The organism is Kitasatospora sp. NPDC087315, assembly GCF_044744345.1.
Lineage (GTDB): Bacteria > Actinomycetota > Actinomycetes > Streptomycetales > Streptomycetaceae > Kitasatospora.
Window position 1 is genome coordinate 1 of sequence record NZ_JBIUYD010000008.1, and the last position, 57,671, is coordinate 57,671.

43 protein-coding genes, 1 tRNA gene and 1 pseudogene (1 of these 45 running past the window's edge) are annotated in these 57,671 nt (G+C 69.8%); 16 read left to right on the top strand and 29 right to left on the bottom strand.

All coding sequences use genetic code 11. The features are described 5' to 3' along the window. The coding region (locus tag ACIO5D_RS13145; protein ID WP_400795281.1) for an ATP-binding cassette domain-containing protein at positions 1–275 on the bottom strand (275 nt) is incomplete at its 3' end. 297 nt (positions 276–572) lie between these two features. Here ACIO5D_RS13145 and ACIO5D_RS13150 point away from each other — a divergent pair. The 3 genes from ACIO5D_RS13150 (at position 573) to ACIO5D_RS13160 (ending at position 2,152) form a co-directional block, all read left to right on the top strand. Next, positions 573–657 (top strand) — tRNA-Leu (locus ACIO5D_RS13150). Positions 658–796: 139 nt separating this feature from the next. Then, positions 797–1,696 (top strand): Bax inhibitor-1/YccA family protein, encoded by a 900-nt coding sequence (locus ACIO5D_RS13155; RefSeq protein WP_363607390.1) that lies wholly within the window; start codon positions 797–799, stop codon positions 1,694–1,696. Positions 1,697–1,774: 78 nt separating this feature from the next. Beyond that, positions 1,775–2,152: a hypothetical protein gene (locus tag ACIO5D_RS13160; protein WP_363607391.1), complete on the top strand. Its 378-nt coding sequence runs from the start codon at positions 1,775–1,777 to the stop codon at positions 2,150–2,152. A 100-nt stretch (positions 2,153–2,252) separates the two neighbouring features. On the opposite strand, the gene ACIO5D_RS13165 is transcribed toward ACIO5D_RS13160, so the two are convergent. The 3 genes from ACIO5D_RS13165 to ACIO5D_RS13175 form a co-directional block, all read right to left on the bottom strand. Next, positions 2,253–3,206 (bottom strand): hypothetical protein, encoded by a 954-nt coding sequence (locus tag ACIO5D_RS13165; protein ID WP_400795086.1) that lies wholly within the window; start codon positions 3,204–3,206, stop codon positions 2,253–2,255. A gap of 291 nt (positions 3,207–3,497) precedes the next feature. Next, positions 3,498–4,718 (bottom strand): acetyl-CoA C-acetyltransferase, encoded by a 1,221-nt coding sequence (locus tag ACIO5D_RS13170; protein ID WP_400659201.1) that lies wholly within the window; start codon positions 4,716–4,718, stop codon positions 3,498–3,500. Between the two features lie 111 nt (positions 4,719–4,829). After that, the gene (locus ACIO5D_RS13175) at positions 4,830–5,912 is read right to left on the bottom strand and encodes an SGNH/GDSL hydrolase family protein (protein ID WP_400795088.1); all 1,083 of its coding nucleotides are present in this window, start codon (positions 5,910–5,912) and stop codon (positions 4,830–4,832) included. A gap of 214 nt (positions 5,913–6,126) precedes the next feature. Here ACIO5D_RS13175 and ACIO5D_RS13180 point away from each other — a divergent pair, with 214 nt between their 5' ends. The 4 genes from ACIO5D_RS13180 to ACIO5D_RS13195 all read left to right on the top strand — a co-directional run bounded on the left by ACIO5D_RS13180 (position 6,127) and on the right by ACIO5D_RS13195 (position 10,418). Continuing rightward, positions 6,127–7,527 carry a cystathionine beta-synthase gene (locus ACIO5D_RS13180; RefSeq protein ID WP_400795090.1) on the top strand — a complete coding sequence of 467 codons (1,401 nt, stop codon included), beginning with the start codon at positions 6,127–6,129 and terminating at the stop codon, positions 7,525–7,527. A gap of 479 nt (positions 7,528–8,006) precedes the next feature. Next, on the top strand, positions 8,007–8,354 hold the full coding sequence (locus tag ACIO5D_RS13185) for a hypothetical protein (RefSeq protein WP_400659197.1): 348 nt from the start codon (positions 8,007–8,009) through the stop codon (positions 8,352–8,354). A gap of 175 nt (positions 8,355–8,529) precedes the next feature. Beyond that, the gene (locus ACIO5D_RS13190; RefSeq protein WP_400795092.1) at positions 8,530–9,849 is read left to right on the top strand and encodes an Ig-like domain-containing protein; all 1,320 of its coding nucleotides are present in this window, start codon (positions 8,530–8,532) and stop codon (positions 9,847–9,849) included. Positions 9,850–9,926: 77 nt separating this feature from the next. Further along, positions 9,927–10,418, top strand: coding sequence for a DUF1203 domain-containing protein (locus ACIO5D_RS13195; RefSeq protein ID WP_400795094.1), 492 nt, complete (start codon positions 9,927–9,929; stop codon positions 10,416–10,418). A gap of 92 nt (positions 10,419–10,510) precedes the next feature. Here ACIO5D_RS13195 and msrA read toward each other — a convergent pair whose 3' ends face one another. From msrA to ACIO5D_RS13210, 3 genes are all read right to left on the bottom strand, one after another. After that, positions 10,511–11,176: a peptide-methionine (S)-S-oxide reductase MsrA gene (gene msrA / locus ACIO5D_RS13200; protein ID WP_400795096.1), complete on the bottom strand. Its 666-nt coding sequence runs from the start codon at positions 11,174–11,176 to the stop codon at positions 10,511–10,513. Positions 11,177–11,272: 96 nt separating this feature from the next. After that, a complete protein-coding gene (locus ACIO5D_RS13205; RefSeq protein ID WP_400795097.1) occupies positions 11,273–12,406 on the bottom strand; it encodes a hypothetical protein in 1,134 nt (377 codons plus the stop codon). Positions 12,407–12,446: 40 nt separating this feature from the next. Further along, positions 12,447–14,063: a M48 family metalloprotease gene (locus ACIO5D_RS13210; RefSeq protein WP_400795099.1), complete on the bottom strand. Its 1,617-nt coding sequence runs from the start codon at positions 14,061–14,063 to the stop codon at positions 12,447–12,449. Between the two features lie 177 nt (positions 14,064–14,240). Between ACIO5D_RS13210 and ACIO5D_RS13215 the strand changes: the two genes are divergently transcribed. Next, positions 14,241–15,395 carry a cystathionine gamma-synthase gene (locus ACIO5D_RS13215; RefSeq protein WP_363607402.1) on the top strand — a complete coding sequence of 385 codons (1,155 nt, stop codon included), beginning with the start codon at positions 14,241–14,243 and terminating at the stop codon, positions 15,393–15,395. Here ACIO5D_RS13215 and ACIO5D_RS13220 read toward each other — a convergent pair. Further along, on the bottom strand, positions 15,392–15,877 hold the full coding sequence (locus ACIO5D_RS13220; RefSeq protein ID WP_363607403.1) for a MarR family transcriptional regulator: 486 nt from the start codon (positions 15,875–15,877) through the stop codon (positions 15,392–15,394). The two genes, ACIO5D_RS13215 and ACIO5D_RS13220, sit on opposite strands and share 4 nt — an antisense overlap. 122 nt (positions 15,878–15,999) lie before the next feature. Between ACIO5D_RS13220 and ilvA the strand changes: the two genes are divergently transcribed. The 3 genes from ilvA (at position 16,000) to ACIO5D_RS13235 (ending at position 19,368) form a co-directional block, all read left to right on the top strand. Beyond that, positions 16,000–17,211 carry a threonine ammonia-lyase gene (gene ilvA, locus ACIO5D_RS13225; protein WP_363607404.1) on the top strand — a complete coding sequence of 404 codons (1,212 nt, stop codon included), beginning with the start codon at positions 16,000–16,002 and terminating at the stop codon, positions 17,209–17,211. A gap of 212 nt (positions 17,212–17,423) precedes the next feature. After that, the gene (locus tag ACIO5D_RS13230) at positions 17,424–18,509 is read left to right on the top strand and encodes an ATP-binding cassette domain-containing protein (RefSeq protein WP_400659184.1); all 1,086 of its coding nucleotides are present in this window, start codon (positions 17,424–17,426) and stop codon (positions 18,507–18,509) included. A 1-nt stretch (position 18,510) separates the two neighbouring features. Next, a complete protein-coding gene (locus ACIO5D_RS13235) occupies positions 18,511–19,368 on the top strand; it encodes an ABC transporter permease (RefSeq protein WP_363607406.1) in 858 nt (285 codons plus the stop codon). A 69-nt stretch (positions 19,369–19,437) separates the two neighbouring features. On the opposite strand, the gene greA is transcribed toward ACIO5D_RS13235, so the two are convergent. Continuing rightward, entirely contained in the window at positions 19,438–19,938 is a 501-nt protein-coding gene (gene greA, locus ACIO5D_RS13240; protein ID WP_363607407.1) for a transcription elongation factor GreA, read from the bottom strand. A gap of 283 nt (positions 19,939–20,221) precedes the next feature. After that, entirely contained in the window at positions 20,222–20,635 is a 414-nt protein-coding gene (locus ACIO5D_RS13245) for a DUF4307 domain-containing protein (protein ID WP_363607408.1), read from the bottom strand. A 273-nt stretch (positions 20,636–20,908) separates the two neighbouring features. On the opposite strand from ACIO5D_RS13245, the gene mca reads away from it, so the two are divergent. From mca to ACIO5D_RS13265, 4 genes and pseudogenes are all read left to right on the top strand, one after another. Then, positions 20,909–21,814 carry a mycothiol conjugate amidase Mca gene (mca, locus tag ACIO5D_RS13250; RefSeq protein WP_363607409.1) on the top strand — a complete coding sequence of 302 codons (906 nt, stop codon included), beginning with the start codon at positions 20,909–20,911 and terminating at the stop codon, positions 21,812–21,814. A 48-nt stretch (positions 21,815–21,862) separates the two neighbouring features. Further along, the gene (locus tag ACIO5D_RS13255; protein ID WP_363607410.1) at positions 21,863–22,054 is read left to right on the top strand and encodes a hypothetical protein; all 192 of its coding nucleotides are present in this window, start codon (positions 21,863–21,865) and stop codon (positions 22,052–22,054) included. A gap of 42 nt (positions 22,055–22,096) precedes the next feature. Then, a pseudogene (locus tag ACIO5D_RS13260) lies at positions 22,097–22,255 on the top strand (DUF255 domain-containing protein); the annotation flags it as partial. Between the two features lie 651 nt (positions 22,256–22,906). Then, entirely contained in the window at positions 22,907–23,764 is an 858-nt protein-coding gene (locus tag ACIO5D_RS13265; RefSeq protein WP_400795102.1) for a methyltransferase domain-containing protein, read from the top strand. 7 nt (positions 23,765–23,771) lie between these two features. On the opposite strand, the gene ACIO5D_RS13270 is transcribed toward ACIO5D_RS13265, so the two are convergent. The 8 genes from ACIO5D_RS13270 to ACIO5D_RS13305 are packed head-to-tail and all read right to left on the bottom strand — an operon-like array spanning position 23,772 to position 33,590. Continuing rightward, positions 23,772–24,302, bottom strand: a complete 531-nt coding sequence (locus ACIO5D_RS13270) for an adenylyl-sulfate kinase (protein ID WP_400795104.1) — start codon at positions 24,300–24,302, stop codon at positions 23,772–23,774. After that, positions 24,299–25,033 carry a sulfotransferase family protein gene (locus tag ACIO5D_RS13275; protein ID WP_400795106.1) on the bottom strand — a complete coding sequence of 245 codons (735 nt, stop codon included), beginning with the start codon at positions 25,031–25,033 and terminating at the stop codon, positions 24,299–24,301. Before ACIO5D_RS13275 ends, ACIO5D_RS13270 begins: the two co-directional genes overlap by 4 nt. Next, positions 25,026–25,823, bottom strand: coding sequence for a hypothetical protein (locus ACIO5D_RS13280; protein WP_400795108.1), 798 nt, complete (start codon positions 25,821–25,823; stop codon positions 25,026–25,028). The genes ACIO5D_RS13275 and ACIO5D_RS13280 overlap by 8 nt, the downstream gene beginning before the upstream one ends. Before the next feature lie 5 nt (positions 25,824–25,828). Further along, on the bottom strand, positions 25,829–27,481 hold the full coding sequence (locus tag ACIO5D_RS13285; protein WP_400795110.1) for a pyridoxal phosphate-dependent decarboxylase family protein: 1,653 nt from the start codon (positions 27,479–27,481) through the stop codon (positions 25,829–25,831). Beyond that, positions 27,474–28,517 (bottom strand): radical SAM/SPASM domain-containing protein, encoded by a 1,044-nt coding sequence (locus ACIO5D_RS13290; RefSeq protein ID WP_400795112.1) that lies wholly within the window; start codon positions 28,515–28,517, stop codon positions 27,474–27,476. Before ACIO5D_RS13290 ends, ACIO5D_RS13285 begins: the two co-directional genes overlap by 8 nt. Further along, positions 28,514–29,713, bottom strand: a complete 1,200-nt coding sequence (locus ACIO5D_RS13295) for a glycosyltransferase (RefSeq protein ID WP_400795114.1) — start codon at positions 29,711–29,713, stop codon at positions 28,514–28,516. The genes ACIO5D_RS13290 and ACIO5D_RS13295 overlap by 4 nt, the downstream gene beginning before the upstream one ends. Positions 29,714–29,724: 11 nt before the next feature. Then, complete coding sequence (locus ACIO5D_RS13300; protein WP_400795116.1) at positions 29,725–31,740, bottom strand: radical SAM protein; 2,016 nt, start codon at positions 31,738–31,740, stop codon at positions 29,725–29,727. Positions 31,741–31,787: 47 nt separating this feature from the next. Then, entirely contained in the window at positions 31,788–33,590 is a 1,803-nt protein-coding gene (locus ACIO5D_RS13305; RefSeq protein WP_400795118.1) for a hypothetical protein, read from the bottom strand. Between the two features lie 341 nt (positions 33,591–33,931). On the opposite strand from ACIO5D_RS13305, the gene argS reads away from it, so the two are divergent. After that, a complete protein-coding gene (gene argS / locus ACIO5D_RS13310; protein WP_400795120.1) occupies positions 33,932–35,692 on the top strand; it encodes an arginine--tRNA ligase in 1,761 nt (586 codons plus the stop codon). 292 nt (positions 35,693–35,984) lie between these two features. On the opposite strand, the gene ACIO5D_RS13315 is transcribed toward argS, so the two are convergent. The 11 genes from ACIO5D_RS13315 to ACIO5D_RS13365 form a co-directional block, all read right to left on the bottom strand. Then, positions 35,985–36,125, bottom strand: coding sequence for a hypothetical protein (locus tag ACIO5D_RS13315; protein WP_400795122.1), 141 nt, complete (start codon positions 36,123–36,125; stop codon positions 35,985–35,987). A 184-nt stretch (positions 36,126–36,309) separates the two neighbouring features. Next, positions 36,310–39,294 carry an RNaseH domain-containing protein gene (locus ACIO5D_RS13320; protein ID WP_400795124.1) on the bottom strand — a complete coding sequence of 995 codons (2,985 nt, stop codon included), beginning with the start codon at positions 39,292–39,294 and terminating at the stop codon, positions 36,310–36,312. A gap of 53 nt (positions 39,295–39,347) precedes the next feature. After that, positions 39,348–42,665 (bottom strand): hypothetical protein, encoded by a 3,318-nt coding sequence (locus ACIO5D_RS13325; RefSeq protein WP_400795126.1) that lies wholly within the window; start codon positions 42,663–42,665, stop codon positions 39,348–39,350. Next, positions 42,662–43,951: a hypothetical protein gene (locus ACIO5D_RS13330; protein WP_400795128.1), complete on the bottom strand. Its 1,290-nt coding sequence runs from the start codon at positions 43,949–43,951 to the stop codon at positions 42,662–42,664. Before ACIO5D_RS13330 ends, ACIO5D_RS13325 begins: the two co-directional genes overlap by 4 nt. Positions 43,952–44,003: 52 nt before the next feature. Beyond that, complete coding sequence (locus ACIO5D_RS13335) at positions 44,004–45,239, bottom strand: helix-turn-helix domain-containing protein (RefSeq protein ID WP_400795130.1); 1,236 nt, start codon at positions 45,237–45,239, stop codon at positions 44,004–44,006. 400 nt (positions 45,240–45,639) lie between these two features. Next, positions 45,640–48,639: a DUF499 domain-containing protein gene (locus ACIO5D_RS13340; RefSeq protein ID WP_400795132.1), complete on the bottom strand. Its 3,000-nt coding sequence runs from the start codon at positions 48,637–48,639 to the stop codon at positions 45,640–45,642. Between the two features lie 49 nt (positions 48,640–48,688). Continuing rightward, complete coding sequence (locus ACIO5D_RS13345) at positions 48,689–51,397, bottom strand: DUF1156 domain-containing protein (RefSeq protein ID WP_400795134.1); 2,709 nt, start codon at positions 51,395–51,397, stop codon at positions 48,689–48,691. Then, positions 51,394–54,630 (bottom strand): helicase-related protein, encoded by a 3,237-nt coding sequence (locus ACIO5D_RS13350; RefSeq protein ID WP_400795136.1) that lies wholly within the window; start codon positions 54,628–54,630, stop codon positions 51,394–51,396. Before ACIO5D_RS13350 ends, ACIO5D_RS13345 begins: the two co-directional genes overlap by 4 nt. Next, positions 54,627–55,736 (bottom strand): hypothetical protein, encoded by a 1,110-nt coding sequence (locus ACIO5D_RS13355; protein ID WP_400795138.1) that lies wholly within the window; start codon positions 55,734–55,736, stop codon positions 54,627–54,629. The genes ACIO5D_RS13350 and ACIO5D_RS13355 overlap by 4 nt, the downstream gene beginning before the upstream one ends. 352 nt (positions 55,737–56,088) lie before the next feature. Continuing rightward, positions 56,089–56,940 carry an HNH endonuclease gene (locus tag ACIO5D_RS13360; protein WP_400795140.1) on the bottom strand — a complete coding sequence of 284 codons (852 nt, stop codon included), beginning with the start codon at positions 56,938–56,940 and terminating at the stop codon, positions 56,089–56,091. Further along, positions 56,940–57,671, bottom strand: partial view of an AAA family ATPase gene (locus tag ACIO5D_RS13365; protein ID WP_400795142.1) — the 3' portion only. It continues 762 nt past the right edge of the window; only the last 732 of its 1,494 coding nucleotides appear in the window; its start codon lies off the right edge, out of view; its stop codon occupies positions 56,940–56,942. The genes ACIO5D_RS13360 and ACIO5D_RS13365 overlap by 1 nt, the downstream gene beginning before the upstream one ends.

A 57,671-nucleotide genomic window follows, 5' to 3' on the forward strand; every position in this document is an offset into this window, starting at 1 on the left:
GACTTGCCGGAGCCGGAGGGGCCCATGATGGCGGTGAACTCGCCCTGCGGGAAGGTGACGCTGACGTTGTCGAGGGCGACGACGCGGGTCTCCCCTTCCCCGTAGACCTTGTTCAGACCGGTGGCGCGGGCGGCCGCCCGGCCGGTACGGACGGCGGTTGCGGTCGACGTGGTCACGGGGGTGCTCCTTGGGGTCGCGGGATGCGGGGGGAGGTGCCGGGGCGCCGGGAGGCAGCCGGCCGGCCGGGCCCCGGGGGGTTCCGGCCGTACCTCCATGCTCCGCTGCGTGATCATGGTTTCTCGTCGCTCCGCCGGACGGTTGGCCTGACCACCGCTGGGCGTACTCCCTGGTAAGGCCCTCATCCTTCGGTATGACACGGACCCTGACCGGGGACCGGTGGCCGGATCGCACGCCCTGGGTGGCCAAATCGCGAACTGTTCGTCAGATGGCAAGGAAACATGACAACTTCCCTGGCTGGGAACATGCGAAAGAGGGAGGCGGGAGACTAGGCTCAGGGGTGGCCTGCACGGGGGTGGAGCACCACCTCCGGCCGGGCTCGGGCAGGTCCGCAGGCCCGGATGGTGGAACGCAGACACGGGCAGCTTAAAACTGCTTGGCCGCGAGGCCGTGCCGGTTCGAGTCCGGCTCCGGGCACCACTCGACGTCGCGGGGGCGCCTTCCGGCGCCCCCGCCGGGCGTCCTCCGGCGGATCATCCTCGCGGCGTATCCCGATTTCTTTGCCAAGCCATTACCCTGGTGGTCGGGCGGCGCTGTGCCGCCACGGAGGGAATGAGCAATGAGAAGCAGCAACCCGGTCTTCTCGCGGGAGGGGTCCTTCACCCGCGAGCCCGGCTACGCGGGTTTCGGCACCACCACGCAGGCCCCGCCGGCCGGGAGCCCGTACGCCGCAGACCCCCACAACCAGAGCAATCCGTACGGCAACAACCCGTACGCCCAGCAGTCGCAGGGGCAGGGGCCGCTGACCGACGAGCAGCTGGTCGAGATGTACCGGGCGCCGTCGGCCGGTCCGCTGGCGACGGGTCGGATGACGCTCGACGACGTGGTCGCGCGTACCGCCATGACGCTGCTCACCCTGGTCGCCGCCGGTGCGGTGGCCTGGTTCGCGCTGCCGGGCGAGAACTACGGCTACGCGGTGGGCGCCGGCCTGGTGGCCTTCGTGGTCGGCATGGTCGTCTCCTTCAAGCGGAGCGTCAGCCCGCCGCTGATCCTGCTCTACGCGGGTCTGGAGGGCTTTGCCCTCGGTGCCGTGACCAAGGTGTTCAACACCCTCTGGCCGGGCATCGCGATCCAGGCGGTGCTGGGCACCGCGGCGGTCTTCGCGGCGATGCTGATCGCCTACAAGACCGGCCGGATCCGGGTCACGCCCCGCTACACGCGGATCGGCATCGCGATCGCCATGGGCTTCGTGCTGCTGATGGTGATCAACATGGTCGCGTCGATGTTCGGCGCGGAGATGGGTCTGCGCTCCGGCCCGCTGGGCATCGTGGTCGGCCTGGTCGGCATCGGCCTGGGCGCCTTCTTCCTCTCGCTGGACTTCGCCGCCATCGAGGAGGCCATCGCCCAGGGCGCTCCGCAGAAGGAGTCCTGGCGGGCCGCCTTCGGGCTCACCCTCTCGCTGGTCTGGATCTACGTCGAGATGCTGCGGCTGATCGCGATCCTGCGCGGCGACGACTGATCCCCGCCGCACCCGCGCACTGCCGCCGGGCCCGGAGCCTCCCGCTCCGGGCCCGGCGGCTTTCGTTAGGCTCGCGGTATGCCCGAAGCAGCCTCTCTCACCGAAGTCGTCGACTCCCTGGCGGATCGTTTCCGCTCGATGCCGCAGAGCCGGCTGCTGGGCGCGGTGCCCGGCCACGACTCGCGGGCGGCCGCCGGACTGGCGCTGGCCCGGCGGCTGGCGGCGGTGGCGCTGGCGGCGGAGGGCGGGCCGGCGCGGGAGTTCCCGGACGCCGGGGCGTTCGCCGTCGGGGACCAGCTGGCGGTGGCCGGGCACGATCTGGCGGCCGCGCTGGCCGCCCTGCCCGAGGGCGCCGGGGTGCCGCTCCCGGCACCGGCGGCCGGGCCTGCCCCCGTCCCGGTGGTGCTGGCCGAGACCCTGGCCGCGGTGGCGGCGACGGCGGCGCTCTGCGCCTGAGGCGTACGGCCCGGGCGGTACCGGACCCGGGCGGACCCGGACAGGCCGAAGGCCGGCCGGGTCGGTAACCCCATGACCCGGCCGGCCTTCTGGTATGCGGTCAGATGCTCGCGACCACCCGGTCGGCGAGCACGTACACGGCGTCCTCGTCGGTGGAGAAGGTCAGCGAGTACGAGCCGGAGAACCGCGAACCGCCGAGCAGCCGGACGTCCTCGCCCGCCCGGACCGCGTCGATCAGCCGGTAGGCCGCCTCCCGGTCGCCGGGGGCGACGCAGAGCGTGGTGCCGTCGGCGAAGGCGTACACGTCCAGCGTGCCGAGCGGGCCGGGGCGGACGTCCACCAGTGCGACGCCCTCCTCGGCGAGCGTGGTCAGCCGGGTGTCGGTCCACTCGCGGGACGGCGCCTGGCTGGGGACGAAGTCGGGGTGCGAGGGGTGGCGGCGGGGGTCGGGCATGGTCACCGGCGCGTCCTCGACGGCGGGTTCGGCGTCCAGCAGCCCGGCCTCCAGACCGGTGGCCAGCAGGTCGGCCTCCCGGCGGGCCCGGGCGTCGCCGCCGGCCTCGCCGGACGGCGCACCGGCTGGGTGGCCCGGGCGCAGCGGAGCACCGCCCTCGGTGTCGGGGCCGGCGGCGACCGGTCCGACGACGCCCTCGTTGATCAGGTCCTCCAGCGCGGAGCGCAACGCCTCGCCGAACTCCGGGTCCATGGTGCCCGAGTGGTCGGCGGCGTCCTGCGGGCCGGTGGGGCGGGGAAAGAAGAGCGGCCACTCGTCGGTGCCGCCGAGCACACCGGCGAAGGGGGAGTCGAACAGTGGCGCGTCCTCGGCCGCGCGGGCCTCCTGCTCGGCCCAGAACGCCCGGGCCTCGGTGATCTCCCGCTCGCGGTCGGCGGCGAGCGCCTCGGCGACGGCCCGGCGTATCGCGGCCTCGTCGACCGGCGCGGGTACGGCCGTGGCCTGCGCGTCCAACCGGCGGGAGAGCCCTCGGAGACGGAGCAGCACGGCGGTCGACACGGCGATCAGGATCAGCAGCAGGATGGTGTAGACGGCGCTCACGGAACGTACTCCTAGCGAGGAGCGGAACGGGGTTACCTCTCCACACTGCCGCATGCGGGGCCGTTACCGCAGGGGCGAATGTCCAATTTGTCCACGACCTTCGCCTTTGTCCTCAAATTGTTAGGTAACACCGTTCTACGCTGCGGAGTTGATCCGCTCCGCACTGTCGATTTCCGGGCCCAAAACGACAGAATCGAGGGCCGGATCGACCTCTGAATGTGATCCGGCCCTCAATTACTCTGCGTCACTCCAAATGGGTGGTCTGGACCCTTGGGGGTTGACGGCGGAGGGTCAGCCGAGCCGCTCGACGACCATCGCCATGCCCTGGCCGCCGCCCACGCACATGGTCTCCAGGCCGAACTGCTTGTCGTGCCACTGCAGGGAGTTGATCAGCGTCGTGGTGATCCGGGCGCCGGTCATGCCGAAGGGGTGGCCCACCGCGATCGCGCCGCCGTTGACGTTCAGTCGGTCCAGGTCGATGCCCAGATCCCGGTAGGACGGGATGACCTGGGCCGCGAAGGCCTCGTTGATCTCGACCAGGTCGATGTCACCGATGGTCAGCCCGGCGCGCCTGAGCGCCTGTCGGGACGCCTCGACCGGGCCGTAGCCCATGATCTCCGGGGAGAGGGCGCTGACGCCGGTGGAGACCACCCGGGCGAGCGGGGTGATGCCCAGTTCGCGGGCCTTGGTGTCGGACATGACGACCAGCGCGGCGGCGCCGTCGTTCAGCGGGCAGCAGTTACCGGCGGTCACGGTGCCGTCCGGCCGGAAGACCGGCTTCAGGCCCGAGACGCCCTCCAGCGTGACGCCCGCGCGGGGGCCGTCGTCCGCGCTGACCACGGTGCCGTCCGGCAGCGTGACCGGGGTGATCTCGCGCTCCCAGAAGCCGGCCTTGACGGCGGCCTCGGCGAGGTTCTGCGAGCGGACGCCGAACTCGTCCTGCTCGGCCCGGGTGATGCCCTTGAGCGCGGCCAGGTTCTCGGCGGTCTGGCCCATCGCGATGTAGGCGTCCGGCAGCAGGCCGTCCGCGCGCGGGTCGTGCCACTCGCCGCCGCCCTCCTCGGCGCGCCTGGCGGTGCGGGCCCGGGCCTCGTCGAAGAGCGGGTTCATGGTGCCCGGCATGCCGTCCGAGGTGCCGTGGACGCTGCGCGAGACGGTCTCCACGCCGGCCGAGACGAAGATGTCGCCCTCGCCGGCCCTGATCGCGTGCAGCGCCATCCTGGTGGTCTGCAGCGAGGACGAGCAGTAGCGGGTGACGGTCGTGCCGGGCAGGTAGTCCATGCCCATCTGCACGGCCACGATCCGGGCCAGGTTGTGGCCCTGCTCGCCGCCGGGCAGGCCGCAGCCGAGCATCAGGTCGTCGATCTCGCGCGGGTCGAGCTGGGGGACCTTGGCCAGTGCGGCGCCGATGACGTGCGCGGTCAGGTCGTCCGGGCGGACGTCCTTGAGCGAGCCCTTGAAGGCCCGGCCGATCGGCGAACGGGCGGCGCTGACGATGACGGCTTCGGGCATGGCGGGCTCCTCGCTGAGTGACCTTCGGGCTGCGGCCGCCCGGGCGGTGGCCCGGCGGGTGGCCGGGACGGTCCGGGTGGACGTCCGGGAGGAAAGTTACCGTCTGGTAGTTCAGGCGTCACCAGCCCCGGCGTGTGAGCTGGCCGACGTGTTCCCGGTGTCCGGCCCGGGCCCGCCCCGCGGCTCCTCGGCGGCCCACGGGCCGGGCAGGCCGACCCGCAGCCGCTGCCGCAGCAGCGCCCAGCGCCGGGCCGCGCCCTCGGCGCCGACGGCCGCCACCTCGGAACCGGCCCGGCCCGCCGCGGCCGCCGCGGCCACCGCCACCGGCAGCACCGTCGCGTCCGGGAGCGTCCCGGCCGGCCGCTCCTCCTCGGGCCAGAGGCCGAGCGCGGCGCAGACCGAGGGCAGCACGGCCATCGAGGCCGTCGCGTAGCCCTGGGCCGACGGGTGGTAGCGGTCGGCGGCGAACATCTCCGGCCGGGCCGCGAACTCCGGCCCGAGCAGCGAGCCCAGCGAGACCGTCCGGCCGCCCGCCCCCACCACCGCGATGGTCTGCGCGGCGGCCAGCTGCCGGCTGAGCCGGCGGGCCACCCAGCGCAGCGGCGGGCGGACCGGCTTGATCGTGCCGAGGTCGGGGCAGGTGCCGACGACCACCTCGCACCCGTTGGCCCGCAGTGCCGCGACCGCCTCGCCGAGCTGGCGCACCGCGGCCTGGGCCGGGCTGTGCCGGGTGACGTCATTGGCGCCGACCATGATCACCGCGATGTCGGGGCGGTGCGGCAGGGCCTGCTCCAGCTGGCCGGAGAGATCGGCCGAGCGCCCGCCCGGGCGGGCCACGTTGACCAGCCGGACCGGCCGCTCCGCCACCGAGGCGAGGCCCGCCGCGAGCAGCGCCCCCGGGGTCTCGCGGGCGCGCAGCACACCGAGCCCGGCGGCGGTGGAGTCACCGAGGAAGGCGAGCACCAGCGGTGGCCGCGGCCCGGCGGCGGCGTCCGCGAAGGCCTCGCCGTACACGCCGTCGGCCTTGGGCGGGTTCGTGTCCAGGACGCCGATGGCCTGGACGGCCAGCTTGCTCTCGGTCAGCAGCACCCCCACCAGCCCCACGCCCAGCAGGCCGAGCCCGCCTCCGCCGTACGCCGCCGCGGTGGCGATCCGTCGGGCCACCCGGGCCCGCGACTCCTGTGCCCCTGGCATCCGGTGCCCCCTTCGCGTCCTCGTGCCGCCCCCGACGGGGCCACTCCAGCGCCTGTACACCTCTTCTACCCGCCGCCGGCCGCACGCTATCGGCCGGCGGCGTCCATCCGGGGGCCGGCCGGCGGCCACGCGCTGCGGGCGGACGTGGTGATTCCGGGGCCCTACGCTTTGGGTACCGAATGCACTCGCATGCCCACAGACCGGGAGGACCCCCGTGCGGTACCACAACTCGATCATCGACCTGGTCGGCAACACGCCACTGGTCAAGCTGAACAAGGTCACCGAGGGCATCAGCGCGACAGTGCTGGCGAAGGTCGAGTACTTCAACCCCGGCGGCTCGGTGAAGGACCGCATCGCGATGCGCATGATCGAGGCCGCCGAGGCCTCGGGCGCGCTGAAGCCGGGTGGCACGATCGTGGAGCCGACCTCCGGCAACACGGGCGTCGGGCTGGCGATCGTGGCCCAGCAGAAGGGCTACAAGTGCATCTTCGTCTGCCCGGACAAGGTGTCCACCGACAAGATCAACACGCTGCGCGCGTACGGTGCCGAGGTAGTGGTCTGTCCGACCGCCGTCGCGCCCGAGCATCCGGACTCCTACTACAACGTCTCCGACCGGCTGGTCCGTGAGACGCCCAACGCCTGGAAGCCGGACCAGTACTCCAACCCGGACAACCCGGCCTCGCACTACCACTCCACCGGTCCGGAGCTGTGGGAGCAGACCGAGGGGCGGATCACCCACTTCGTGGCGGGCGTCGGCACCGGCGGCACCATCTCCGGCACCGGCAACTACCTGAAGGAGGTCTCCGGCGGCAAGGTCAAGGTGATCGGCGCCGACCCGGAGGGCTCGGTCTACTCGGGCGGCACCGGCCGGCCGTACCTGGTCGAGGGCGTCGGTGAGGACTTCTGGCCGACCGCCTACGACCGCAGCGTCGCGGACGGGATCGTCGCCGTCTCCGACAAGGACTCCTTCCAGATGACCCGCCGCCTGGCCAAGGAGGAGGGCCTGCTGGTCGGCGGCTCCTGCGGGATGGCCGTGGTCGCCGCGCTGGAGGTGGCCAAGGAGCTCGGCCCGGACGACGTCGTCGTGGTGCTGCTGCCGGACGGCGGCCGCGGCTACCTGTCCAAGATCTTCAACGACGACTGGATGGCCGACTACGGCTTCCTGCCGTCGTCCACCGACGAGGCGCACATCAGCGAGGTGCTGGCCCGCAAGAACGCCATCGAGCACGAGGGCATCCCGCAGTTCGTCCACATGCACCCCAACGAGACGGTCGCCGAGGCGGTGCGGGTGCTGCGCGAGTACGGCGTCTCGCAGATGCCGGTGGTCTCCCCGGGCGCCGGGCACCCCGACATCATGGCCGGCGAGGTGATCGGCTCGGTGGTGGAGAAGCTGCTGCTGGAGGGCATCTTCGCGAACGAGATCACGCTGACCGACACCCTGGACAAGGTGATGTCCAAGCCGCTGCCGGTGGTCGGCTCGGGCGAGACCGTCACCAACCTGATGACGGTGCTGGAGAAGGCCGACGCGGCGGTGGTGCTGGTGGAGGGCAAGCCGCAGGGCATCGTCACCCGCCAGGACCTGCTGGGCTTCCTCACCGGCCGCGCCGCGCACTGACGCGCGGTCACCCCGGGGACTGGGCCGGTCGGCTGAAGATTCGTCCACGGCCCACGTGGTACACCGGCGTCACCTGCCCGCAGCACGTGGTTAACAAGGGTCGGGCATGGTGGTGTCAACGGCAAGACGCCGCACGAGGCGACGGCAACCGTCCGGGAGCGGCTCCCCGGCGACCGCGGTCGGCTCCGGACACGTCGGTCGGCCCTGACCCGGCCGGCTGTGTCCTTGGCCCTCCTTGCCCGGCATCGGGCAGGAGGGGCCCACTCCTTGCCCGGCATCGGGCAAGGAGGGGCCACCGTGGGAGACGCCGTCGTCCCGCCCCTGTCCGGCTTCGGCCGGTGGACAGGGTGCGGCGGCTCCCGCGGCATCCACCGCGCCGTCCGGCGCGTCTCCGCGGCTCCCGGGTGGGGGAGCCCAGACGGAGGCGGCAGGGCCGGTCCCTCTCCGGAGGGGCCGGCCCTTCCCGTACCCTCGCACGCATGACCAGCACTGAAACGACCGGCCAGGACGCACCGCGCTACGTCCGGCTCAGCATCGAGCTCATCGCCGAGATCACCGACGAGCAGGCGCTCAAGAACGCCGCCCTGAAGCAGGTGGCGGACGACGAGTACCTCGACGACGAGGAGCGCGCCCAGTCCGTCGAGGCCATCGACGTGGACCCGTCGGGTTCGCTCGCCCACTTCATCGACCCGGTCGCCCTCCTCGGCGACGTCCCGGGCGTGGAGCTCGCCTCGGCGACCTGGGAGTCCGCGCAGACCGAGTTCGACCCCGAGGGGGACGGCTGGGACGAGTACACGGTGGACGAGTCCGGCGAGTCCGCCGAGTAGTCGTCACGACGTGTGACCGCCCGGTCTGCTCACCGCAGACCGGGCGTTTTGCCCATATTTGGCGGGAAATTGAGTCGTCTCATACGATCGCTACCCGTCGGTGGTGGAACCGTGAAGGGGCGGATTGCGTTTCTGTATCCGTAATGCCCGGGATGATCAGCAGGGAGAAGACGACGTGACGGCACGGGACGCGCAGGGCCGGGCAGGCGGCGGAAACTGGAGTCGGCGCGGCGTGCTGGCGGGCCTGATCGGAGCGCCGGTCCTGCTGCTGGCGGCCTGCAACGACAGCAAGAGCACCGGGAACGCCACCACCGGCGGGAACGCCGCAGGCGGGAGCACCCCGGCCGCGGACGGCACCGGCGGCACCGGCACCACCGAAAGCCCGGCCACCAGCGCGAGCGCCAGCACCCCGCCGAAGACCTCGGCGGCCGTCATCACCGTCACCCCCGCCGACGGCGCCACCGGGGCCAGCTTCAGCGAGCCGGTCAAGGTCACCGTCGCCGACGGCACCCTCGGCTCGGTCACGGTCACCGACTCCACCGGCAAGGCGCTGGCCGGCCAGCTCTCCTCCGACGGCACCAGCTGGACCTCCGCCGCGGCCCCGGCCAGCGGCACCAAGTACACCGTCGCCGCCACCGCCACCGACAAGGACAAGCGCGAGGCGAACGCCAACGCCGCCTTCACCACGGCGACCCCGGCCAACACCTTCGTCGGCTACTTCACCCCCGAGGACGGCTCCGTCGTCGGCGTCGGCATGCCGGTGTCGATCAACTTCAGCAAGCCGGTCACCGACCGCAAGACCGTCCAGCAGGCGATCACCGTCATAGCCGAGCCGGGCGTCGAGATCGTCGGGCACTGGTTCTCCAGCACCCGCCTCGACTTCCGGCCGCAGGACTACTGGGCCAAGGGCACCAAGGTCACCGTCAAGCTCCGGCTCAAGGACGTCCAGGGCGCCAAGGGCGTCTACGGCACCCAGTCCAAGGACGTCCGCTTCACCATCGGCCGGGCGCAGACCAGCGTCGCCGACCTCGCCACCAAGAAGCTCACCGTCACCACCGACGGCCAGGTCAGCGCCGTCTACGCGATCTCCGGCGGCGCGCCCGAGTTCCGCACCTGGGGTGGCAAGATGGTCATCTCCGAGCAGTTCCAGCAGACCCGGATGAACTCGCAGACCGTCGGCCTCGGCAGCGAGTACGACATCGCCGACGTGCCGCACGCCCAGCGGCTGACCACCTCGGGCACCTTCATCCACGGCAACTACTGGTCCCCGTCGACGATCTTCGGCGGCCAGAACACCAGCCACGGCTGCGTCGGCCTGCGGGACGCCCAGGGCGGCCAGGACGCCGCCAAGGACGGCTACAAGTTCTACAAGAGCTCGATGATCGGTGACGTGGTCGAGGTCGTGAACTCCGGCGACAAGACCGTCGAGCCGTCCAACGGCCTCAACGGCTGGAACCTGGGCTGGGCCGCCTGGAAGGCCGGCAGCGCGATCTGACCGCGCTCCGGGCGGACGGCGAACGCGACGGCCGAAACCCGCCGGACTCCGGGCGGCCGGGGCGCCAGGGTGGAGGCATGACCACAACCACCACACCCGCCCTGGCCGTCCGCCCGATCGACCCGGCCGTCCTCGCGGCGCTGCGGGAGCGCGACGACGCGGGCCGCCCGCCGGTGCCGGCCGGGAACGAGGACGGCGGCGCCCCGCTGCGCTGCTGCCTGACCCGGGCCAGGCCCGGCGAGGCGATCCTGCTGACCGGCTATGCGCCGCTGCGCCGCTGGGCCGCCGAGACCGGTGCCGACCCGGGCCCGTACGACGAGACCGGTCCGGTCTTCGTGCACGCCGGACCGTGCCCCGGGGCCGGGGACGCCTGGCCGGCGGGCTTCCACGGCGGCGAGCGGGTGCTGCGCGCCTACGACCGGCGTGGGCACATCCTGCGCGGTGTGCCGGTCACCCCGGACACCGCCGAGGCCGCCGCCACCGAGCTGCTGGCCGACCCGGAGGTGGCCGTGGTGCACGTCCGGGCACTGCACTTCGGCTGCTTCCTGCACGAGGTCCGGCGGGCCTGAACCGGCCGGTGGATCAGCGCTCGGCGTAGTCGGCGAAGCCCTGCCGGTCGACGAAGACGCAGGGCTCGTCGCCGACCACCCGGGCCGCCCGGTCAGCCCCCGGTGCGGGCGACGCCGATCGGGCAGCTCGCGCCGGTGCCGCCGAGGCCGCAGTAGCCGTTCGGGTTCTTGGCGTCGGACAGGTACTGCTGGTGGTACGGCTCGGCCGGGTAGAACGGGCCGGCCGGAGCGATCTCGGTGGTGACGGTGCCGAGGCCGATCGCGGTCAGCGCCGGCTGGAAGGCGTCCCGGGTGGCGGTCGCGGCTTTCTGCTGGGCCGGGGAGTGGGTGTAGACGGCGGACCGGTACTGGGTGCCCACGTCGTTGCCCTGGCGGTTGCCCTGCGTCGGGTCGTGCGACTCCCAGAAGGTCTTCAGCAGGCGCTCGTACGAGATCACCGCCGGGTCGTAGACCACCCGGACCGCCTCGGTGTGCCCGGTCAGCCCGCTGCACACCTCCTCGTACGTCGGGTTGGGGGTGTACCCGCCCTGGTAGCCGACCAGCGTTGTCCAGACGCCGGGCAGGCGCCAGAACGTCCGCTCGGCGCCCCAGAAGCAGCCGAGCCCGAAGTCGGCCACCTCCAGCCCGTCCGGGTACGGCCCGGTGAGCGGGTGCCCGAGCACGGTGTGCGGCTCGCGCAGGGCGAAGGACGGCTCCGGCCGGCCGGGCAGCGCCTGGTCGGGAGGGACGAGCGAGGTCTTGTGACGGTTGAACAGCACGGCCTGCTCCAACTGGTCGGCAAGGATGGCAGACAGTCCAACGCCGACGGCCGCCACCGGATTCCGGAGGCGGCCGCGAGCGGGTGGGGCAGGGGGTCAGGCGGAGGTCCCGGCGGCCTTCGTCGAGGCCTTGACGGCGTCGATCCGCGTGTCGACGAAGTGCTGCCTGGGGTCGTCGTACCAGGCGGCCCACGGCTGGGGGATGAACCGGCCCAGCGCGCGGTACTGCTCCATCGCCTCGGTGGCCCGGCCGGCGCGGGTCAGCGCGAAGGCGAGCCAGCCCCGGGCGTACAGGATCCGGTGGTGGCCGGGGTCGGCGGCGGCCAGGTCGGCGAGCGCGGCGTCGAGCGCGGCGCCCACCTCGGGCCGCTGCCAGGCGGTGCGCTTCTCGTCGTCCCGGGCGAACTGCTCGTAGTACGCCTCCAGCTTCATCGGTGCCAGCAGGCTGCCGGCCGGCGCCGCGGCGACGGCCTCGTCGATGAACCCGTGCATCAGCTCGTGGCTGCCCCGCCACTTGGCGCACCAGTACTGCAGGGCCCGGTTGTGGGCCGCCCAGTGGTACGGGTCGCGCTTGACGATCTCGGACCACAGCGCCCCGAACCGGTCGTGGTCCCAGCCGAGGCCCATCGCGATGGAGAGCTGGGTCGCCCAGGGGTTCGGGTCGTCGGGGGCCAGCGCGGCCGCCTCGGCGGAAGCCTCCTCGGCCTCCCGCAGCACCCGGTGGAATCCCGCGAACTGCTCGGCGGACACCTGCCGGGCGGCCGAGCCGGTGCGGATGTTCCAGGCCAGCAGGACCAGCGCGTCGGCGTGCAGCAGTGCGGCGGTCGGGTCCTCGGGCCGTTCCTCGCGCCAGGCCCGCAGCCAGGTGTCGTCCTCGGCGGCCAGCTGCGACAGCGGGCGCATCCGCCGCACCCGGGCGTCGGCGTTCGCGCCGCCGGCCAGGTACGCGGCGGCCGGCCGCCAGTCGCCCGACTCGGCGGCCCGGAGCGCGGCCAGCTCCTCGGGGCCCGGCTCGCCCTCCACGACCAGCTCGCTGCCCAGCAGCAGGCCGTGCTCGGCCGGGGTGATGGTGTTGCCGGCGCGCTCCTCCTCGGCGAGCCGCCCCTCGTGGCGGGCGATGGCGGCCCTGGCCCGCTCCAGCTGGGCCAGCTTGCGCTTGGCGAGCCGGGTCATGACCACGGGGAACAGCAGGGCCAGTCCGACGAAGGTCAGGACGATGATGCCGATCACAGATGTTCTTCCGGATAGCGGGGAAAGGACGGCGGAACGGTCAGGCCGAGACGGGCTCGGTCGCGCCGGCGAGCAGGGCACGCAGCGGCGCGGTGTCCGGCCGGTCGGCGCAGGCGGAGTCGAGGGCCCGGTCGAGGGCGTCGGCCATGCCCTCGGGCAGGCGCAGCTCGGCCGAGCGCGACCAGGAGAACTCCCAGGAGGCCAGGCCGCTTTCGACGAGGGCCACCACGAAGGCGTGGCCGAGCTCCTCGCGCAGCACGGGGCGGGCGAACTCGCGGACGGCCCGGCCGGTGGCGGCGGCCGCCTGCTCGCTCTTCGGCAGCAGGTCGGTGAACTCCCACGCCCGGCCGCCGTCGACGGCGTCGAGCAGGCCGTGGACCGTGGGCGGCAGGCCCAGCCCGGTCAGCGCCCGGCAGGCCGGACCGGCCGCCTCACGGGCGTGCGCCAGCATGGCCGTCCGTACCAGCTCCGGCCATTCCACCCGCTGCTTGCCGGCGGCCTCCGGGACCAGGCTGACGACCTCCAGCTCGACGAGGACGCGCTCGGCGTCGTGCAGCAGGGCGAAGGCGGGTCCGGTCGCACCGGCGCCGCGGCCGTCGTCGGGCAGTGCCTCGACGGCGGCGACCCGGCGGTCGATCGGCGGGTGCGAGTCGTACGGGTCGGGCTCGTGCTCGGGCAGGCCGAGGGCGAGATCGGCCAGCTCCTGGCGACGCTTCGGGTCGCTCAGCAGGTGGGCGAGGCCGCCGTAGAACTGGCCGGGCGGCGGGAGCAGGCCGGCGCCCCAGCCGAGGGTGGCGTAGCCGTTGAGGTAGAAGCCCTGGGCGGCGTCCAGCACCGGGACCTTGCGCAGCGCGGAGGCGGTGGCCTCGCGGCCGGCCAGCCGGGCGGCCACCAGGTCGGCGGCGTACTCCTGACGGCGGCTGACCGACTCGGAGACCCGGAAGTACAGCTTCGCGTACAGGGTGAAGAGCTTGGCCAGCACCCGGTCGACGCCGCCGGTGGCCTTCTCCTCGGACGGCTTGCGGCCCTTGGCGATCCGCTTCTCGGCCTTGGCCTGGAGCTTGGCGGCCTCCTCGGCCTTGTGCGCGTCGGCGCTCTGGTGCAGGTCTCCGACGGCGCGCAGGATCGCGGTACGGCCGGCCACGGTGATACCGGCCAGCCGGACGTCCTGGTTGCTGTAGTGGCCGAACTCGTGGGCCAGGACGGCCTCCAGCTCGCCCTCGGTGAGGCCCATCAGCAGCGGGGTGCCGATCACCAGATGGCGCTTGCCGGGCAGCAGGCCGAGCAGCCTGGTCTCCTCCAGCACACCCGCGTTGACGTCAGGGACGAGCCGGATCCCGGCCGGGCCGCGGACGCCGGTCCGCTCGGCGACGCGGTCCACCACGGCCCAGATCGCGGGCTGCTGTTCGCGGTCGGCGGGCACCCCGGGCAGCTCTCCGCCGTCCTCGCGACTACGGGTCAGGAAGACCGCCCGGACCACGGGGTAGGCGACGAGGGCGGTGAGCGCCCAGATCTTGAGCACGCCCGGGTTCACGTGGCCGGCGGCCTGGTACAGACCGACATCGAGAACGATCAGGCCCACGACGATGCCGAGGGCGAGCAGGTAGAAGCCGGCGAGCATCACCACGGCGGTCAGGGCTCTGGTGGACGTGCTCATGCCGGTGGGATGCTGGGGCGCGCCCATGCGGTGGTCCTCCCCCGGAGGGTGCCGCAGGGTGCGGCGCTGGTGAACATGTGTACGGTGCGTGCAGATCGTAGCGGCCGGGTGTGACGAGCTGCACCGGGCTTTCGCTCTGACCGGGCTTCGACGCATTTGCGCACTACCCTCAGTGCTATGACCGAGCACCAGCTTCCCCAGGGCTTCGAGACTCTCGCCATCCACGCGGGTCAGGAAGCAGACCCCCAGACCGGGGCCGTCGTCACGCCGATCTACCAGGTGTCCACCTACAAGCAGGACGGGGTGGGCGGCCTGCGGGGCGGTTACGAGTACAGCCGCAGCGCCAACCCCACCCGTACCGCGCTGGAGGAGTGCCTCGCGGCGCTGGAGGGCGGCGCGCGCGGGCTCGCCTTCGCCTCCGGCCTGGCCGCCGAGGACACCCTGCTGCGCACCGTCCTCAAGCCGGGCGACCACATCGTGATCCCCAACGACGCCTACGGCGGCACCTTCCGGCTCTTCGCCAAGGTGCTGACCCGCTGGGGCGTCGAGTTCTCCGTCGCCAACACCCAGGACCTGGCGACCGTCCGCGAGGCGCTGCGCCCCAACACCCGCGCGGTCTGGGTGGAGACCCCGTCCAACCCGCTGCTGGGCATCACCGACCTGGCCGCGCTCGCCGAGATCGCGCACGGCGCCGGCGCGCTGCTGGTGGTCGACAACACCTTCGCCAGCCCGTACCTGCAGCAGCCGATCTCGCTCGGCGCGGACGCGGTCGTGCACTCCACCACCAAGTACATGGGCGGCCACTCGGACGTGGTCGGCGGTGCGCTGGTGCTGGCCGACGCGGGCCTCGGCGAGGAGGTCGCGTACCACCAGAACGCGATGGGCGCGGTCTCCGGGCCGTTCGACGCGTGGCTGGTGCTGCGCGGCATCAAGACCCTCGGCGTGCGGATGGACCGGCACAGCTCGAACGCGGAGAAGGTCGCCGAGCTGCTGGCCGGCCACCCCGAGGTCAGCCAGGTGCTCTACCCGGGCCTGCCCGAGCACCCCGGCCACGACATCGCCGCCAAGCAGATGAAGGCGTTCGGCGGCATGGTCTCCTTCCGCGTCAAGGGCGGCGAGGAGGCGGCGGTCGAGGTCTGCAACCGCGCGGAGCTGTTCACCCTCGGTGAGTCGCTGGGCGGCGTCGAGTCGCTGATCGAGCACCCGGGCCGGATGACGCACGCCTCGGTGGCCGGTTCGGCCCTGGAGGTGCCCGCCGACCTGGTCCGCGTCTCGGTCGGCATCGAGTCGATCGACGACCTGCTGGCGGACCTCCGGCAGGCGCTGGGTTAGTCCTGCCGCCCTGGCCGGTCCGCGGTGTACGACTCCATCGCGTGGTTGAAGCGGGCCAGCAGGGCGCAGAACGCGCGTTGTTCCTCGGGTGGCCAGCCGGCCACCAGGCGGCGGGTCAACTCGGCCCGTCCGTCCTGCACTTCGGCCAGCCGGCGGGCGCCGAGCGGGGTCAGTGCGAGCCGTACGGCACGGCGGTCGGCCGGGTCCTGGACCCGGCCGACCAGGCCGGCCGCCACCAGCGGGGCGACCTGCCGGGTGACCGTGGAGGAGTCGACGCCCAGGGCGTCGGCCAGCGCCTTCACATTGGCGGGCCCGTGCCGCTCCAGGCGGTCGAGCAGGAGATAGGCGGCGCGGTCCAGCGCGCCGACGCCGTCGGAGGTCCGGACCTGTTCCATCCGGCGGGCGAACACCGCCAGATGGTACTGGAGTTGGGCGTGCACGGGGTCGGTGCGGTCGGTGGCCTGGGGCGAGGTCGTCGTCATCGCGGCTCACGATCGTCGTGCGGTGAGAGAGGCTCAGAGGCAGCAGCGTACGCGGGCCGGGCGGGCCCGGGAACAGGCCCGGCGTCCCCGGCCGGCCGCCGCGGCGGCCGTAGGCTGGCGTTATGCAGAGCTGGCCGATCACCCTCGACGACGTCCGCGGTGCCCAGAAGATGCTCGTCGGGGTCGCCCGGGTGACGCCAATGGAGGGCAGCCGGCACCTCTCGGCGCTGATCGGCTCGCCGGTCCACCTGAAGTGCGAGAACCTCCAGCGCACCGGCTCGTTCAAGCTGCGCGGGGCGTATGTGCGGATCGCGGGACTCTCGCCGGTGCAGCGGGCCGGAGGGGTGGTCGCGGCGAGCGCCGGGAACCACGCGCAGGGGGTGGCGCTGGCGGCCTCGCTGCTCGGGGTCCGGTCGACCGTCTTCATGCCGGTGGCCGCGCCGCTGCCCAAGGTCGCGGCGACCCGCGAGTACGGCGCCGAGGTCCGGCTGCACGGCGCCACGGTGGACGAGGCGCTGCAGGCCGCGCAGCGCTACGCGGAAGCGACCGGCGCGGTGTTCATCCACCCCTTCGACCACTGGGACGTGGTCACCGGCCAGGCCACCGTCGGGCTGGAGATCCTGGAACAGTGCCCCGAGGTGCGCACCATCCTGGTCGGGGTGGGCGGCGGCGGGCTGCTGGCCGGGATCGCGGCGGCGGTCAAGCCGCTCCGCCCGGACGTGCGGGTGATCGGGGTGCAGGCGGCGGGCGCGGCCGCGTACCCGCCCTCGCTGGCGGCGGGGCGGCCGGTGTCGCTGGAGCACATCGCCACCATGGCGGACGGGATCATGGTCGGCCGGCCCGGGGACATCCCGTTCGAGGTGGTCAACACCCTGGCGGACGGCGTCCGGACGGTCTCCGAGGACTCGCTCTCGCGGGCCCTGCTGCTGAGCCTGGAGCGGCTGAAGCTGGTGGTCGAGCCGGCCGGGGCCAGCCCGGTCGCGGCGCTGCTGGAGCAGCCGGACTCGTTCGAGGGGCCGGTGGTGGCGGTGCTCTCCGGCGGCAACATCGACCCGCAGCTGATGCAGCGGGTGCTGCGGCACGGCCTGGCGGCGGCCGGCCGCTATCTGTCGCTCCGGGTGCGGCTGGCGGACCGGCCGGGCTCGCTGGCGAACCTGCTGGCGGTGCTGACCGAGGTGGACGCGAACGTGCTGGACGTGGCACATGTGCGGATCGACCCGCGGCTGGGGCTGACCGAGGTCGAGGTGGACCTGCACCTGGAGACCAAGGGGCCGGAGCACTGCGCCCTGGTGATCGGCGAGCTGCGGGACGCCGGGTACGTGGTCTCGCAGTAGGGCCGGCCGGGCGGGATCCGGAGGGAACTCAGGGCGGAGCCGTCTCCCTTGACGCGATATATCGCGAGCTGCCAGACTCGCGATACATCGTGTTTTGGGGCCCGGCGGACCGAGGGCGCCGAAACCGAGTCGCCCCCATGCCCGAACACGGGCAGAGTGGGGCAGATCACTCACCATCGTCCGAATGTCGTTCGAGGAGATGAGACAGGCCCATGGCGCCAGCCATCCAAGCCGAGAATCTGGTCAAGACCTTCGGTGACGTACGAGCCCTGGACGGCGTCAGCCTCGACGTCCCCGAGGGCACGGTGCTCGGGCTGCTCGGCCCGAACGGCGCCGGCAAGACCACCACCGTGCGCGTCCTCACCACCCTGCTCCGCCCCGACTCCGGCCGCGCGGTGGTGGCCGGCGTCGACGTGCTCAAGCACCCCAACCAGGTCCGCAGCCTGATCGGCCTCTCCGGCCAGTACGCGGCGGTGGACGAGTACCTCACCGGCTTCGAGAACCTCCAGATGGTCGGCGAGCTCTACCAGATGAGCGCCCGCGACGCGAAGGCGCGGGCGCTGGAGCTGCTGGAGTGGTTCAACCTCACCGAGGCCAGGAACCGCACCGCCAAAACCTACTCCGGCGGTATGCGCCGCCGGCTCGACCTCGCCGCCGCCCTGGTCGTGCGGCCGCCGGTGATGTTCCTGGACGAGCCGACCACCGGCCTCGACCCGCGCAACCGGCTCGCCCTCTGGGAGGTCATCGAGACCCTGGTCGAGCAGGGCACCACGCTGCTGCTCACCACCCAGTACCTGGAGGAGGCGGACCGCCTCGCCCACGACATCGCCGTGGTCGACCACGGCCGGGTGATCGCCCGGGGCAGCGCCGACCAGCTCAAGGCGCAGATCGGCGGCGAGCGGATCGAGGTCGTGGTGCACCGCGCCGAACTGGTCGGCGACGCGGTCGCCGCGCTGGCCGGGTACGCCAAGGGCGAGCCGGTGCTGGAGAGGAACACCCGGAAGATCACCGTCCCGGTCAGCGGCGGCGCCCGGGTGCTCGCGGACGCGATCCGCGAGCTGGACGCCCGGTCGATCGAGATCGACGACATCGGCCTGCGTCGTCCGACCCTGGACGACGTCTTCCTCTCGCTCACCGGCCACGCCGCCGCGGCCGAGGGCGAGGAGAACGGCGTCGAGGGCGGGGAAAGGAGCCGGGGCCGGGGCGGCCGCGGCAGGGGCACGACGGGCGGCGGGGACGGCCCCGGCCCCGGCCCCGGCCCGGACAAGCAGGCCGTCGCGGCCGGTAAGGAGCTGTGAGATGACGACCGCCACCGAGCACGCCATCGGCGGAGCGGTACCCCGGCAGCGCCGGGGCGCGGCCGCGATCCTGCACGATTCCTGGGTGGTCGCCCGGCGGAACCTGCGCCGGATGACCCGGATACCCGAAATCGTGGTGTTCGGGCTGATGCAGCCCGTGATGTTCGTGCTGCTGTTCTCGTACGTCATGGGCGGGGCGATCCAGATCCCCGGGACGCAGGCCAGCTCGTCCACGTACATCCAGTTCCTGATGGCGGGCATCTTCGCCCAGACCGTGACCTTCGCGACGGCCGGAGCCTCCGCCGGTATCGCCGAGGACATGACCAAGGGCCTGGTGGACCGGTTCCGCTCGCTGCCGATGGCCCGTTCGGCGGTGCTGGTCGGCCGTACCCTGGCGGACCTCTGCCAGACCGCGTTCACGCTGGTCGTCCTGGCGATGGTGGCGCTGCTGGTCGGCTGGCGGACCGACGAGGGCGTACTGAAGGCGCTGGGCGCGTTCGGGCTGCTGCTCCTGCTCGGCTACGCCTTCTCCTGGATCGGCGCGCTGATCGGCCTCTCGGTGCGCAGCCCCGAGGCGGCCACCTCGGCCGGGCTGATCTGGCTGTTCCCGCTGACCTTCATCTCCAACGCCTTCGTGCCGATCGGCAGCATGCCGGGCTGGCTGCAGGGGATCGCCTACTGGAACCCGTTCAGCGCCACCGTGCAGGCCTGCCGCGACCTGTTCGGCAACCAGGTCGGCCCGGTGGACAGCGCCTGGCCGATGCAGCACGCGACGCTGGTGTCGGTGCTCTGGTCGCTGGTGATCACCGCGGTGTTCTCCTGGCTGTCGGTGCGCAAGTACCGTTCGGCCAGCGCCTGAGCCCCGCCGGAGCAGCCGCGAGGGCGGCCGCGGAGACTCTCCGCGGCCGCCCTCGTCAGGTGCGGGTGATCAGCCGGCGTACGGCTTGACCTCGATGATCCGGACCGAGGCCTGCTTGCCGTTCGGCAGCTCGTACGTCGCGTCGTCACCGATCGTCTTGCCGTCGATCGCGCGGCCCAGCGGCGACTGCGGCGAGTAGATGTCCAGGTCGTCGTCGCCGGCCACCTCGCGCGAGCCGAGCAGGAACTTCATGGTGTCGTCCTCGTCGCCGTCGAAGGCGACCGTGACGACCATGCCCGGAGCCACCACACCCGAGTCCGCCGGGGCCTCGCCGACCTTGGCGCGCTCCAGGAGCTGGGTCAGCTGTCGGATGCGCAGCTCGTACTTGCCCTGCTCCTCCTTGGCCGCGTGGTAACCGGCGTTCTCCTTGAGGTCACCCTCTTCGCGCGCCGCCTCGATCTTCTGGGCGATCTCGATGCGCCAGGGGCCGGTCAGGTGGTCCAGCTCGGCCTTGAGCTGGTCGTAGCCGGACTGAGTGAGCCAGGTCACGTGTTCGCTGGTCTGGGTCACAGGTGCTCCTCGTAGGTGCTGGGGCTGTGCTGAGGGTGTGAGTCGTCAGCCGGGGTGGTGGTGATTTCGGTCTTAACTACAAAGCAACGCCCGCTCCCGTACCATCCGGTGCGGAAGGGGCGAAATCACGAGCCTAACAACTCCCGCCGACAAGCGGGAGGGTCGTTGGCGCGCCATTGACGACAGCATTGCGCCAAGGTGTACAGCAATGGTGCGGGGCTCCTCTACGGATTCCCGCTCCCGCGATCGAATATGCGCCCGGGCGTGCCGCAACCGCCGGGGGTCACTTGGCGGGGGTGCATCCCAGCAGCTCGGCGGTGGTGCCGCGGGCGGTGGTCCGCAGGCTCACCACGGCGTCGTAGCTGGAGCCGTCCGCCGGTACGGCGAAGTCGGCCACCCCGACGACGGCGCCGTCCTCGCCCTGCGAGCGGACGGTACAGCTGCCCGCCGTGCCGTCGCCCTTGCGCACCGCCAGGTGCAGCCGCATCTCGGAGTCCGAGACCGCCTCGAAGGACGGGACGGTGCCGTTGATCTTCGTCTCGCGGATCAGGTAGGAGCCGCCGAGCCAGGCCACCAGGCCCAGCAGCAGCACGCCGCAGGCCGCGCCCACCACCTTCAGACGGCGGTCCGCCTCGCGGTCGCCGCGCCGGCCGTAGCGCCCCTCGGGCAGCTGCGGGGTGGTGGTGCCTGCGCTCATCGGGGTCAGTCCTCTCCTGGGGAGGGCGTCCCCCGGCCCGGCGGCCGGAGGGTACCCCCAGGGGCCAGGGGTGGTGCGGGGGAATGGAAGGGTCCTCCAGTCCGTCACTATAGGAGGGGCACGCCCGCGGCCGGTCCGGCGGGGGCGGGGCTCGGCCGTGTCGGCGCCATGCCCGGCCGGTCCCGCGGTGACGCGGTCCCGAACTGAGCGGCTCGGACGATGGGCAGACCGGACTTCGCGGAAGGCCCAGACATTGTGGAAGGAACGCTGGCGTTGACTGAGCAGTTGCGACTGATGGCGGTGCACGCTCACCCGGACGACGAGTCCAGCAAGGGTGCGGCCACCATGGCCATGTACGTCGACCAGGGGGTGGACGTGCTCGTGGCCACCTGCACCGGGGGTGAGCGCGGGTCGGTCCTCAACCCCAAGCTGCAGGGGCGCCCGGAGATCGAGGAGAACATCCACGAGGTCCGGCGCAAGGAGATGGACGAGGCCCGCGCGATCCTCGGGGTCACCCAGGCCTGGCTCGGCTTCGTCGACTCCGGCCTGCCCGAGGGGGATCCGCTGCCCCCGCTGCCCGAGGGCTGCTTCGCCCTGCAGGACGTGAAGGAGGCGGCCGAGCCGCTGGTCCGGCTGATCCGCGAGTTCAAGCCGCAGGTCATCACGACCTACGACGAGAACGGGGGCTACCCGCACCCCGACCACATCATGACCCACAAGATCACCATGCTGGCCTTCGACGCCGCCGGCGACCCGGACGCCTACCCGGAGGCCGGCGAGCCCTGGCAGCCGCTGAAGCTCTACTACAACCACGGCTTCCCGATGGGCCGGATCCGCGCGCTGCACGCCTACCTCACCGAGCACGGCCACGAGTCGCCGTACGGCGAGTGGATCGAGGGCTGGGAGAAGAGCGGCCGCAAGGAGCGCGAGATCACCACCCGGGTCCACTGCGGCGACTGGTTCGGCACCCGGGACCGCGCGCTGATCGCCCACGCCACCCAGATCGACCCGGACGGGCCCTGGTTCCGTGTCCCGCTGGACGTCCAGCGGGAGGTCTGGCCGACCGAGGACTACGAGCTGGCCCGCACCCTGATCGACGCCGACCTGCCGGAGGACGACCTGTTCGCCGGCCTGCGCACCCCCTCCATGGCGGTCGAGGCCGCCGACACGCGCGACTGACCCACCCCCGGTGGCCCGGCTCGTCGTGAGCCGGGCCACCATGGAGAGATGAGCACCCCCGTGAACCTCACCCACCTCGCCGCCTCGCTCGCCGTCGACGACGCCAAGGTGACCCCCGGCCTGCTGGGCTTCGTCGTCTTCGCCGCCCTCGGCGTGGCCACCTGGTTCCTGGCCAAATCGATGAACCGGCAGTTCAAGCGCGTCAACTTCGTCGAGGAGCCGGAGCCGCCGAAGGAGTGAGACACCGCCCCCGTACCGGCGCCGATGCGCGAGGATGGGGGCATGCCGAACCACCTCGCCGATGCGACCTCGCCGTATTTGCTGCAGCACGCCGAGAACCCGGTCGACTGGTGGCCGTGGGGAGTGGAGGCGTTCGAGGAGGCCCGCCGCCGCGGGGTCCCGGTGCTGCTGTCCGTGGGGTACGCGGCGTGCCACTGGTGCCAGTGGCACTCTGCGTAATCGGTTGATGGCGGAACGAATACTTTGCGCCTCTGCGCCCCCTCGAACGCCGCGGACCCCGAGGCCGCCAGGCGCCCGGATTCTCGGCGTGCTGAAGCAGATAAGGCCAGGTCACACCAGCCCGCTGGTTCGTGCCAGACAGCCTCTCACATAGTCCCGAGCTCAGGTGTGTGACCCGCACAGCTCGGCCTGCTTGGCTGATTTGCACTCATGGGCCATCACGTGGTGGACGGGAATCGGCCGGGATTCGAGCCGATAGCCCCTGTAGCGGCCCGGCTGGTCCGGCTCTGCCATTGTGGCGTTCTTGGGTACAGCGTTGTAGGCGCCATCGGCCCGGTCGCTCGTAGCGCCACCTGCCCCACCTCGCCCCTCGCGGACCGTCCGAACGCTGCTTGGGTCCAGGTCATTGCCGGCCCTCCGCTGTGTTCTCCCCGCGGGTGTCATCTTGTCCTGCGCGACCGCGAGTGGGGCTGCCCATGTCGCCGAGGCAGCCCGTCAGCGAGTCCTCTCGCGCTCTGAAGGCTGTCTCGTTGTCCGACAGGCCACCATCCGACTTGTCACATATTGTGCAGCTATGCGTCGGATGTGCTGCTGCTTCGGCTCCAGCGCGGGTCAGGGGAGAGGGGTCGTGCTGTGTCGGACAGCGCCGAAGCGATCCACAATCGGCTTGCCGAGCTCGCCGCTCCGACGGCCAGTAGCCGGGTCATCGACCTGGGATGCGGTGCCGGACCGACGCTTCTGGCGCTGAGCCGTGTGGCTCCCGAGGCTACGTTGATCGGGATAGACAGGTCTGTGGAGTTCCTCCGGCAAGCTCAGGAGGAGCTTCATGGTCACCTCGGCTCGGTGATGGCCCTCGCTGCAGATCTTCAGACTCCGCTGCCGTGCGGGGATGAGAGTGCTGACGTCGTTCTTTCGTACAACACCGTCGAGTGCCTGCCGGACCCGGAGCAGCTGCTGGCAGAGGTCGCTCGGGTTCTCCGGCCAGGTGGGCGGGCGGTCCTTGCGCACGTCGACTTCGATTCTCTGGTGATCGCCGGCGCGGATGCGGACCTTGACCGACGGGTCTGTCACGCTTTCGCGGACGATGTGCAGAGCTGGATGGATCACGCGGATGGGCGGATCGGCCGCAAGCTGGGGCTGCTCCTCGCACGGAGTGCACTGAGGCTGGTGAGCGTCGAACCGCTGTTGACGTGGTCGACCGAGCTGTCGGGACACGCGGAGGCCCGGATCGGAGAGATCCGAAAGGCGCTGTTGTCCGCGGACAAGCATGGCCGCGGCACGGTCAGTTCGGCTGAGGTGGAGAAGTGGTACACGGCGGTGCAGGAGGCGGATCGCCTGGGCGGGTTTTTCTTCTCCGAGCTGGCCTTCATCGCGGTCGCCGAGCGCCCAAGCGACGGGCGTCTGGCCGACGGCACCGCACCGCCGGCTCGCGATGGCGTCCTGCCCGGGCGTGAGGACTGCTGGGTGTCGGGGCATTCCGCCGCCGCGTGACGGACGGCTACGGCACGGCGCGGCCTCGGAGCACGTTGTCGGCGAACGAGCAGATGGCCTTCTCAGAGACGCCGAGCGGAGCTGTGGTGTCCAGGGTGAGTACTGGGTGCTCGGGGTCGGTCCAGGAGAGCTCGGGTGCGTCGGGTGCGGGGTTGGCGCGGTAGGCGGGCGAGGGCCGGAGGGCGTCGCGGGCGTGCCGGAGCTGTTCGGGTGCGCGGACGTGGATGAGGTGGAGTCGTTCGCCGAGGAGGTGGGCAGCGAGCCGCCGCTCCGCAGGCGTGGAGGTCACGAGCGTGACGATGCCGATCGGGTGCCGGAGGGCGGCGTGGGCGAGCGCCTCGATGGTGGCGGTGCGGTCTTCCGGGGACCAGCCGAGGTCTCGCAGGACGCCGGTGGCCCGCTGTTCGTCGGCGTCGTACAGGACACAGTCGCGGTGCTCGGGTTGAAGGTGGGCGAGGAGTCGGCGGGCGAGGGTGGTCTTCCCGGCAGCCGGCAGGCCCATGAGCCAGAAGACCGCGGAGGCGGGTGGGCGCGTCACGCGGAGTGGCCCCACCTCTCGCACCAGTGCTTGAGCAACGGGGGGATGTCTGCGTGTGCGGGTGGCGGGGTGGCTTCCTGGATCCGGCCGGAGGCGATTTGGGGCGACCAGTCGCCGATGCCGTAGACGAACGGGCCGTGGTCGTGGCGGCCGTAGTCGAGCATGGCCGGCCTCCAGGGGATGCCGATGTACTCGCACAGGGCCTTGCAGGTGGTTTCCGGTTCAGCGGTCAACTGCTCGTAAGTGACGCTGACGGAGGTGGGGACGTAGGCGGCGGCTTCGTCGAGGGCGGTGGCGAACTTGTCGACAGTGACGGCGGCTTCGGCGAGGTCGGTGGCGTCGCCGGCGCGGCGGATGGAGTCGGCGATGGCCACCGGGTGGCGGCGCAGGATGATGTAGCGGGCGTCGGGCCAGCAGTCGACGAGGCGCTGCCAGATGAAGACGTTGCCGGGGGACTTCTCGACGAGCACGGTCTTGCCCGCTTCGGTGAGTTGGCGGTGCAGTAGCCGGTCCCATAGGAGGTGTTCGAGGTCTTCGCGGCCGAGGCCGAGGGTGCGCATGGCAAGGTCGGTGAACTCGTCGTCGACCGTGACGGTGAGGCCGCCGAGGTGGAGTTCGTGCGGGGCATGGACGTCGGGGTGGGAGCCGAGCAGGCAGCGCAGCAGGGTCGATCCGGAGCGGATCGGGGAGAGGACAAAGACGGGCGAGGGGACGAGGCGCTGGTCAGGCACGGAACTCCTCCTTCACCTGGTGCTCGCGTTCGGCGAAGACACGCAGTCGGGTTTCGAGGTCGCGGCGGTAGTGGGCTGAGCCGGGGGCGGTCTTCTCGTCGCAGTGGAAGATCCGCAGCGGGAGCTGGTGCAGGTAGCCGATGCCGGGCCCGGCGGGGTGGGCGAAGGTGTAGGAGAGCCAGTCCTCGTAGTTCAGCCAGCTCTGGCCGTCGTCGTGGAACCGGTCGCCGGGGATGCCGCCGGCTACGGCCATGACGGGCCGCGCGCGGTGGGTGTCGTAGATCAGGAAGTGGGAGGAGACCCGGTTGACCGAGCGTGCTTGGGCGCTGAGGACGGGGCCGGCGTCTTCGAGCTTCCACTGCCAGCAGTCGTGGTCGTCGATGCGCTGAGCGAGGGCGAGCTGAGGGCAGCGGTCGAAGGTGTCGGCGATCTCGGCGAGGACGTCGGTGGCACCGGGGGCGCGGAAGGCGACGACGTCGCCCTCGATGGTGATCAGGAAACGGCTCTTGTCGGTGACGAAGTGGGTGTGGATGTTGTTGGCCTGGTCGCCGGAGGCCCGGTGGCGGGTGCGCCAGCGCAGCCGTACCTCGTCGAATCCCCAGGTGGAGTGCGCGAGTTCGGTGATCTCTTCGATCGGGGCGCTCTCAGCGCCGTCCACGACGAGGACCAGGTCGTAGGGGTGGCGGGTGCCCCGGCAGAGGGCGTCGAGGGTGGTGGGGATGGTGCGGCGCAGGAGTTCGACGTCGCTGTGGACGAGGTAGGCGATGGTGAAAGCGGGCGGGTAGGCCACCGGGGTCACCACCCTGCCGGTCCGGTTACGTCCGCCGCGGCGCCGCAGTCGGGCGGGGCTGCGGTGGTGAGCAGTGCGCGGGTGTCGGTCAGCATGGCGGCGGTGAGTTCCTGGGAGTGGTCGTGGATGGCCTGTTCGATGCCGCGCTCGATGTCGTCGGGGATGTGGGGGTGGCCGACGCACATGCCCATGACCTGGTACTTGGCGGTGGTGCCGAGTCCGATGCGGTCGGCGAGGTCCTGGAGGGCGAAGAGGTCGAAGACGACGGTGCCGCTGCGGTAGAGGCGGTCGGCGAAGGCCGCGGTGTAGCGGGAGACGAGTGCGCGTACCGCCCCGTGGAGTTCGGTCCGGCTGTAGGCCTCTTGGAGGGCGTGGGCGACTGGGTCGGGGAGGAAGACGAAGGCGCACCGGTAGAAATCAGAGGTGCCGAGGAGACGGAAGGTTCCGGTGCGCTCCAGCAGGTCGACCATCCGCTGGTAGGTGGCCTGGCGGGCTTCTACGAGCCGGCCGATGCCGTCAATGCCCTGGTGCTTCATCAGGGCCCACAGCTTGAGTGATTCGAAGCCGCGGGAGCCGTAGAACGGGGTGATCAGCCCGAGGTCGAGGCAGCCGGGGTCGTCGGCGCGGTCCGGGTAGCGGGCGAAGTGGCCGAGCACGGTCGGGTCGCGGAAGAGGACGTAGCTGGAGGGGTAGGAGACGAACAGGCCCTTGTGGGGGTCGAGGGCGACGGAGTCAGCGCGTTCGATGCCGACGAGTTGGACCTTGAGCTTCTCGGAGAACAGCAGGCTGCCACCGTGGCAGGCGTCGACGTGGAACCAGACGCCGTGCTGGGCGCAGAGGTCGGCGAGGGCTTGCAGGTCGTCGATGCCGGTGGTGCGGCAGTTCCCGGCGACGCCGACGACCATGAAGATCCGCTTGCCGGATGGCGGTGAGGCCAGCAGGTCGGCGATCGAGGCGGGGTCGCTGGTGAAGTCGGGGGTGGCGTCCGCCCACAGGAGTCCGTCTGTGCCGAGGCCCAGGGCTTGGGCGGCGGCGACGTAGGAGAAGTGCTCGACGCCGCCGGCCAGGAGGATCACAGGCTGCTCGGGGATGGCGCGCAGGCCGCTGTGGCGGACTTCGGGGTAGGTGTGGGCGAGGGCGGCGGCGATGGCGATGTGGTTGCTCATGTTGCCGCCGGAGGTCCACATCCCGCCGAGCGAGGCGAGCCCCTGGTAGGCGGTGAGCGGTGCGACCTTGTAGCCGATGAGTTCGCGCAGCCAGGTGATCAGCTGGGCTTCGATCACGCTGGCGGCGGGCGCGCTGCGGTCGAAGGCGATCAGGTTCTGGTTGAGGAAGGTGGCGACGATGTCCGCGGTGAGGGCGGCGATGCTGTCGCCGGTGTCAGGGAAGGCGAGGTAGCGCGGGTCGGCCTGGGAGATCGACCAGCTGGCGATCTCGGCCAGGGAGTCCATGAGCTGGTCGTCGCTGGTTCCGGCGTGGGGGATCGGCCCGGCGAGGCGGTCGATGAGTTGGCCGACCGTCGCGTGCCGCAGGACGCGGTGGTCGCGCAGCTCGCCGGAGGTGAAGTCGAGTCCGAGGTCGACCGCCTGGTGCAGCATCCGCCGACTGTCGTCCCGGGGACGGCTGCTCAGCAGGGCGGGCGGTTGGGGGTCAGGCACGTCCGAACTCCATTCGATACACGCAGCCTTCGCACGAGGACCAGGCGGGGCCTTGGATGAAGGACTCCCGCAGCGACTGGTACGGCGGCGCCGTCCAGATCTCGGCCATCGGCGTCTGGTGGATGTTGCCGAGCACGTTGCCCGGGCTGGACTCCATGTGGACACAGCACGGCGTGACGTCGCCGTCCTTAGTGAGGTAGCTCGCGTCCCACGGCCACGGACAAATGGCGTTCGCGGCGGCCGGGGAGGTGAGGCGGGAGTAGTCGAAGATCGACAGCTGCAGGTCGCGCTCGTCTGCCCGTGCGAGGCCGGCCTCCAGGCACGGGACGACGTCGTCGGCGGGGAGGGCGAACAGGGACTCGGTGTTGAGGCTCTTGTCCTCGCCCCAGTGGTGCAGGCTCTCCACGCTGACGCGCCCCAGGCCGTGGTCGGCGACGAAGTCGACGATCGCCGGGAACTGTTCCAGGTTCGCGGCCGAGAGCGTCACGGCCGCGGACAGTCCCGTCTCCCGTGCTTCGGTCAGCGCGACCGCTTCGCGCAGTGCCGTGCTCAACTGGGTCAGGCGCAGCCCGGAGCGCATCCGCCCGAGCGTGTCGTCGTCGGCGCCGTCGACGCTGATGGCGATCAGTCCGAGCCCGGCAGCCAGGACCGGTTCGAGCCGGCGGCGCACCAGCAGGCCGTTGGTGTTCGTCGAGGTGAACACGGAGCGGTCCGTGCACGCCTGGACGTAGGCGGCGAAGTCGCGGACGATCAGTGCCTCCCCACCGCCGACGAAGGAGACGTGGCCGAGGTCGGGGAGCTGGTCGAGGAGCGCGACGAACGCCTCCAGGGGCAGGTGCCCACCACTGCTCTCGTGTACGGCCCGAAGGCAGCCGGCGCAGGCGAGGTTGCACAGGTCGGTGAGTTCGACCTGCAGGTACTGCGGCATGGCGGTGGGCTGTCCGGGGGTGAGGCCGTAGCGGTCGAAGTCGTCGGTGACGAGGAACTTCCGGAACCGCTCGGGCACCGTGATCTGCGGCGCGCGTTCGGGTATCACCCGGCCACAGTCTTCCGGTAGACGGAGACGCTCTCGTCGGCGAACAGGGCGAACTCCTCCACTCGGCGGGCGAACGACGGTACCCGAGGGGTCAGTTGCTCGGATGCCACGTCGATCGCCCGGGTCCAGGCGACCGGATCGCGGTACTCCTTGACGAGGTGGACATCAGGGTCGTCTGTGAGGTGGTGCATGGACGGGACGGCCGAGGACCACACCGGGACGCCCAGGGCCCGTGCCTCGTGCGCCACCAACGGGTGGTTCTCCCACCACAGCGAGGGCACCAGCAGCGCCCGGGCGTCGGCAAGCACCGGACCGACCTCGGCACGGGAGTGCGGGGGAAGCCAGCGCACCCGGGGATCTGCTGCGGCGACGGCGCGCATCCGCTCCTCGTAGGCGGTGTCGTCCGGCACGGTCGCGATCACCAGCGGCAGGTCGGTGAAGCTACGGCGGTAGGCGTCGAGCAGGAGGTGCAGGCCCTTCTCGGGCGAGCACCTGCCCAGGAACAGCAGATACCGTCCGCCGCCTCCGCTGGTGGCGAGCGGAGCCCAGGCGTCTGGCAGTCCGTAGCAGGCCCGATCGCGGACGACCTTGCTCACGTCGACGCCGGCCTTCGCCAACTCGGCGGCCTGGTGCGGCGTCTGCGTCCACAGGGCCCGGGCCCGGTCGTTCAGCCAGGCGAGGTTCCGCGCCCGCCAAGAGGCCACGTCGCCGTGCGCGTTCTCGGGGGCGTTGAGGCATCCGAGGCAGTCCTGGGTGGGTGCGGCCGCCGTGCACTGCGTGCCGGTGGACCGGATGACGAGCTGGTGGTCGGGGCAGACCGCGGTGTAGTCGGTCAGCGTCGCGACCACCGGCACCCCGGCCAGTGACGGGAGGTCGAGGAAGCCCAGGCCGATGCGGCTGAAGTGCAGCACATGCACGACGTCCACGGCAGGACGTGCGGCAAGCAGTCGCTCGACCTGGCGGGCCTGCCCCGCCTCCTGGGTGCGCCAGTCGGCAGGGTAGTCGTCGCCGAAGGCAGCCGGCAGGCTCAGGTACTCATCGGCCGTGCGACGGTGCGGTGGCGGTGGCTCGCCGGCCGCGAGCCAGCTGACGTGCACGCCGCGGGCCGTCAGCGCCCGGGCGAGGTCGTCGGCCAGGATCTCCGTACCGCCGGCGTCGTCGCCTGCGAATCGGTGGGTGGTCAGAAGGATCCGCAAGTCTCCGCCCCTCAGCAGGTGTTGCCCTGGAGACCGGCCCAGCGGCCGATCGGGGTGAGACCGGCGGGCATCCGCCCGTTCACACCGGCAGCCTCCGAGCCAGAGGGAGTCTCCGGTCCGGACAGTCGCAGAACCCCGGTGCGGGAGCGGTCGAGGACCGCGAACGGCTCGTGCAGGGCCATCGCGGTCCAGCCGCCATCCTCGAAGTCCACGAACACGTTCACCCCGAGACCGGCCCCGGTCTCGCCGTGTGCGGGCAGGGGCAGATGGAGCCGCACCTGTTCCGCTTCCCAGGAGAGGTCGACGTCGGCTGCGTCCTCCCAGACGGGATCGGGGTGCGGGACGCGGCGGAAGCGATCCGTGGGCGCCTGGAGCCGCCTGGCGCCATCGCGCGTGGCATGCCAGTGGTGCTCGCCCGGCCACTGCTGGGCGGCGAGGTCGTGCAGGGTAAAGGCACCCGACCCCAGCGGCTGCAGGCGAACCCTCACGGCGCGCACGGCATCGGGAGTGTCGCCCAGGTCGAGGCAGACCGCCAGCTGGTCGTCGTCGAGCGCGAGCCGGGCGCGCAGACCAGCCGAAGTCGCCAGGCCGCCCCGCAGCCGTCCAGGGCCGCCCAGCGGGATGGCCGAGTCCTCGTCGTGGCCCGGATCCGCCAGGAGGCGGGCGGCTGGCAGGTAGTCGGCCTCGGGGGGTGCGGTGAGCACCTCGTCGGTGAGTCCGTACGGGGCGGGGAGGGCGTCGAGGACCTCGGGGTGCTCCTCGCGGAGGGTGATGACGAGGCGGACGGCCAGGTCGGTGATGAACCGGATCAGGTCGCACTTGACCTCGTCGGGGCTGGTGATGTCCCCGTTCGCCAGCACGGCCTGGTAGTAGCAGCCGCCACCGCACACGTACCGGGATGGGCAGGTAGAGCATCCGTCGCGCTGGTCGACCACCAGGTCGAGGTAGCGGCTGCGTTCGCTGTCCTCGACGCCGGTGGAGGCGTGCCCGATGTGCCAGCCGGACTTCCCGATGAAGTGCGCGCAGGGGTAGAGGTTGCCGTTGGTGTCCAGGTAGGTGCCGCTCTTGCCGGCCCCGCACCGGTAGACCTGCGCCGCGCGGTCCTTCACCCGGTAGAAGAACCGCATGAAGAAGTCCTCGGAGTTCAGGGCGAGGAGCCGGGCGAGGATGCCCTCCGGCGGCTGGGCGAGGAGGTGCTCGACGAGGTCGGCGTAGCCCTGGCGGAAGGCCGGCAGCGTGGCGGCGTTGAGGGCGTAGTCCTTGTCGTGGGTGGCGTTGACCGGCTTCATGTAGATGTTGCGGGCGCCGACGTCCTCGAAGAGGTGGCGGAAGATCATGGTGAAGTCGGTGCAGTACGCGGTGAGGACCGCGGAGACGCCCATGTCGGGGTAGCGGGCCAGCACCCGGTCCAGGACCGGGCGCACGTGGTCGTAGGTGCCGCCACGTCCATTGGTGTAGAAGCGGACCCGGTCGTGGACATCCTTCGGGCCGTCGAGGCTGATGTCCTGGGGTGGGCCGAGCCGGTCGGCGAGCTCCGGCGTCATCGACAGCGTCGCGTTGGTGACCATCGGCCCGGCCCACACCACGCTGACCGGCGAGTCGGCCAGGCCCTCCTCCACCAGGGCCTGGACCTCCTCGTGCATGTGCCGTACCAGCATCGTCTCGCCGGCGAGCCCGAAGTCGACCCGGCTGTACCGCGCGTCCTCCTCGACGAGCCGCTTGCGGTGGGTGGCCAGGCCCTGCACCACCGTCTCCAGGGGAATCGTCACGGGCTTGCCGTCGGCGTGGACCCGGTCACGGAACGAGCAGTACGTGCAGCCCATGTTGCAGGAGTCGGTTAGGGAAAGCTGCGCCTGCGGGTACGCCTCGCGGTAGGACGTGATCTGGTGGACCGACTCCAGTCCGCCGCACGGGCACGGTAGGCCCGGGGCGGTGATCTGGCCGCCGCGGACGTGGAAGACGTACCCGTCCGCGAAGGAGACGTGCGCGGGGTCGCTGGTGGAGTGTGCAATCGCGTCGCTGATCACGGTGGACCTCTCGGGTTGAGATGGTGCGGATCGGGGCGGTACGGGGATTACGGGTTTCGCGGGCCTGGTAGTCCCAGGCGCTGGCGGAACAGGTGCAGCCGAGTGGCGAGCCGGGAGACTTCACCGCCGACCTTCCCGCCGGCCGGGTGGGCGGGGTCGGCTGTCTCCCGCAGGGCGAACGTGGCATGGACGAGATCGCGCAGCTCCGCGGCATCCTCGGCGCCGATCACCTGTGGGAGGAGGGCGAGTTGCCGCTCCACGGTCACCGGCATCCGCGAAGGCGCCGAGGCGGTGGACGCCAAGCGCGCCAGCGCGGCCCGGGATTCGAACCACAGGTACTTGGCGGTGTACTCGCGGCCCTGCTCTTCGTACTGGCTCGGGCGGCCGATGGTCTCAGCCGATGGCGGTCTCAGGACTGTCGTCGCCCAACCTGGGTCGTGAACGGCGGAGCCTGGCCGACGGAGCTCGAACCACTCGTGAAGGTCGCGGCTCGCGTTGCCGTCGGCGTTGACGAGGTCGTGCTCGACCGGGCGCGCGGCGGAGCCCTCGGCCTCCAGCCCGAGGCAGGTGAGTGCCTCGGTCAGCAGGTCCTCCGCCGGCCGGTGCCCTCCGGGGAACGCTGTCGAGCTCAACTCGAAGTCGATGTCGCTGCCGAGGCCCAGCACCCCCTGGGCGCAAGAGCCCCGCAACAGCAGGTCCAGTTCCTCGATCCGCAGGACGGTGAGGACGACGTCGGCGAGTCGACCGGTGATCTCCTCGGCCACCGTAGCCCGCTCGCACGCCGAGTCCCAGCCGCTCGCGCGAGCCAATTGGCCGATTCGCTCGGCCAGTTGCTCAAGCGGCACGGCTTCGGCCGGAGGCTTCGACTCGGCGGCCGAGAACAGTGCCAGGACCCACGCCCGCCGTAATGCGGCCAGATCTGGTGGAGAAGCGGTCGGTCGACTGCCTGTCGTCAGGGCATCCAACTGTCCGAGCAGGGACGCATAGGCGTCCTCACCGCGTTGCTCGCGCAGGTGCGCGGTCAGCACGGTGTGGAAGACGCTGAGCCTTGCGGGAAGGACGTCCTCGGCGAGGTGCCCCAGAGTGGCGGCGCTTGCCGATCCGGCCCTTGTCAGCGGGAGTTCGCTCGCGAGTGTCGCCTCGATCCCGTAGCGGCGGACGTCCCCGTGGGGCGCGCCCCGGGCGAGCCAGCTCGCCAGGACGGTCTCGAAGTCGTCCAACACCGCCTGCTCGCCCGGCGGCGAGGCGGGGATGCGGTCCCGCAGCTTGAGGTCGTGTCCGAGCAGGTCGGACCAGGCGATGTCCCACTTCATTAGGGTCAGCTCGTTGGGGGTGGCTCCGGCCGGCACCAGGAGTGCGTCCTCCCAGTCGATCAAGACCGTCCGCCCGACCCGGCGGAACAGGTTCCGCGGCACACACCCCGACGCCTCGACCCCTCGGTCGAGCAAGGCCACCAGCAGGCCGGCGACAACGGGAACGGACAGACCGTTCGCCCCGTTCCCGGCCGACAAACGCTTGCCCAGATACGGGGAAACCAGTGCGGCACCCTGGCCGGGCAGTGGGACCAGTTCGGGAACACAGACCTCCACGGCGCCGAACCCGTCGACAGTCAACCCGCCCAGACGACGCGCGGACTCGGCGGCCAGATCCCGCTCCGAGCGCGCAGCCCCCAGCGGCCGGAGCTTCGCCACCAGGTCACGCCCACGGTGGCGAAACCGGCGCACCTGCCCGCCAATGTCGACGAAGTCGGGGTCATCGAAGGCATCCCCGCCGCTTGCCCTGTCGAGCGCCTGCCGAACTGAGACTGCGAGGTCCCCCGAATCACGCGCACCCCTTGTTGTTCTGCTCACCTCACTCCCCTCCCGAGTGCCGCACGCAGATCTGCCACCGTAGCCGCTCCGTCACCGTGTGTTCGATCGAATTAGCGGATTCGGCCACCGGCTTCCGGTCTGCGTGGAGCCGCACGAAGCGGAATGACAGCTCCCAATTGCTGATGATCATTCAGTTCTGCCACTCATCAATGCTGTTGGGGAGCTATGCAGTGCCGGGCGGCTGCGCATAATCGGCCTCTCGCCCGCGAGAGCATGGGACAATCGGCGCGCGGCGCCGACCGTCCACCTGGTGCGGTTGCTGTGCCACTCCTGCGGCCTGTCCGCGGATCCGCCCTCTCACAGAAGTGGTCCTTCGTTCTATGGCTACGGTCCTCTCCATCGCCGACGCGGTGCAGCAGCGCATTGCTCAGGCGATCTCCACCGCGTTTCCCGACGCAGCGGACAGCGACCCCCAGCTGCGACGAAGCGACCGCGCCGACTTCCAGGCCAACGGGATCATGAGTCTCGCCAAGCCTCTGCGGACCAACCCCCGCGAGGTGGCCACGCGCGTCCTGGAACACCTGGCCGCGGACGAGGTGATCGCGAGCCTGGAGGTCTCCGGCCCCGGATTCGTCAACGTCACCGTCACCGATGCCGCGATCCTTCAGCGGCTGGCCGCCCGCACGGCGGACACCCGGCTCGGTGTCGGCAGCACCGCCGACCCCGGCGTCACGGTAATCGACTACAGCCAGCCGAACATCGCCAAGGAGATGCACGTCGGCCACCTGCGCTCAACGATCATCGGCGACGCGCTGGTACGCGCCCTTGAGTTCACCGGCGAGAAGGTCATCAAGCGCAACCACCTCGGCGACTGGGGCACCCAGTTCGGCATGCTCATCCAGTACCTGATCGAGCACCCCGGTGAACTCGGCGACGACACCGAGGCCGCCGACTCCGGCCCGTCCATGTCCCGCCTCAACCGCCTCTACAAGGCGTCGCGCGCCAAGTTCGACAGCGACACCGACTTCGCCGACCGGGCCCGGCGGCGCGTCGTCGACCTCCAGGCCGGCAACCCAGAGACCGTCGCCTCCTGGCAGAGCATGGTCGACGAGTCGAAGGTGTACTTCGAGGCCGTCTACGCCCGCCTCGGCGTCCTCCTCGAAGACGCCGACGCCATCGGCGAGAGCTACTACAACCCCATGCTCGCCGACGTCTGCGCAGACCTCGAAACCTCCGGCGTCGCCGTCCGCTCCGACGGAGCCCTGTGCGTCTTCTTCGACGACATCAGGGGCCCCAACGGCGAGCCGACCCCGCTCATCGTCCAGAAGAGCGACGGCGGCTACGGCTACGCCACCACCGACCTCGCCGCCATCCGCGACCGCGTCGGCCTGCTCGGCGCCAACCAACTCCTCTACGTCGTCGACAGCCGCCAGGCCCTCCACTTCCAGATGGTCTTCGAAACCGCCCGCCGCGCAGGCTGGCTCCCCGACAGCGTCCGCGCCCTGCACCTCGGCTTCGGCACGGTCCTAGGCAAGGACGGCAAGCCCTTCAAGACCCGCTCCGGCGAGACCGTTCGCCTCATGGACCTCCTCGACGAAGCCGTCGACCGGGCCCGCACCGTCGTCTCCGAGAAGAGCCCGCAGCTCGCCACCGAGGAACTCGAAGACCGGGCCAAGCAGGTCGGCATCGGCGCGGTCAAGTACGCCGACCTCTCGACCTCCCGCACCCGCGACTACATCTTCGACGCCGACCGCATGGTCTCCCTCAACGGCGACACCGGCACCTACCTCCAGTACGCCTATGCCCGCATCCAGTCCATCCTCCGCAAGGCCCCCGAAGGCGTCACCCCGACCGCCCACCAGGGCCTCGCCCTGGAGCCGGCCGAACGCGCCCTCGGCCTCCTCCTCGACGAGTTCGGCGCCACCATCACTCAGGTGACCGGAACGTTCGAACCCCACCGGCTCTGCGCCTACCTGCACAGCCTGGCATCGGCGTACACCACCTTCTACGAGCACTGCCCCGTCCTCAAGGCCCCCAGCCCCGAGGTCATGGAGACCCGCCTGCTGCTCTGCCAGCTCACCGGTCAGACCCTCCGACAGGGCGTGGACCTCCTCGGCATCGGAACGCCCGAGAGGTTGTGACTCCTTTGGCGGGGCCAGTGGAACGCGGAGTGGCTGAGCCGGGCAGACAGGCCGAGGTCAGCCACCCAAGAGTTTCGCGTGCCCCAGTCGCACAAGCGCGCCGCTCCCAGTAGCGGCGTGCTTCGTGAACCTGTAGCGCCTGTCGGCTCGGACTCGTGCACCATCGTGTGGCGGACACGGGGCGCGCAACGGCAACGCGCGCCCCGGTGCCAGCCGGTGGCTGATCTGAACAGAGGGGGAACTCCGGGGCGGGTTCCGTAGCGGTCGGTAGGGTCAAGGGCCTGGAAGTTGCCTACGCCGGATCCTCTTGATCCTTGCCCTCTGCGTTCAGCAGGGCTGAGATGCGTTTCCACCTCTCCGTGGACCAGGCGGGTGACAGGGCCAGATGCTCTTCCACCCAGGCGTCGATCTCGTCGTCGCAGTTTGCGCTCATGTTCAATCAATCTATGATATTGCGCTGGTTCGGATGCTCCCGCAGTGTTAATGCTTGAATCAAGCAGCACACCGCGGGAGCACGCATCACGGGGTTGGCGTGAAGGAGGGCCTATATTTCATTTCCGGGTGCCGCGGGCGGCGGGATTCGCGAGGTGAAATATCGGCGGTCCCGGGACCGAGGGTCATGAGCCGGTGCTGTCGTTGCCGGTCATCGCGTCTGCGATGACCTTCAGCGATTCGGGGTCCGTGGGTGCGGAGCGGCGGTACTGCGGGTGGTCGAGGTCCATCTGGAGTGCTGCGTGCTGGGGGGCCGCGTACCGGGTGCGGTCGGACCAGGCCAAGGCTTGATGACTGAGCCTGGCGGCGGCGACGGCGAGGTGCTCGCGCTGGTAAGCCGAGTTGGTGCACATAGGCGTGATTTCGCGGGTGCTCATCGCATACCAGGGTGCATTGAGTTCGTTTTCCTTGCGCTCGTCGGCACTCTCGGAGGCGTGGCCCGGTTCGGCCCGCCAGCGGGTCTTGTACTGGCCGTGGCGCTTCTTTCCGTAATTCCGTGGTTCGGTGTACAGGAACCAGGGGTGACCTTCGGTGCGTTCGGCCGGGAAGTAGAGGTCGCTGGAGGTTTTGAGGGTCTTCTCCTTGCCACTCTTCAGCTTCTCCGTGACATAGGCGAGACGAGGCATCTCCTCCTGGTTGCAGTTGAGGCGGATGACGCTCACCGGTGCGGCGTGGGCCGGAAGCCCCGTGCTGGGGAGCCACGGGCGCGAGTCGGTGGGGTCGGGTTGCTTGCCTTGCCTGTTGTTGTTGAGCCCCGGCCACATCCTGCGGCAGGCGCTGCCGTCGATGATGAGGGCGTAGGGGAGGTCGTCGAGTTCGTCGGCGAGGTCCTGCAGGGCGAGCTTGACGTCGTGGCCGGCCTGGGTCCAGCGCTGGATCTCGTTATCGCCGTCGGCTCGGTGGAGTGGGTAGTTGGCAGCGTGGAAGCGGGCCTGGGCGGTGGGGTAGTGCTCCCAGACCGGGCTGAGGTTGCTCCAGCCGAGCATCCGCCAGGCACCTTCAGGGGTGTCCGGCGGGATGATCACGCTGGCCGTGACGATCCGCTTGGGCTCGCCGCGGAACCTCCGGTCGGTGGCCTGCTTGCGGATGTGGACGCCGCACCAGGCCATGCGGGGGATCGAATAGGGGTCATCCGGGCCGTAGAGCGCCTCCTCGAACCGGGCGTCGATGATGCCGCAGGAGCGGTAGAGGTCGAGGAGCCCCATGTAGACGCGATGGTCGTCGTACGGCTTCTTCGGGACGGTGAGGACCTGGTCGCCCTTGACGCTGTCACTCTGGCGCCCGATGAGGTACTGGCTGGGGGTGAGGGTGGCGGCGAGGGCGCGCCTGGTCTGGAACTTGGCGTCGCTGTCCTCCAAGGCCCTCTCCACCTCGGAGGACTTCAGCTGCTTGTGTTCCTCGCCGGCGACGGGCCTCTCGGTCTCGCACCACGCGGCCAGCATGACGCCCGGTTCGCCGTACGCGTCGACCACGGCGCGGGTGTCCGCGGTCCGGGTCGTGACGGGGCCGTGGGCCAGAAGGTCCTTGGCGTAGTGGAAGACCACTTCCACCCCCGGCGCCAGCGCGATGCGGTCGCCGTCGACACTGCGGTCGATGTCGGACGGGTCGAGGCCGTAGGAGTGCGCCAAGCCGTGGAGCATCCGCATGCGGGTGGGCGCCTCGTAGTACAGGCACAGGATCCGCAGCGTCTTGTACCCGGCTGCTTCGATCGAGCGCTGGATGCCGGCGGGATCAGGCAGGCCGACGAGGTCGATGTACCGGTTGTCCTTCTTACGGGCGGCTTTCTCCGAGGCCGAGATGGTCTCGAAGGGGCGCGGCGAGAAGACACTGCCCTTGGACTTGAGCTCCAGCAGGCGGGCGGTCCCGTCGAAGGCCCTCTCGATCTGGTCGCGGAGCAGCCCCAGGTGGTACAGGCCGGCGCCGGTGCCGACGGCGAACCACTTCGGCGGGGTGGGTACGACGGGGCGGACGGGGCCCGGGGCTGGGGTGAGGAGCGTGGGGCGTTTTCCGTTCTCGTCGCGGGTGTTCCACAGGGTCCGCTCGCGCTCGACGCGGTTCTCCACTGCGTTGAGAGCGGTCCGGTCGGCGTCCAGCTTGGCGAGGATTTCCATCGCGTAGGAGTTGGCCTGCCGCAGGCCTCGGCCGTCCAGGGTCACCTTCAGCAGTGGTCGGCCGGTTCCTTGGTCGACGAGGGCGGTGCGGGAGAAGATCAGGGCGTTGTTGACCCGCCGTACGTGGGCGTCGGTGTTGATGATCGGGTGGTCGACCGCGGTGTAGGTGGCCATCTTGACGGTCATCCTGGACATGGCGTACTGGAGCCTGCTGGAGCTTTCGTCCGTGGGCCAGTCCCGGGTGATGTCTTCGGCCTTGATGGGGTGGCCGCGGCCGGCGAAGGTCGGGCCGATGGGGTGGTCCCAGGCGACGAGGCTTCCGTCGTTGGCCGGCCGGTAGTGCACCTCGGCCCGGGTGCCCTCGTCCTTGGCGGCCTGCCAGTCGATGATCCGTTCCTTGGTCTCCCCCTTCTTGTCGACGTACTTCTCCGTGACGCCTTCCATCTGCTGGTCGATCAGGGGGACGGCGGAAAGGCGCTTGGCGATGTGCCATTTCACCGCGTCGTAGGCCCAGCTGGGTGGGTTGACCACGCCTTCGTCCCCGGTGGCGAGGATGTGCTCGGCCAGCGGGAGGCGGCGTGCCGTGGTGGCGGCGATCAGCGTGGCGAGCCGGGACTCGACCTGGAAGGGGACCTCGTCGAGCGGGATCTTCCGGACGATTCCTTCCAGGAAAGTGAAGACCTTCGCCAGGGTCTTGGGCGGGATCTCGGTGAGGCTCACCATGTACCGCAGGTACTTGTCGAGGTGGACGTAGCCGTCGGTGAGTTGCTGCAGTACGGTCACGACGATCGAGTAGGGGACGAGGAAGACGTCCTCCTCGCGCTGGTCACGGATCGCCTTGGCGTTCGCGCGGGCTGTCTTCTGCAGACCGCGCCATTCGTTGCGGGTGTCGTCGTCGAACTCCCAGACAAGCGCCTCCATACCCTTGAGCAGGTCGGTGGTGCAGTGGATCGCCGTGGTGTGCGCGGTCAGATCCCGCTCGGTGGCACGTCGCCCCATTGCGCGGTCCCCTTCTCTCTCGTCATCCTGGGTGGGCCGTGGGCCCGGACGTGTTACAGGCCGGCGTCGGGCACCCCTGAGTAGGACAGGAACGCGTGCAGGGCTTGGCCGTAGAGCTCGTTCATGACCCGTTTCTGCTCTCGCGTCCAGTTGCCGTGGATACGGCGGATGATGCTGGACAGGTCGGAGCTGAACTTCGTGTCGTGCAGGGAGTGGTCCACGATGTGGAGGGTCATGTCCGTCTCCCCTCGGCGTGCCCGACCGGCGAGTTGCACGAGTTGGACGAGCATGCCCGCGATCAGTTCCTCCTGCAGCTCGTGGGCCATCTGGGAGAACCGCGACGGGGAGCGCAGGATGCGCTGCAGCTGGCGCCACGACGCGTCACGGGCTGTTTCGATCGCCAGCAGCGGGTCAGCGCAGCCGCCCGGCGGAAGGGTGTTGATGCCAGCCGCGTTGACCGAACCGTGGATCCACTCGGTGTCCTCGATGCTCAGGACCGGTCGCACGCACAGGAAGATCTCGCTGACGGCGGAGCGGGTGCCGACGACGATGTTCAGGCCTCGGGCGATCACGGCCAGCGGGGCGATGAGGATCTCGCCGTGGTCGGGGAAGTCTTCCAGTTCCTCGCGGACCATGCGGCGGACGTGAGAGGGCAGGTGCTGCTCGTAGTCCCGTTGGTGGAAGTCCTTGACCAGCAGACAGATGCGGTGGCGCAGGCCCTCGGCCTGCGCGAGGCCGTGGGCGAGGTAAGCACACTGCTCGTAGGAGTTGGCGGTAAGGATCACCCGCGCCCGGTCGTCCTTTCGCCCCTCCAGCCGCCGCAGCCGCCTGTCCAGGTGCTGCTCGTACAGCAGCCGGCCCAGGTCGCGCAGGACGGCGGGCTTCTTGTCCGCCCAGATGCCGCCTACGCGCAGAGCCTCGCGCTCATCGCCGGAGCTCGGGTCGATGACGGGGGTGGCGCGGGTGACGATGGAGCGCGGCCGGGTATCGGGGAGCCACCACTTCACCGGGGCATGGACGTGCTCCTGGACGGCCTGGGGAAAGTAGGCGGTGGCAGACAGCCCGAGCACCGGGCGTTGGACACCGGCGACCATGAGCGCGGTCAGTCCGCCGAGTTCGGAGACGAAGGTGTGGGGGTCGCCTTCGAAACAGCGGGAGAGCAGCTCAGCCTCGGTCTCCTTGGCCTCCAAGCCGCGGATCTGGTATCCGCTGATGGAACGCCCGAGCGTGGAGAGCGGATACAGGACGGTCACCGTGCTCTTGTGCAGCCCGTCGAGGATCTTGCGGACGGAGGCCAGGTCGAGGTGGCTCAGGGCGGAGGCCTGCCGGCGGAGGTTTGCCATGCTGATGTCGAGATCGCCGAGGATGGTGCGAGTGGCGAGCAGGTTCACCACCGCGGCCCGGTCGTTGGCGACAGGGACGGCATCGCCCAGCAGACCATGGAGTTCCTGCTGCACGAGGGCAAGGAAGTTCTCGCTGCGGGGCGCGGTCAGGGCGGCCAAGGCCCGTTGGAGGGCGTCCCAGTCCGCCGACGCGGGGTAGTCGGCGCTGCCAGCGGACTCGGGGCCGTTCCACCGCTCGGGCATGATCCGTTCGAGGAAGCCGAACAGCTCCGGGGGAACGGCGTCGGCACTGGGCGCCAGGTTGGGGAAGAGCAGCTGGAGGATCTCGCGGTCACGGGACTGGGTCAGGCGCCACCCGTCGTTGTCGCGCCCCGCGGCACCCCAACCCCCGGTCTCATTGCCGGGATTGAGCTTCAGAGCGCGAGAGCAGAGCCACAGCAGCAGGAACTCCGCCATCAAACGGGAGTGGCTGACCGGAGAGAGGAACTGTTCCTGGTTCCCGCTCGGCAGCCGCTTGGCATCCTGGTCGATCTCCCGCAGGGCACTGTCCCGCTTGCGGGAGGCCAGCACGACGGACGAGGTGCAGCGGCCGATCGCCGTCTTCTGAAAGGCATCGACCTCATCGACGATCAGCGCGTCGAACGAGCGCAGCGCCAGTTCCAAGGCGCTCACGCCAGCGGTGCCGCGCACCTGCCCGCGCCATTCCCGCCCGTCGATGACGGCCCCGATTCGCAGGGCCCCTTCGAGAAGGTTGGCGTGGTTGGTGACCACGATGTCCGCCTCGGCCGCCGCGTAGACGGGACGGAACTTGTCGCACACCGGGATGTAGGGGCAGGCGTGCGCCTTAAAGCTGTCCGCTGTCGGCGCGAGGAGCGTAAGGCAGTTCTCCTGCCCGGGAGGATAGAGACCGGGCGGGTCCATGAGAACGCGCTGCGCGCACCCGTAAGCGAGGTGGGCGATGTCCCGCTGCCCTCGCAGGTCCCACTCGGTGATCTTGGTCGAGGGGGTCAGCGCAGCGTAGTCCATGGCCCGCTTGTGCATGCTGGCGGCCGACATCAGCGGGGCGCAGGTGGCCTGCTTGTCGATCTTTCCGGTTTCGAAGAGCCAGCCGAGGTCGTTGTTGATGTCCCAGGCCATGCTGAGGGTGGCACGAACGTCGGTGAGCGCGATGGCCAGCCGGTACCCATGGAGGACCGCCCAGGAGGCCATGACGCGTACGAGCACCGTCTTGCCACTGCCGGTCGGGGCGTTGAGCACCTGCAGAAGGCCGGACACTAGGTCCAGCTCGGACAGCTCACCACCGGTACTGCTCTTGAGGTCCCTGATGAACTTCGAGAGCACCGTGTGCAGGTAGGCCACCGACTTGTCGCGCTCGGACAGCCATCGCGAGACTTCCAACAGCTGCGCCACGGGCGCCGTGATCCGGTCGCGGGCCGACGCGGTGACCAGATGCGGAAGCGCCTCGTGCCCGGCCGCCTTCTCGAACAGCGGGGTGGCGCGAAACTCGATCTCGCGGCTGGTGACCCCGTGCTCGGGGCCAAGGTAGGTCGTCCTGGTCTTCCACGTACCCGGCCCGGCGAACTCCCCGGCCTTGGGCCGCTTGCCCGGAGTGAAGAACCGCCCCGTCAGGCGTTCGGCGTGGCCGAGGAAATCGCCCCCGACCTTCAACAGGGCCGCCTCCGCCGTGAACGGGTCATCCCCGACCAGGGTGACCGTACCGCCCGACCTGTCGTGCCCGTCACCGTCCGGGGTGAGCTTGCCGACGAACGCCAGCACGGCCGATCTGAACGCCTTCGGGTTCCACCACTCGGCCGGCATCAGCTGCGCCACCTGGCGGGCCGCGCGTCGCTCGGCGAGCGTCAGCATCGGCCATTGGTCCCATGCCTGCGGCTTGCGCGCGGCGAAGTACGCCGCGTCCCTGAAGGAGGCCACCACGTTGCCATCGTTGTCCTTGCGCCTCATGCAGTGCGAGGCCAAGGCCAGGGCCCCGACGAGGCCAGCCTCCGCACCGGTGAGCTCCCCGTTCACGCCCGCCCCTCCCGGATCGCCGCCAGCACCTCGTCCACGTAGCCGCTCGCGGTGATCGCCCGCATCCCGTAGCCGCGGCACACCGGGTCGAGCGTCGCCACTTGCGCGTCCCGGTGGTCGGGCACCACCAGCCACTTCGCGTCGCCCTTGTCTCCGGAATCCATGTGCAGCTTGTCGACCAGGTGACTGACGAAGGTGTAGTCCTTGAAATCCGCCGGGAACGCGGCCTTTCGCTGCTGGCCGTCGTCGTCGTTAGCGACGTGCAGGTCGATGCGGTCGCCGTCCACCCACAGCTCCGCACGCCAACCCGTGCCCTGGAGATGGCGATTGAGGACGCGGTGCAGTCTCAACTCGGGCAGACCGGGTACGCAGGTGCTCCGCCATACCGACCTCACCAGCGCCTTGTGACCGTCGACGGGCTGCGCCTGCGGCACCTCGGGGACGCACCCTGTCCACAACTCACCCTGCCGCCCGTGCGGAACGCCACACGGGAACACGGGATTCAGAACGGGCGGCTCACCCTGGGTCGGCTCGAAGCGGTAGGTCGCGCCGGTCTGCTCATGCCACGGGTAAAGGCACCAGGCGCTTCCCTGATCTCGTCCCTCGGAGTGGTACACCGAGACCTTCATCGGCCACTTGCACGCCGGGCAGGGGAACCACCAGCCGCGGTAGCGCGCGTGCTGAGGCACCGGCCGGTAGAAGTCGATTGCCCGGGTCGGCAGGTCCAGGTCTGCAAGGGCCGGCCGGTCGGTGATGCCGTCGGCCGGTTCCTGATCCAGCACGACGGGGTGCTCGATCAGGTTCGTGCGATGCCGCTCGTAGTAGGGGCCCTTGATGGCACTGAACACCGATTCCTGGCTGTGCTCGTCTTCGAGGGCCGTGAACGTGACCCGCCCGGCGAACCGGCCTACCTTCTTCGCGGCCCGGATGACCCGCTCGGCCTCCAGCCGAAAATCGAATGCCTCTCCCGGTGTGACTCCGTCGACGTCGAGGAATCGAAGCCCGTCCAGGCTGCCCGGATCCGCCCACTCGGGCATCAGGCCCGCCATGGAACCCGTCTCTGCTCCGGTCAGCCTTTCTAGCAGACCGGTGAACCTGACACGGTGTCCTGGGCCGGCTGCGGCCATCAGCGCACCTTGGGCCTCCATGAGGCGCTCCAGCCGGCCCGGGCCGCTCAAGTCGTCTCGTGTGAGAGCGTCCCCGCACACCGCGAAGGCCATCGCCGCGCTGAGCAGCGCCTCCGTCTGGCGGAACTGCTCCGAGTTGTCCGCCTGTTCGCTGTCCACACCGGGACGCTACGGGCGCCGACGAGCGAACTCGCTTGTTCCGTAGCAGAGTTCACTCGATCGAGCGGTTTAGGTCGGAAGTCTCAACATCCGGATACAGTTCCTGATAGGTGCCAAGGTAGTCCTTCATATGCTGTCGCCCGCTGTCGGTCAGGAACCAGAAGTACGGGCCACTCTCCTCGCCCTCCGGGTGGCGCAGAACGATGAATCCTCGGCTGGGGTTGCGGCCGTCCGGGCTTCGCCCCACAGCCAGGGCGTGCGGAGCCCGCCCTGCCAACGAACCGTCCACGCCTACCCCGTCGGCGCGGGCAACACGTACCAGGACACTCCACAACCAGCGGGACAGCAACGGTGCCGGCGCTCCATTGCTGCGGGGGACCTTCAGACCCGCTCGTGCAACGCTTCGCCCGTGGCGCGTCACCTCAACCAGTGTCCGGTCAACCTCGCCGACGCCGTCGACGTATACGCGGTCCCGGTACGTGATGACCAAGCCGCGACGCCGCAACGCGGCGACCGACGAGCCCACTCCCGGATCACGCACGCCTTCCTGCCGGAGCCGCTCCTGAAGCCTGCTCAGCCCGACAAGCTCCTTCGGCGCATGGAGCGCGAGGGGCATCCGGCGCCACTCGTGCGCAGCACCGCGGACACCACCCACCGCGCGGCGGCGCTGCTGCAGCAGTTCCTCCTCCTGGTCCTGCCAGAAGAGACACACCAAGTAGACGCGCTGGCGCTCGTTGAGCCCTTTCCACACCGCCATCGGCCCGGGCGTCTCTTCACCGCCGCGCGCCTTCCTCGGGAGGACCGGCACACTCTCGTCCGCCGGCCGACTCCGCCGCCAGGCATCCAACAGCACCCGCTCAGGGACCCCGTACACCCGAGCCAGGGCACGCGCCAATCTCCCGGCCACCTCCGGGGCCCCTCCATCCCACCCCGGAACGCTCCGTCCGAGCTCCAAAGCCCGAAGTCTTCCGGCATCGAAGCCCAAGTCCCGAGCCCATGGCTTCTCAGCCACTGCGGTAGCGGCCTGACCTGCATCCAGTCCGGCGTCCCGGCGAAGATCCGAGAGAGTCTCGGTTCCACGTAGCCTGCCGCACAAGTCCTGCGCGTCGCACCGCAGGACGGCCAGCAAGCGCCCGAACGACCGATCGCCAGGAGCGCTCCGCCCTGCCAGCCAGTACTGCACCGCCCGCTCGGAGACGCCGACGGCCCTCGCTAGCTCGGCCGAGCCCATGCCGCGCAGCTCGATGTACCTTGCCAGCGCGGACGGAGAGAACGGGGTCTCGGTCATGCGCCCAGGTAACGGTAAGAGCGTGGCCCCGGGCAACCGCCGAACAGGGACCGACCGTGTGACTCGGGTACCCATCTCCCGCCTCTACCCGAAAGCACAATCGTCCTGCAGCCTCTCGGGTGTCCTGAGACCGAGGAGGGCCACGCCCCGGCAGAGGGTCTGTCGGGGCCGCAGACTCCGAGGTAGTTGCGGCGGGGGACACACATCATCTTCGCCGCCCTATCCCGGACTCCCGCCATCGACCATCTCGCGGCGAGGTGACGGGCGGACAGGCAGGTCCGCCCAAGCACTTCACCATTGGGCCAGTGGCGGTGAGTTGGGCGCCCCGCATGCGTTGTGGCCTCCAGGGCGCCCAGCTCCAATGCCTCATGGCCGATAACTCGACCGGTGTGACAAGTGTCTAGATCTCCTTGAACGTCGCCGAGATCCCCAGCTCGTCGAGTCGTTGCCGGATCTGCTCGGCTCCCTCGGCACTCAGTACGACTTGGAATGTGCTCTGAAGGTAGCTGATCTGCCTTTCGTCCAGGGCCATGAAGAACGAACGGAACAATGCGGCAAGTCCATCAGCGGTATCATCATCGGCCAGGAGGTTGCAGGTGAACGAGAACACTGCCTTCTGGTCCTTGCCACCGGACTGCTGAGGGACGGCGTCGCTTGAACCAGCCGCTCCGCTGTCCTGGCCGGCTACCCCATTCGTCTGAGCGGCGCTGGCTGCCCCGCTCTGTGTCGTGTCATTCGGGGCTGCGGGCTCGCTGGTATCGGCGCAGGAGCCGTCGTGGGATGGCTCACCACAGGTCGGGCAGACCTGCGGCTTCGGCTTCGAGAGCCGCAGGCTCGTACTCGCCAGGTTGACTTGCCCAGGCCCGGTGACAGCAACCTCGGTTCCGTTACCGTCGACGATGCTCACCAGACCCTGGTCCACGGCGTCGTGAATCGCTTGCTGAAGATCGCGATCCCCGCCATAAAGCAGCGGCAGTCTCGGAGCGCTGTAGAACGCAGCCCGGATGTCGGAGAGGGTCTTCCCGTAGTCCTGGTCGCGGAGGTTGTGTTGCAGGGCCCGGGGAGTGAACTCCCCGACATCGAAGACCTTGTCCCGCGCGGCCAGTGCCTTCCAGACCGCAGTACCGTTCAGAGCGGTGAAGTTGTCGTCGTCGTAGGTGAGTTCGTCGAGGTAGCGCTCTCCGTCCGGGTCAGGCTGCGCGAGGAAGACGACGTGCTGGTAGGCCCGCTTGAGGGCCTTCTCCAGCTGCTCTTTCGCCGTGGCAAGTTCCTTGGTGCCGATCGTCTTGAGTTCGCTGTCGTTCTGCACCTCGGGTGCGGCCAGGGCTCGTTGCCGCGCCAGGTACTCCACTGCCAGGCCGCGCACCAGGCTGCGGCGCTGGGTGTTCGCCACGGCGTAGACCGCGCTGCTGGCCCACTGGACGGGGAGCTGTTGGACACCTTGCCCGAGGCCCATCGCGACGGTCAGCGCCTCCATCGTCGGCTTCTCCATGCCGTTGCGGAGGCTGAACTGCGCAGGGTCGAGCACAACAAGTCGGTTTGTGTAAGCCATGTCCAGGCCGCTGGTGGCCATGACATCGGCTGCGGTGCGTTGGGCATCGGCGGGAATGAACTTGAGTTCACGGAACGGGCCGCTGTTGGCGAGCTTCTGAGCGAAGTCGGCGATGACCTGGTCCCGCTCGGCTTCGGTGATGGTGCGCCGGATGTCCTTGACGAGCATCTGGTGAGTGAGGCGGGTGGACATGAAGTAGCGAGCGGGCTTGTTGTTGCCCTGGCCTCGGGCGATGTCGAGAGCGCTTATGCCCCGTTCCTGGTTGACAACCTCTTCGACGACGATGTCGGCGTCGGTGATGGTGTAGCTGGTGTCCGGGACACTGGTGGCCGCCTTGACCTCGGGCGCGCTGGCGCCGCGCCCTCGACCGGGGCGGAGGGTGCCGACGATGCTCACCAGGAAGATGAAGGTGGCAGCGCGTTCAGCGGCTCGCGGATTATCCCCATGCCACGGCACCTCGGGGCGTTCAAGATCCTGGCGGCGTGCTGTTCCTGACGAACCCTCGTGGTTGACGACCTCGATTTCGGCGAGGCTTCGGTAGTTTGCGATCGTGCGGTCATCCTCCACCAGGCCACTGCCCAGGAGCGCCTCGCGAACGGTGCTCTCCGACAGGGGAAGGTCTCCGGGCCCGATGAGTGCCGGCACCCACTCTCCCGCCTTGCCCCGCTGTTGCAGGGCGAACACCGTGGCAGCGAAGATCCGGATCGTGGATCGGACACGCTGGAATCCGGTGACTCTGCTCCACTCGTCCTTTGCCAGGCTCACGAGCATGGGGTGGAAGGGGTAGCAGGCGGCGACCTCGTCCGACCAGTGGCGCCGCCAGTCAGCGCCGATCTGCTCCCAGACGTGCTTGGACCAGCCATTGTCGCCCAGGACCGGCTCGTAGAGGCGGGCCGTCGCGGCGAGCACCTCGGCGGCTGGCTCGGTGTCGAAGAGTCGCCGCCGCAGGATGTCGGCGAAATCACTGACCTCGGTGACCGTGGCCGGCAGGCCGTTGCGTTCGAGCAGGGTGTTGAGGTCGTCGCGGCGTTCCTTCCCAGCCGGCGAGAGCGCGGTCTTGTCTGCGTCGGAAGCGATCATCACGACGAGCATCGCCACGTGAGGGACGTCGTTGACGACGTCGAGAAGGGCGCGCAGGAATGCCATGTCCTGGGCTGCAAGATCGGGCTTGTTGGTGCCGTCGAGACCGTTGCCGATGTAGTCCAGGACCTCGTCGATGATGATCAACACAGGCCTGTTCACGGCGCGGATGGCCTCGGCGATCTTGTGCTTGTCGCTCCAGAAGGGCTGGTAGCGCTCGTAGAGCGAGTAGTCCTTGGAGAACAGCCGCCACAGGAACCGCTCGTAGAGGCTGACCGCCGGCCCGTCGAGTTCCTGGACGCCAGCACCGGCGGTCATGTTGTCGCACGGTAGGACGACCACATGCGGCCCCCCGAGGTCCCGGGCGAGCTCTCGGCCCATCTTGGCCTTCGCCCGTTTGGCGACCTTCTCGCCCAGTTCGGTGGACAGCAACGCCGCGGGATTGGCAGCCAGGTGGAAGGCTCCGATGCAGGCGTGCGACTTACCGCCACCCATGCCCTGGTCGAGCCGGGTGACGGCCCGGGCCTTGAGGTAGTCGTCACCGCCTCCGACGCGGACCGCGATCTCGGTGAGGAGGTCGATCAGCCGCTCTGTGGGGTGGGTGATGTCACCGTAATAGGCCGCGTCCGCATATGGCGGCCGGTCCGTGGCGGTGCCGTGGACGGCGCGGAACAGCGACATTTGCACATCGTCGATCTGGCCGGAGGCGTTGAGGATCTCCTCACGGATCTTCAGCGCCTTCCACCACGGGGTCACGCTCGTCGTCACTGCTTATCTCCTGGGCTGGTGAGCATGGGTGCTCGTGGTGTGCTCGTCATCACATCAGCTTCAGCTGGGCGCCCTGGCGGCGCGCGCGTTCGAAGGCGCTGGCGGTGACCGCCTCGGCGGCGCTGCCGATCCCGGCCCGGGTGCGCAGGACTCGGGTGAACGCGATGGAGTCGGGGTCGTTGTCGGGAAGCCGGTCCGCGAGGAACTGGATGGCTGACCAGAGGTAGGTGTCGTCGACACCGCGCTCCGATGCCGCCAGGACCTCACCCATGGCCTGCAAGCCCTCATCGGACGCCGCGGCGAGCGCGAGTGCGACGTCGACCGCGGCGGAGTCGCTGTCGACCTTGCCGGAGTACTCACGCGAGGTGATGAAGCGGACCCCCTTGTCGGCGTCACCCACAAGATCGCGTACGGCGGCGAGGTCGAGGGAAGAAGCGAGGGCCTGCCAGCGCAGCTCGGACTTTGCCTGGACCTGTCGGCCGTAGAGCCGAATCCACCAGAGGGCGAACCGGGTGCGGGCGTCGAAGGCCGAGAGCGGCTGGTTGTTGACCTCGACGGCCATGGCTTCCTGGACCGCGGCGCGTGCCAGCGGCAGGAAGGTGTGGATGTCGACTGGTCCGCCCTTAGCGTCGAGAACCTCGCTGTAGCGGCCCACAACCTCCATCGCGGGGCCGGCCGCCGCCATCAACATGTCGGCGGGTGCCAGGCCCCACCGCTCCCAGTCGGGGTAGCGGCGCTTGATCTCCGCCTTGATCTCCGCCTCGACGGCACCCTTGCGGCCAGCTGGCCGTCCGGCCGGGGCGGGACGGCAGGCCATGGTCAGCGTGGTCTCGATATTCGCCTTGCCCTGCTGCCCGCCGGATTCGGTGTTGGCCGGCCACGAGCCGGTCATCACCAGCCCCGCCTTCTCGATGGAGTGCAGCAGCCGCTGCCACACCTCGGGCTCACCATGGCCGAAGACGATCGTGACGACGCCGTCGTCGCGGACGGCCAGGCGCATCTGCGCGAAGGCGTCCGCGATGAGGTTGTCGTAGTGCTCGCGCGTGCGGTGCTCGTCCGGGGCCTCACCGCGTACCCGCTTGACGATGATCTCCTGGCTCTTGTCCTGGCAGCCGTGCGGGTCAGCGGTGACGGCAAGCTCCGGCCAGGTGTTGTGCAGGCACCGCTTGACCCAGGTGTAGAAGAGATCCGAAGCGTCCGCGTAGGCGATCATCTGGTCGTACGGCGGGTCTGTGACCACCGCACTGAACGTCTTGGGCGGGTAGGACAACGCGGTCGCACTTCCGCGCTGCACCGAGGCGGGCACCCCGCGCAGGTCGGAGAACAGGTTCCGGCAGGCGGCCAGCACGTTGTCCGAGATCGATTTCCACGTTCCGGGGCCGTCGCCGATGCCGGACTCGAAGAAGTCGTGGGAGAACGTGATGGACCCTTCATTGACGAACAGGTCCCCGACCTGAGCGCCACCCTTGCTTTGGAACCGGGCACCGCGGGTGGAGCGCCGCAGCTTCTTCACCACGACCGCGGTTGCGTAGCCGCACAGGGCCCTCACGTAATCACGCGACAGCCCGGCTGAGGTGAGCTCGTCGCCGAGCTCGTTGATGATGCGTGCCAGGCGCACGTACGAGAGCGTCTGGCGGTCGACCATGAAGTCGCCGTACGTCTTCGCCCCGTAGATGCTCGGCCCGATGATGTTGTTGTTGCCGGGCGCGATCCCCTCGTCCGGGACCGCCGGGAGGAAAGGGCTGAAAGCCGGCTCGAAGCCCAGCGCAGTGGTGGCCGCAGCGGCGGCCTTCCGCTCCTCGTCGGTGGGCTGGCGGAAGGTCTTCTGGCTCTTCGCGTCGATATCTGCTGCCAGGACGAGAGCGTCGCGGCCCTGACGCTCCTGCAAGAGCCGCCGGTGCACAGTCAGCGAGTGGACGTGGCTGCAGAACACACAGATCGCGCTCTTACCCGGCACCTTCTTGCCGTTCTCCACGGCATTGGTCAGCGTGGGGGCCCGGGTGGGCTTGCCCGGCGTCACGACCGCTTCCCACGTTCCGGAGGCCCGGTCCGCGGCAATGTAGAACGCCACCGCCTCGCGAGAGCCGCGAGCGGGCATCAACTCGTAGGAACCGATAAGCGGGAACGCGTGCCCGCACTCCTGGCAGGGGATCTCGACGGCCCACAGGTACCCCCATGGAAACGCGCCGTTGCTGCGAGGGTAGAAGTCGTTCATCGCAGCGGTGTGCCGGGCCTGGATCTCGGCAAACAGCGTCTCTAGGTCGCCGAGCAGCCGGTCCGTGCGGGAGGTCAGCAGATGGCCGAGGTCGCCGAACGGAAGGTCAGGCTCCTGGCTCCAGTCCTCGAACGGGGCCGAGGTGAGCAGATGGCTGGCCAGCACCGCGACCGGGCTGTAATCGACGGCGGACGCCTGGACACCCAGGCGTGCCGACTCCAGCGGGATCATGCCGCGCCCCGAGAACGGATCAAGGGTGGCTGCGCCCTGCGGGTTGGCCTTGGCGATCTCGGCCTGCAGTTCGCCCCACGCCCCATAGCGTCCCGTCATGGCCTCCCGGACGAGGTTCTGCAACCGGGTCTGCTCGCCGACCTCGTCGGGCCACGGCAGCAGGGAGCAGATCGTGGCGGCCTTGGCCTGGGCGGTGGGCCGCTTAGCGAACCACATGAACAGGGAGATCTCGCTGTTTCCTGATCCCCAGCCCTTGTCGCTGTTGGCCGACACCTCAGCGCTGGGAAACCATCGTTCGATCATCCGGCTCATGTGTTGCTCCCCGGGGCGTTCTTGAGACTGCTACCGGGGACGCGGAAGATCGCGTTCCCGGTCATGACATTGGCGAAGAGGGTAGCGGGGTCCTGGTAGGCCCCGAAGAAACGGCCGCGGCCGTCAGCGCACTGGTCGACGACGTAGAGCCAATACTCCTTGCGGTGTTGGGTGGCGATCAGGACCTCGTTGCCGGTCATCCGGATGCCGTCGCTGGCCGCGTTGCCCAGCAGACCCTTGACCTCAACATGCCGGACCTGGCTGTTTCGACGTGCTTCCAGGTCGTAGCCACGGCCCTCGGTGTGCACGTCCTCCACAGCCCACCCGTCGTCCGCGAGGAGCTGCTGGACGTGGCGCATGGAGACCAGCTCGGCGTCTATCTCCGCCTGGACCGTGATGTCGGCAGCTGCCAGGACACGGATGCGGCCGATCAGCTTCGGCGCGGTCAACTGCACGTCAGCGAGACGCTCAAGCTCGTCGAGTCGTTGCGCGGTTTGGGCCTGGAGTCGGCGACGCAGCTCAACCCGGGCCGCGCGGTCGTCGATGTTCTCGGTCAGGCTCAGCGGCAGGTTGGTCAGATCCTTGCGGGCCTGGGCGAACCAGTCAGCGCGCACGCGTCGATGCTCGGCGACAGTCTCATCGGCCACTACCTGCGCTGTCGAGAGCGCCAGCCCCTCCCGGGCGGGGTGGGGTGCGGTGCCGAACTGACCAGTGGGCACGAGGTTGGCCAGTGTCTCCCACCGCACCGGCCGGGCGTTGCCGCTGTCGTCGACCTTGACCAGGCTCGCCCAGATGCTCGCGCGCTTCCCGTCGCTTTCCGTCAATGTGGCTGTGTACGCGTACAGGTCGTACGGGGTGAGACTTGTGGGGTCGGCAGCGGCGCCGGACTGGTGCAGGTCTTCGGCGAGGGAGTGTTCCGCCATGCCGATCAGATCGGTGAACCCAGGCTCGCCCGGACCGAGCGTGATGGTATCGCCGACGTCGATGCTTTCCGCAGCCTCACGTACCGCGTCGCCGCTGGTGGCGATGTGGACCTCGCCAGTACCGCCAAGGGTGACGGGGAACTTTGCCGCACCCTCCAGCGACAGCCGGCGGAATCCGGCGCCAGCAGCCGTCGGGGAGGACCGCAGTACTCGGGCAGCGGTGAGCCGGTCGAGGTACGCCTCGACGATCGCCGGGTTGATCCGCGCGAACAGATCACGCTGAAGCAGGGTCAGGGCGGCGACGGCGTCCACCTGGCTGGCGAGACGTCGTTCATTGTCCCGCACCTGCCTGGCCGCCCGGGTGAGCTCCTGGGACTGGACGGCCTTGGCGGCGTCGATCGCCTGTTGTTTCCTACCCTCGTCATTGCCGTACAGGTCGGAGAGCCACTTGTCGTAGTCAACACCGGTGATCTCGGCCACCGCTGACAGGCTGTCGAACATCTGGCCACGCAGCTCGTTCGCTGCGGTGACGAAGTGGTCCAGCAGCCGGAGCAGGGTCTCACCCTCTCGCGTGTCAGTGGCGACCAAGTTGTACAGGTGGACATCACGCAACTGACCGACGCGGTGGATACGTCCCATTCGCTGCTCAAGGCGCACGAGGGACCAAGGGATGTCGTAGTTGACCAACACGTGCGCGGCCTGAAGGTCGATGCCTTCGTTGCCGGCGTCGGTGGTGACGATGACCTGGAACTCGCCTCGCATGAAGGCTCGGCGCACCTCGTCTCGCTCCGCCTTGTTCTGCCGACCCGAGTACAGCTTGGCAGTGAACCCTTCGGCTTCGAGGCGTTGTGCGACCCACTGGGCCGAGTCGGCGTACTCGGTGAACACCACAGCTTGCTCGCCGTTGCCGGGGAGGATCCCGTGCGGGGCAAGGCAATCTTCAGTGAGCCGCTTCCATTTCGACGGCTTCCAAGCCTGATCACGGATTGTGGCGTTGATCTGGTCCGCGAGGCTCTTGATCGCTGCCCGCTCGGCCCTGCTGGCGGTCGAGCTCGTGTGGACGACCTTCGCCTCATCGACCTCCGTCTCGTCGCCTTGCCCGTCGCCCTCGGCGATGAGAGCGGCCTCCGCCTCACTCATCGCCCCCATGTGGTCGTGGCGCCGGCGCAGTGTCTCGGCAAGTGCGTACAGACTGGAAGCGGCCCGCTTCGCGTACACCATGCGGGCAAGCGGCTGCGCGGCGGGCGGGAAATACCTGTCGACCATGTCCAGGGCAGCCTGGTAATAGCCGTATTCGACCTGCGACAGCGGAACGCTGTGGTTGTGCGCGGCGCGGCCCTTGAACAGACGTGTCCTGCCGTCGTAGTCGACCAGGTCCTCCTTCATCCGCCGCAGGAAATGGATCGGACCCGGGCGAAGCGCACGCAGCGCCACATTGGGGTCGCTGCCCGGGTCCGGATAGATCGCCGGGTCCACGAGGTGCAGCAGGTGCCGGAAAAGCCACTCCTTGCCTCGGTGTGGGGTTGCGGTCATCAACAGCGCCCGCGGGGTGTTCTTGGCCAGGAGGCGGCCGACTTGGTGGAACCCGGCGGCGGTAGGGGTCAGCCGGTGCGCCTCATCGAAGACGACCAGGTCCCAGCCGGCCTTGTCCGGCCGAATGGCGTCCTGCACAGCCGGGTTGACGGACGCCAGCTCAAGCGAGACCACCCATAGGTCGTTGGAGTTCAGCGCGTTCTCGCGCACCGTTGCCGAGGTGAGCTGGCGCAGTCCTCCGCCGAGCAGACGCTCGAAGTCGTCGACCCACTTCGTGGCCAGATTCGCCGGGCAGACGATGATCGCACGCTTGACCAGGCCCAGCCGCTGCATCTCCCGGAGATACAGGCCGGCCATGATCGTCTTGCCCGTGCCAGGCTCGTCTGCGAGTAGGAACCGCAGCAGCGGCTGCGGCAGCATCGCGCCATAGACGGCCGTGGTCTGGTGCGCGTACGGCTTCAACGGGGTGGCCGCCATGGCGCTGGATTCGGCGTTGGTGGCGGCGGCGTACATCCACTGGGTCCACATGGCTGCCAGCACCCGAGCCGAGTCGGCCCGACCGTCGCTGACCAGAGGGCGCACGGTCTGGGTGTCTCCGGCTTCCAGGTTCACCTCGTGCCGTCGGTCCTGGTCGTCAACAAGGATGAGGTCCCACGAACCCGGGGCATCGCCGGGCAGGGCAAACCGGACAGTGGCGAATTCAGGCACTCCGCTGGCCCGGACCCTCACTCGCTGCCCGCGCTCGAACGACACCTCGTCCTGCGGCTGATTAGTCATGCGCGCGTCCCGTACTTCGTCTGGATCCAGCGGGCCAGCAATGGATCGATCACACGCCACCCTCGACTCGTGTCTTCGATGAGCCCGGCGGACACCAAATGCGGTGCCGCCTTCTGAGCTGTCGTCTTGGGAAGGCCCAGCGTCCGCACCGCCCGCGCGGCCATCGGGGCGCCGTACTCGGCCACCGCCCGAAGAACCTTGCGCTGGCCTACGCTGAGCCCGCTCATCGTGGCTCGCGCTTCAGGGTCGACCTGCCGCAGAGCCGCAGCAATCGCTGCATCGAGATGATCACTGGTGGCCGGCTCTCCTACGGGGACCTCCTGCCACAGCAGGTGAGCCAACAGCATGGTCCGCTGGGGATGCCCCTCGCCCGCAGCCAGCAGCTCGTCCAGCACACCAGTCACGTCGCGATCCCCTGTGGTCGCGAACCGCTGTTGGATCGATTTGCCGAGTTTCGCTCTGGGCAGCCGACCAAGGCGGAGCACGGACACTGGCTCCCCTTCGGCAGACCCCGTGGACAGCATGTCCGGCCTGCTCCCGGAGAACAGGTAGGAGACGGCCGCCCGCTTTCGGCAAGCATGCTGCCGGATCAACGCCTCTGCCCCCGGCACGCCAGAAGCAGACTGGAACTCGTCGAGCACTATCAGAGTCCGCCCGCCCTCACGCTGAGCCAACAGGGAGGGAAGCTCCAGCAGAGCATTCAACGCCGCCAGCGGGTCCGCTGCGGGCCGACTGTCCATGGCCGAAGCGAATCCGGACCCCGTGATCGACACTCCAGCCTGCGAGGCAGCCAAGATCTTGCTCACTGCCGGACGCACCACCTCGGGTGCATACGACGCCCACGCCCGCTCAAGACGAAGCACCAGGTCAGAGAAGCTGGCGACCCCGAACAGATCGGCAGTGACCACAGTCAGGCCATCCCGCTGCCCCTCGGCCGCAATCTTGTGAATCAGGCTCGTCTTGCCAAAGCGCCGCGGTGCCACCAGCGCCATCAGCTGGCCCTCGCGGGCCCACGCCTTGATCATCTCGGCCTCTCGGCACCTGTCGACCACCTGGTCGCCAGCGACTGGCCCGTCGTATTCGAACGGGCCTGCGCTGTCCCGCATCGTCGACTCCAGGAAGTGTGGCGCTGAGATCACAAAGGTATGCCGACAGCGTACCCCCTGGTACGCCAGCGGCGTACCTCTTTACCCAGTCCCGGACCGACCTTCCGCAGGCGATCCGATCATGACGACGGAGTCGCCCACTGGGAATGAACACCCCGGGCCCGGAGGCCAGGACCCCAGGTGCGGATCGGGAGACTGCCCCGTCGTCCGGTAGCGACAGAGTTGCTGGAAGCGGTTGGCCGGGCTGCCTTGGCGGTTGGCTGTTGCGGGGGCCATAGGCGTGCACGACCTTGAAGACGGTGGCCTCGCGACTGGCGGTCGTCTGGCTCACTGAGCAGTCCCTGGAGGGTGGTCAGTCGTCCCATTCACTGAGGCACCCGGATTTGATGAACCAGGGATTGGCGGCCAGGGCTCGATAGAGGGCAGCTTGCCAGGAGTTTCGGTTTCCGTAGCTTGCGGCCCGGTCATGGATTTCGTCGATGGCGGCCCGGTACGGCTTGCCGCGCAGATAGTCGCTGAGTGCGGCCAGCTCGGTACCCACCTGTGCCGCGTAGAGTCTAGCGAGCTTGTAGGTGGCGAAGTGCCGCTGGACACGAGCGGTCAAGGTTGCCGACCAGTCGGGGTGCGGGGCGACGAAGAAGACGACGCCCGGCTCTGGTGACGGGGTGAGGCGGGCTGCCAGCCATACCTGGCCGCTGACATCGTCGAAATAGGGGTGGAGCGTCTGCTCCTCGGCCACGGCCGGTATGGCTTCGCCTTTGGCCTTGTTGCAGGGCAGGCACGCGGGGACGAGGTTGGCCGGGGTGACCGCGAGCAGCGGGTAGGCGATCTTGGGGAGCTGGTGGTCGATGGTGTCGGCGAACCCGTGTCCGCACAGCGGGCAGCGTCCTCGGCGGGCGCTCTTGATCAGCTGGTTGTAGACCTCCCGGCCGGCGCTGCCTTTGCGGGCCATGCGGCTGGTGTAGCAGCCGGTGAGCTTCTTGTTGTCGCCCTTGGCCGTGTCGTTGCCGTCGGGCTGGTCCTTCAAGTGCTTCAGTGCGTGCAGGGACCCGGTGGCGGCAGCCTTCTCGTACTCGTCGGCCGCGGCGGCGACGGCGTCTTCCAGCAGCTGCAGACGGGCTTTGACCTTCGCGGGGCGGGTCTTGGAGACGCAGGTGGCGTAGACGCTGCGGGCGTCGAGGTCGGGTTGCGGGATCGGCCACATCAGGACGTTTCCTCTGGTGCCCAGGCATCGTCGCCGAGGTCGCGGAGAGCGATCAGGGACCGGACGATGATGCGTGCTTCGCCGCCGAGTTGGCCGCCGAACCGTTCCAGGATGCTGCCGAAGGATTCCCCGTTGTCGACGAGGCGGTTGAGTTCCCCGTGGAAGCCGGAGGCGGTGACCTCTAGGCCGAAGACTTCGCGGGTGAGGACACCGACGTTTTCCCCGAACGTCTCGATTTCGGGGCGGTCGGCAATGACGTGGTCGCCGTAGCGGCGCAGCTTCCAGACGCAGTGGGCGGGGACTTCCTGCAAGACCACGGGGGAGTGGGTGGCGATGAGTGCCAGCCCGTTGCGGTTCGAGATCAAGCTGGACAGTACCCGGACGAAGGCCGACAGCAGGGGCGGATGAAGGTGGGTCTCCGGCTCATCGATGATGACGAGGGTGCGCTCGCCGACGTGCTCGACCAGCCGGGTCACTGTCAGCAGGACGACCTTGTGGCCGGAGCTGAGGGAAGCGAACAGCTTGCGGGCCTTGGCCCGGCGGCTATTGGGGCTGCGTGTTGTCTGGAAGTCTTCCAGCCAATCCTCGGCCAGCAGACCACTGCCGGCGTACGTCAGTGTCCGCAACGCGCTGATCCAGCGGTGCGCCTGCTCGCCGGTCAGACATGCCTCGACGCTCTCGGCAAAGTCTCGTTTCAGCTGCCACTGGGACTTGACGCGTGGCGCCCGCGC

Excerpts from the sequence above, each read along its gene's own strand:
- ACIO5D_RS13220 (WP_363607403.1), bottom strand. The coding sequence starts at position 15,877 with ATGACGACGACCTCGCCCCAGGCCACCGACCGCACCGACCCCGTGCAC.
- ACIO5D_RS13245 (WP_363607408.1), bottom strand. The coding sequence starts at position 20,635 with ATGAGCGCAGGCACCACCACCCCGCAGCTGCCCGAGGGGCGCTACGGC.
- ACIO5D_RS13210 (WP_400795099.1), bottom strand. The coding sequence starts at position 14,063 with ATGAGCACGTCCACCAGAGCCCTGACCGCCGTGGTGATGCTCGCCGGC.
- ACIO5D_RS13185 (WP_400659197.1), top strand. The coding sequence starts at position 8,007 with ATGACCAGCACTGAAACGACCGGCCAGGACGCACCGCGCTACGTCCGG.
- ACIO5D_RS13230 (WP_400659184.1), top strand. The coding sequence starts at position 17,424 with ATGGCGCCAGCCATCCAAGCCGAGAATCTGGTCAAGACCTTCGGTGAC.
- ACIO5D_RS13195 (WP_400795094.1), top strand. The coding sequence starts at position 9,927 with ATGACCACAACCACCACACCCGCCCTGGCCGTCCGCCCGATCGACCCG.
- ACIO5D_RS13175 (WP_400795088.1), bottom strand. The coding sequence starts at position 5,912 with ATGCCAGGGGCACAGGAGTCGCGGGCCCGGGTGGCCCGACGGATCGCC.
- ACIO5D_RS13315 (WP_400795122.1), bottom strand. The coding sequence starts at position 36,125 with ATGAGCGCAAACTGCGACGACGAGATCGACGCCTGGGTGGAAGAGCAT.
- ACIO5D_RS13360 (WP_400795140.1), bottom strand. The coding sequence starts at position 56,940 with ATGTGGCCGATCCCGCAACCCGACCTCGACGCCCGCAGCGTCTACGCC.
- ACIO5D_RS13320 (WP_400795124.1), bottom strand. The coding sequence starts at position 39,294 with ATGGGGCGACGTGCCACCGAGCGGGATCTGACCGCGCACACCACGGCG.
- ACIO5D_RS13155 (WP_363607390.1), top strand. The coding sequence starts at position 797 with ATGAGAAGCAGCAACCCGGTCTTCTCGCGGGAGGGGTCCTTCACCCGC.
- ACIO5D_RS13235 (WP_363607406.1), top strand. The coding sequence starts at position 18,511 with ATGACGACCGCCACCGAGCACGCCATCGGCGGAGCGGTACCCCGGCAG.
- ACIO5D_RS13335 (WP_400795130.1), bottom strand. The coding sequence starts at position 45,239 with ATGACCGAGACCCCGTTCTCTCCGTCCGCGCTGGCAAGGTACATCGAG.
- ACIO5D_RS13345 (WP_400795134.1), bottom strand. The coding sequence starts at position 51,397 with ATGAGCCGGATGATCGAACGATGGTTTCCCAGCGCTGAGGTGTCGGCC.
- ACIO5D_RS13215 (WP_363607402.1), top strand. The coding sequence starts at position 14,241 with ATGACCGAGCACCAGCTTCCCCAGGGCTTCGAGACTCTCGCCATCCAC.
- ACIO5D_RS13355 (WP_400795138.1), bottom strand. The coding sequence starts at position 55,736 with ATGCGGGACAGCGCAGGCCCGTTCGAATACGACGGGCCAGTCGCTGGC.
- ACIO5D_RS13170 (WP_400659201.1), bottom strand. The coding sequence starts at position 4,718 with ATGCCCGAAGCCGTCATCGTCAGCGCCGCCCGTTCGCCGATCGGCCGG.
- ACIO5D_RS13255 (WP_363607410.1), top strand. The coding sequence starts at position 21,863 with ATGAGCACCCCCGTGAACCTCACCCACCTCGCCGCCTCGCTCGCCGTC.
- argS (WP_400795120.1), top strand. The coding sequence starts at position 33,932 with ATGGCTACGGTCCTCTCCATCGCCGACGCGGTGCAGCAGCGCATTGCT.
- ACIO5D_RS13160 (WP_363607391.1), top strand. The coding sequence starts at position 1,775 with ATGCCCGAAGCAGCCTCTCTCACCGAAGTCGTCGACTCCCTGGCGGAT.
- ilvA (WP_363607404.1), top strand. The coding sequence starts at position 16,000 with ATGCAGAGCTGGCCGATCACCCTCGACGACGTCCGCGGTGCCCAGAAG.
- ACIO5D_RS13350 (WP_400795136.1), bottom strand. The coding sequence starts at position 54,630 with ATGACTAATCAGCCGCAGGACGAGGTGTCGTTCGAGCGCGGGCAGCGA.